At 54.9% G+C, this 57336-nt stretch carries 56 protein-coding genes and 2 pseudogenes (1 of these 58 only partly in view); 25 read left to right on the top strand and 33 right to left on the bottom strand.

Translation table 11 applies throughout. The annotated features are described in order from the left end of the window. Nucleotides 1-107, top strand: partial view of a cytochrome c oxidase subunit 3 gene (locus QN378_RS17450; RefSeq protein ID WP_322205951.1) — the end only. It extends 781 nt beyond the left edge of the window; only the last 107 of its 888 coding nucleotides appear in the window; the start codon falls outside the window, past its left edge; it ends in the stop codon at nt 105-107. 50 nt (nt 108-157) lie between these two features. Here QN378_RS17450 and QN378_RS17445 read toward each other — a convergent pair whose 3' ends face one another. Continuing rightward, entirely contained in the window at nt 158-361 is a 204-nt protein-coding gene (locus tag QN378_RS17445) for a twin transmembrane helix small protein (protein WP_323550809.1), read from the bottom strand. 80 nt (nt 362-441) lie between these two features. Between QN378_RS17445 and QN378_RS17440 the strand changes: the two genes are divergently transcribed. Genes QN378_RS17440 through QN378_RS17420 form a run of 5 tightly spaced genes read left to right on the top strand, consistent with a single transcriptional unit; the run spans nt 442 to nt 4375 of the window. Next, complete coding sequence (locus QN378_RS17440; RefSeq protein ID WP_322205949.1) at nt 442-1182, top strand: SURF1 family protein; 741 nt, start codon at nt 442-444, stop codon at nt 1180-1182. Further along, nucleotides 1148-1741, top strand: coding sequence for a hypothetical protein (locus tag QN378_RS17435; protein ID WP_322205948.1), 594 nt, complete (start codon nt 1148-1150; stop codon nt 1739-1741). The genes QN378_RS17440 and QN378_RS17435 overlap by 35 nt, the downstream gene beginning before the upstream one ends. A 9-nt stretch (nt 1742-1750) precedes the next feature. Then, nucleotides 1751-2812, top strand: coding sequence for a COX15/CtaA family protein (locus QN378_RS17430; protein ID WP_407074071.1), 1062 nt, complete (start codon nt 1751-1753; stop codon nt 2810-2812). Between the two features lie 34 nt (nt 2813-2846). Next, complete coding sequence (gene cyoE, locus QN378_RS17425) at nt 2847-3746, top strand: heme o synthase (RefSeq protein ID WP_323550810.1); 900 nt, start codon at nt 2847-2849, stop codon at nt 3744-3746. Further along, nucleotides 3743-4375, top strand: a complete 633-nt coding sequence (locus tag QN378_RS17420) for an SCO family protein (RefSeq protein WP_322205946.1) — start codon at nt 3743-3745, stop codon at nt 4373-4375. Before cyoE ends, QN378_RS17420 begins: the two co-directional genes overlap by 4 nt. 25 nt (nt 4376-4400) lie before the next feature. On the opposite strand, the gene QN378_RS17415 is transcribed toward QN378_RS17420, so the two are convergent. From QN378_RS17415 to QN378_RS17400, 4 genes are read right to left on the bottom strand one after another with little or no spacing between them, the layout of a single operon-like run. Continuing rightward, the gene (locus QN378_RS17415; protein ID WP_322205945.1) at nt 4401-4826 is read right to left on the bottom strand and encodes a VOC family protein; all 426 of its coding nucleotides are present in this window, start codon (nt 4824-4826) and stop codon (nt 4401-4403) included. A gap of 59 nt (nt 4827-4885) precedes the next feature. Beyond that, nucleotides 4886-5659 carry a MetQ/NlpA family ABC transporter substrate-binding protein gene (locus QN378_RS17410; RefSeq protein ID WP_322205944.1) on the bottom strand — a complete coding sequence of 258 codons (774 nt, stop codon included), beginning with the start codon at nt 5657-5659 and terminating at the stop codon, nt 4886-4888. A gap of 53 nt (nt 5660-5712) precedes the next feature. After that, nucleotides 5713-6387: a methionine ABC transporter permease gene (locus tag QN378_RS17405; RefSeq protein ID WP_323550812.1), complete on the bottom strand. Its 675-nt coding sequence runs from the start codon at nt 6385-6387 to the stop codon at nt 5713-5715. After that, on the bottom strand, nt 6387-7394 hold the full coding sequence (locus QN378_RS17400; RefSeq protein ID WP_322205943.1) for a methionine ABC transporter ATP-binding protein: 1008 nt from the start codon (nt 7392-7394) through the stop codon (nt 6387-6389). Before QN378_RS17400 ends, QN378_RS17405 begins: the two co-directional genes overlap by 1 nt. A 356-nt stretch (nt 7395-7750) precedes the next feature. On the opposite strand from QN378_RS17400, the gene katE reads away from it, so the two are divergent. Continuing rightward, entirely contained in the window at nt 7751-9919 is a 2169-nt protein-coding gene (gene katE, locus QN378_RS17395; RefSeq protein WP_322205942.1) for a catalase HPII, read from the top strand. A 103-nt stretch (nt 9920-10022) separates the two neighbouring features. On the opposite strand, the gene QN378_RS17390 is transcribed toward katE, so the two are convergent. The 4 genes from QN378_RS17390 to QN378_RS17375 all read right to left on the bottom strand — a co-directional run bounded on the left by QN378_RS17390 (nt 10023) and on the right by QN378_RS17375 (nt 12888). Continuing rightward, entirely contained in the window at nt 10023-10739 is a 717-nt protein-coding gene (locus QN378_RS17390) for a PA5502 family lipoprotein (protein WP_322205941.1), read from the bottom strand. Between the two features lie 100 nt (nt 10740-10839). Continuing rightward, nucleotides 10840-11622, bottom strand: a complete 783-nt coding sequence (gene znuB / locus QN378_RS17385; RefSeq protein WP_322205940.1) for a zinc ABC transporter permease subunit ZnuB — start codon at nt 11620-11622, stop codon at nt 10840-10842. Next, on the bottom strand, nt 11615-12406 hold the full coding sequence (znuC, locus tag QN378_RS17380; protein ID WP_322205939.1) for a zinc ABC transporter ATP-binding protein ZnuC: 792 nt from the start codon (nt 12404-12406) through the stop codon (nt 11615-11617). The genes znuB and znuC overlap by 8 nt, the downstream gene beginning before the upstream one ends. Further along, on the bottom strand, nt 12406-12888 hold the full coding sequence (locus QN378_RS17375) for a Fur family transcriptional regulator (RefSeq protein ID WP_322205938.1): 483 nt from the start codon (nt 12886-12888) through the stop codon (nt 12406-12408). Before QN378_RS17375 ends, znuC begins: the two co-directional genes overlap by 1 nt. A 66-nt stretch (nt 12889-12954) precedes the next feature. Here QN378_RS17375 and QN378_RS17370 point away from each other — a divergent pair, with 66 nt between their 5' ends. Further along, nucleotides 12955-13878 (top strand): zinc ABC transporter substrate-binding protein, encoded by a 924-nt coding sequence (locus tag QN378_RS17370; protein WP_323567429.1) that lies wholly within the window; start codon nt 12955-12957, stop codon nt 13876-13878. Nucleotides 13879-13980: 102 nt separating this feature from the next. Here QN378_RS17370 and QN378_RS17365 read toward each other — a convergent pair whose 3' ends face one another. Beyond that, complete coding sequence (locus QN378_RS17365; RefSeq protein WP_322205936.1) at nt 13981-14931, bottom strand: homoserine kinase; 951 nt, start codon at nt 14929-14931, stop codon at nt 13981-13983. A 37-nt stretch (nt 14932-14968) separates the two neighbouring features. Next, a complete protein-coding gene (locus tag QN378_RS17360; protein WP_322205935.1) occupies nt 14969-15256 on the bottom strand; it encodes a DUF2782 domain-containing protein in 288 nt (95 codons plus the stop codon). 74 nt (nt 15257-15330) lie between these two features. On the opposite strand from QN378_RS17360, the gene polA reads away from it, so the two are divergent. Beyond that, nucleotides 15331-18093, top strand: coding sequence for a DNA polymerase I (gene polA, locus QN378_RS17355; RefSeq protein WP_322205934.1), 2763 nt, complete (start codon nt 15331-15333; stop codon nt 18091-18093). A 280-nt stretch (nt 18094-18373) separates the two neighbouring features. Here polA and yihA read toward each other — a convergent pair whose 3' ends face one another. Further along, nucleotides 18374-19015: a ribosome biogenesis GTP-binding protein YihA/YsxC gene (gene yihA / locus QN378_RS17350; protein WP_322205933.1), complete on the bottom strand. Its 642-nt coding sequence runs from the start codon at nt 19013-19015 to the stop codon at nt 18374-18376. A gap of 190 nt (nt 19016-19205) precedes the next feature. Here yihA and QN378_RS17345 point away from each other — a divergent pair. The 7 genes and pseudogenes from QN378_RS17345 to QN378_RS17315 all read left to right on the top strand — a co-directional run bounded on the left by QN378_RS17345 (nt 19206) and on the right by QN378_RS17315 (nt 26490). Beyond that, nucleotides 19206-19496 (top strand): annotated as a pseudogene (locus tag QN378_RS17345) (c-type cytochrome). 46 nt (nt 19497-19542) lie between these two features. Beyond that, nucleotides 19543-20157: a c-type cytochrome gene (locus QN378_RS17340; RefSeq protein ID WP_322205932.1), complete on the top strand. Its 615-nt coding sequence runs from the start codon at nt 19543-19545 to the stop codon at nt 20155-20157. A gap of 199 nt (nt 20158-20356) precedes the next feature. Beyond that, nucleotides 20357-20998: a thiol:disulfide interchange protein DsbA/DsbL gene (locus QN378_RS17335; protein ID WP_322205931.1), complete on the top strand. Its 642-nt coding sequence runs from the start codon at nt 20357-20359 to the stop codon at nt 20996-20998. 11 nt (nt 20999-21009) lie between these two features. Then, the gene (locus tag QN378_RS17330) at nt 21010-21888 is read left to right on the top strand and encodes an endonuclease/exonuclease/phosphatase family protein (RefSeq protein ID WP_322205930.1); all 879 of its coding nucleotides are present in this window, start codon (nt 21010-21012) and stop codon (nt 21886-21888) included. Next, a complete protein-coding gene (locus tag QN378_RS17325) occupies nt 21885-23903 on the top strand; it encodes a diguanylate cyclase (RefSeq protein WP_322205929.1) in 2019 nt (672 codons plus the stop codon). Before QN378_RS17330 ends, QN378_RS17325 begins: the two co-directional genes overlap by 4 nt. Before the next feature lie 107 nt (nt 23904-24010). After that, the gene (locus tag QN378_RS17320) at nt 24011-24793 is read left to right on the top strand and encodes an N-acetylmuramoyl-L-alanine amidase (protein WP_322205928.1); all 783 of its coding nucleotides are present in this window, start codon (nt 24011-24013) and stop codon (nt 24791-24793) included. A 77-nt stretch (nt 24794-24870) separates the two neighbouring features. Then, the gene (locus tag QN378_RS17315; protein WP_323550711.1) at nt 24871-26490 is read left to right on the top strand and encodes an EAL domain-containing protein; all 1620 of its coding nucleotides are present in this window, start codon (nt 24871-24873) and stop codon (nt 26488-26490) included. Between the two features lie 46 nt (nt 26491-26536). Here QN378_RS17315 and QN378_RS17310 read toward each other — a convergent pair whose 3' ends face one another. Both QN378_RS17310 and algB read right to left on the bottom strand, forming a co-directional pair. Continuing rightward, nucleotides 26537-28324, bottom strand: a complete 1788-nt coding sequence (locus QN378_RS17310; RefSeq protein WP_323550712.1) for an ATP-binding protein — start codon at nt 28322-28324, stop codon at nt 26537-26539. A 10-nt stretch (nt 28325-28334) separates the two neighbouring features. After that, nucleotides 28335-29681, bottom strand: a complete 1347-nt coding sequence (gene algB, locus QN378_RS17305) for a sigma-54-dependent response regulator transcription factor AlgB (protein ID WP_323550713.1) — start codon at nt 29679-29681, stop codon at nt 28335-28337. A 229-nt stretch (nt 29682-29910) separates the two neighbouring features. On the opposite strand from algB, the gene QN378_RS17300 reads away from it, so the two are divergent. From QN378_RS17300 to QN378_RS17270, 7 genes are all read left to right on the top strand, one after another. Continuing rightward, nucleotides 29911-30759, top strand: coding sequence for a BON domain-containing protein (locus tag QN378_RS17300; RefSeq protein ID WP_322205924.1), 849 nt, complete (start codon nt 29911-29913; stop codon nt 30757-30759). Between the two features lie 59 nt (nt 30760-30818). Beyond that, a complete protein-coding gene (locus tag QN378_RS17295; protein ID WP_322205923.1) occupies nt 30819-31253 on the top strand; it encodes a PA2169 family four-helix-bundle protein in 435 nt (144 codons plus the stop codon). Between the two features lie 227 nt (nt 31254-31480). Next, nucleotides 31481-31762, top strand: a complete 282-nt coding sequence (locus QN378_RS17290) for a hypothetical protein (protein ID WP_322205922.1) — start codon at nt 31481-31483, stop codon at nt 31760-31762. A gap of 66 nt (nt 31763-31828) precedes the next feature. Beyond that, the gene (locus QN378_RS17285) at nt 31829-31993 is read left to right on the top strand and encodes a DUF1328 domain-containing protein (RefSeq protein ID WP_322166912.1); all 165 of its coding nucleotides are present in this window, start codon (nt 31829-31831) and stop codon (nt 31991-31993) included. Between the two features lie 4 nt (nt 31994-31997). Continuing rightward, entirely contained in the window at nt 31998-32480 is a 483-nt protein-coding gene (locus tag QN378_RS17280) for an inhibitor of vertebrate lysozyme family protein (RefSeq protein ID WP_407074072.1), read from the top strand. A gap of 579 nt (nt 32481-33059) precedes the next feature. Further along, a complete protein-coding gene (gene gltP / locus QN378_RS17275; RefSeq protein ID WP_322205921.1) occupies nt 33060-34391 on the top strand; it encodes a glutamate/aspartate:proton symporter GltP in 1332 nt (443 codons plus the stop codon). A 141-nt stretch (nt 34392-34532) separates the two neighbouring features. Further along, complete coding sequence (locus QN378_RS17270; RefSeq protein WP_322205920.1) at nt 34533-35771, top strand: nucleoside recognition domain-containing protein; 1239 nt, start codon at nt 34533-34535, stop codon at nt 35769-35771. Here QN378_RS17270 and QN378_RS17265 read toward each other — a convergent pair. The 18 genes from QN378_RS17265 to QN378_RS17180 all read right to left on the bottom strand — a co-directional run bounded on the left by QN378_RS17265 (nt 35744) and on the right by QN378_RS17180 (nt 54446). After that, the gene (locus tag QN378_RS17265) at nt 35744-36388 is read right to left on the bottom strand and encodes an ABC-type transport auxiliary lipoprotein family protein (protein ID WP_323550714.1); all 645 of its coding nucleotides are present in this window, start codon (nt 36386-36388) and stop codon (nt 35744-35746) included. The genes QN378_RS17270 and QN378_RS17265 overlap by 28 nt on opposite strands. After that, nucleotides 36385-37323, bottom strand: coding sequence for an MlaD family protein (locus QN378_RS17260; protein WP_322205918.1), 939 nt, complete (start codon nt 37321-37323; stop codon nt 36385-36387). The genes QN378_RS17265 and QN378_RS17260 overlap by 4 nt, the downstream gene beginning before the upstream one ends. Nucleotides 37324-37325: 2 nt before the next feature. Continuing rightward, nucleotides 37326-38120, bottom strand: a complete 795-nt coding sequence (locus tag QN378_RS17255) for an ABC transporter ATP-binding protein (protein ID WP_322206967.1) — start codon at nt 38118-38120, stop codon at nt 37326-37328. 17 nt (nt 38121-38137) lie between these two features. Further along, entirely contained in the window at nt 38138-39283 is a 1146-nt protein-coding gene (locus QN378_RS17250) for an ABC transporter permease (protein WP_322205917.1), read from the bottom strand. An 11-nt stretch (nt 39284-39294) separates the two neighbouring features. Beyond that, nucleotides 39295-40419 (bottom strand): DUF5924 family protein, encoded by a 1125-nt coding sequence (locus QN378_RS17245; protein WP_322205916.1) that lies wholly within the window; start codon nt 40417-40419, stop codon nt 39295-39297. Nucleotides 40420-40519: 100 nt separating this feature from the next. Further along, nucleotides 40520-41905 carry a M16 family metallopeptidase gene (locus tag QN378_RS17240; RefSeq protein ID WP_322205915.1) on the bottom strand — a complete coding sequence of 462 codons (1386 nt, stop codon included), beginning with the start codon at nt 41903-41905 and terminating at the stop codon, nt 40520-40522. Between the two features lie 274 nt (nt 41906-42179). After that, nucleotides 42180-42944, bottom strand: a complete 765-nt coding sequence (locus tag QN378_RS17235) for a TerC family protein (protein ID WP_322205913.1) — start codon at nt 42942-42944, stop codon at nt 42180-42182. A gap of 51 nt (nt 42945-42995) precedes the next feature. Continuing rightward, entirely contained in the window at nt 42996-44303 is a 1308-nt protein-coding gene (locus QN378_RS17230; RefSeq protein ID WP_322205912.1) for a CitMHS family transporter, read from the bottom strand. A gap of 299 nt (nt 44304-44602) precedes the next feature. After that, a complete protein-coding gene (locus tag QN378_RS17225; RefSeq protein WP_322205911.1) occupies nt 44603-46543 on the bottom strand; it encodes a DUF4105 domain-containing protein in 1941 nt (646 codons plus the stop codon). A gap of 17 nt (nt 46544-46560) precedes the next feature. Then, nucleotides 46561-46881 carry a DUF2388 domain-containing protein gene (locus QN378_RS17220; protein ID WP_322205910.1) on the bottom strand — a complete coding sequence of 107 codons (321 nt, stop codon included), beginning with the start codon at nt 46879-46881 and terminating at the stop codon, nt 46561-46563. A gap of 34 nt (nt 46882-46915) precedes the next feature. Then, on the bottom strand, nt 46916-47221 hold the full coding sequence (locus tag QN378_RS17215) for a DUF2388 domain-containing protein (RefSeq protein WP_322205909.1): 306 nt from the start codon (nt 47219-47221) through the stop codon (nt 46916-46918). Between the two features lie 90 nt (nt 47222-47311). Continuing rightward, nucleotides 47312-47632 (bottom strand): DUF2388 domain-containing protein, encoded by a 321-nt coding sequence (locus QN378_RS17210; RefSeq protein WP_322205908.1) that lies wholly within the window; start codon nt 47630-47632, stop codon nt 47312-47314. A gap of 337 nt (nt 47633-47969) precedes the next feature. Continuing rightward, nucleotides 47970-48185: a DUF1127 domain-containing protein gene (locus QN378_RS17205; RefSeq protein WP_322205907.1), complete on the bottom strand. Its 216-nt coding sequence runs from the start codon at nt 48183-48185 to the stop codon at nt 47970-47972. 316 nt (nt 48186-48501) lie between these two features. Continuing rightward, nucleotides 48502-49995 carry an acetyl-CoA hydrolase/transferase family protein gene (locus QN378_RS17200; protein WP_322205906.1) on the bottom strand — a complete coding sequence of 498 codons (1494 nt, stop codon included), beginning with the start codon at nt 49993-49995 and terminating at the stop codon, nt 48502-48504. 191 nt (nt 49996-50186) lie between these two features. Then, entirely contained in the window at nt 50187-51638 is a 1452-nt protein-coding gene (locus QN378_RS17195) for an NAD(P)(+) transhydrogenase (Re/Si-specific) subunit beta (protein WP_322205905.1), read from the bottom strand. After that, a complete protein-coding gene (locus QN378_RS17190; RefSeq protein WP_322205904.1) occupies nt 51638-51973 on the bottom strand; it encodes an NAD(P) transhydrogenase subunit alpha in 336 nt (111 codons plus the stop codon). Before QN378_RS17190 ends, QN378_RS17195 begins: the two co-directional genes overlap by 1 nt. Nucleotides 51974-51984: 11 nt before the next feature. Then, nucleotides 51985-53106: a Re/Si-specific NAD(P)(+) transhydrogenase subunit alpha gene (locus QN378_RS17185; RefSeq protein WP_322205903.1), complete on the bottom strand. Its 1122-nt coding sequence runs from the start codon at nt 53104-53106 to the stop codon at nt 51985-51987. A gap of 419 nt (nt 53107-53525) precedes the next feature. After that, nucleotides 53526-54446 (bottom strand): LysR family transcriptional regulator, encoded by a 921-nt coding sequence (locus QN378_RS17180; protein ID WP_322205902.1) that lies wholly within the window; start codon nt 54444-54446, stop codon nt 53526-53528. Nucleotides 54447-54603: 157 nt separating this feature from the next. Here QN378_RS17180 and QN378_RS17175 point away from each other — a divergent pair, with 157 nt between their 5' ends. Both QN378_RS17175 and QN378_RS17170 read left to right on the top strand, forming a co-directional pair. Next, the gene (locus QN378_RS17175) at nt 54604-55785 is read left to right on the top strand and encodes an acyl-CoA dehydrogenase (RefSeq protein WP_322205901.1); all 1182 of its coding nucleotides are present in this window, start codon (nt 54604-54606) and stop codon (nt 55783-55785) included. 46 nt (nt 55786-55831) lie between these two features. Beyond that, nucleotides 55832-57052: a CaiB/BaiF CoA transferase family protein gene (locus QN378_RS17170; protein ID WP_407074073.1), complete on the top strand. Its 1221-nt coding sequence runs from the start codon at nt 55832-55834 to the stop codon at nt 57050-57052. A 94-nt stretch (nt 57053-57146) separates the two neighbouring features. Here the strand turns inward: QN378_RS17170 and QN378_RS17165 are convergent. Then, nucleotides 57147-57336, bottom strand: a pseudogene (locus QN378_RS17165) (hypothetical protein); the annotation flags it as partial.

Raw genomic sequence — 57336 nt, 5'->3', positions numbered from 1 at the left:
GGCATTTTGACGCCGAACATCAATTCGGCTTCGAGGCGGCCAGTTGGTATTGGCACTTTGTCGACGTTGTGTGGATTGGCTTGTTTGTTTTCGTCTATGTGCTTTAAGCGCCGGATCATCTGCCGGTAGCTTTAGGCCCTACGTATTGACGAACGACTTACCAGCTCACATGTGACACCAGTTGACCGCTGTAAAAGCCCCAGGCGATCAAGATAACGGTCATCGCGGCGAGGCAAACACGTACGGTTAGCGCTTTAACTACTCGGTTGGAACTGCTGTCGTCTTTGACTAGAAAAAACAGGCCGCTGAACAGGCTGATCATCGTGGCAACGAGCATTAGAACAATCGCCGCTTTGAGCATGATGCAACTCCGGGACGAGTCGGGTGGGAAGACATGCCATGCAGTATAGACAGTCGCCAATCGACAGAATCGGAGGCGCCATGAAACATTTTCAACCCGGCATGGCGCCCACGGTGGTGGTTTTCCTGTTGCTGCCGCTGCTGATATTTCTGGGTTTCTGGCAGCTAGACCGGGGAGAGGAGAAGCGCGTGTTGCTCAACCAATTTGCCGAACGTCGAATAGCTGAACCCATCACCAGTACCCAGCTGGAACAAACCGTCGATCCGGCTTATCGACGGGTGCAACTGCGGGGTCAATTCGATGCTGCGCATAGCCTCATGCTGGACAACAGCACTCGTGGCGGTCGCGGCGGCATTGAGTTAATTCAACCTTTTCATGATCAGGCTAGCGGACTTTGGTTATGGGTTAATCGCGGCTGGCTACCTTGGCCTACCCGGCGCACGCCGCCGGTTTTTAACACGCCAGAGCAAGTGCTGAATTTAAACGCCTGGGTTTACATGCCCTCTGGCGCAACCTTTCAGTTAGGCGCGGACCCTGTGGGCGCGCCTTGGCCCCGATTGGTCACGGCGGTTAATCCCGCAAAACTCTGGGATGAACTCGGTCGAGAAGGATTTGCCGACGAATTACGGCTCGAACCTGGGCCAGCAGCGTATCAGCTTGATTGGCCTGTGGTGGCCATGGGGCCGGAGAAACACCTCGGTTATGCCGTTCAGTGGTTTGCCATGGCCGCAGCGTTGTTCGGTTTGTTTCTGTATCTGGGGTATCGCAACGCCAAGGAGAAAAAGCATGGGACGAGCCATGAATCCAATCAGCATGTCTGAAACACGTCCGCCAACATCGCGTCGTAAAGGCCGCTTGCAGCTTATTTTAGTTGCATTGATCGCAATCGGCCCAATGGTTCTCGCCACCGGCATGTACAAGCTCCAGTTTTGGGTCCCGGACACCCGCAGTTTTCACGGTGAGATGATCGGCAACGGTCAAAGCCGTGCAGAGCTTGGAGTACAGGCGGATGAACAGCGTTGGCAGTTGTTGGTCAGTGCGCCGCAGAACTGCGAGGCGGATTGCCAACACCTTGTTTATTTGGCGCGCCAACTGAATATCGGGCTGGGCCAGGATGCTGCGCGGGCCAGTCACGGTTTGGCCGTTGGCCAGCCATTAAGTGCCGATTACAGCGCCAAACTGGCTCGCGATTATCCAAAATTACAACGCTATCCGTTGGACTTGTCGCTTTACAACAAGGCTGTACCCGGCGCGGAAGCGCCACACCTTTGGATCGTCGATCCCCACGGCAACCTGGTACTGCGTTACGACGCCAAGGTTAACGGCAAGGACTTGCTCAACGATCTACGCCAACTGTTGAAACTGTCGAACATCGGATAGGGCATCGTAATGGCCAGACCTGGATTTCGCCTCGCTTTACTTGCCACGCTGCTTGCGCTGGCTGTGATCGTACTCGGTGCCTTTACCCGGCTGACGCATGCCGGTCTAGGCTGTCCTGACTGGCCGGGTTGCTACGGTTTTATCAGTGTGCCTAACACCGAGGCACAGCTGGCACATGCCGAACTGCACTTCCCCGATACGCCGGTAGAGCCACATAAGGGCCGTAATGAGATGATTCACCGGTATTTTGCGGGCAGCTTGGCGTTGATGATCATTGTGCTAGCGGCACAAGCGTTACGTCGTAGGCATCATGAGGGGCAACCGTTCAAGTTGCCGATGGTGATGCTTGGGGTGGTGGTTGCCCAAGCGGCGTTTGGTATGTGGACGGTGACCCTCAAGCTTTGGCCGCAGGTGGTCACGGCTCACTTGCTGGGAGGGGTCGCCACGTTAAGCCTTTTGTTTTTGCTAACACTGCGGTTATCTGGCGCTTTAGCTCCGCTGCCAGAGTTGCCCCCGCGGTTGCGTCATTTGGCCGCACTGGGATTGGTGTTGGTGGTGGCGCAAATCGCCTTGGGCGGTTGGGTCAGTTCCAACTACGCGGCCGTGGCGTGCATTGATTTACCAACGTGTCATGGCCAATGGTGGCCCAAAGCGGACTTCGTCAACGGTTTTCGTCTGACCCAACACATTGGCCCGAATTACTTGGGCGGGCAATTGGACAGTGATGCGCGCACAGCGATTCACATCACCCATCGATTGGGCGCGCTGCTAGTCACCTTGGTGTTGCTGGTGCTGGCGTGGCAGCTCAAACGGGCCGGGCTAAAAGGCATGGCGTCATTGGTGGTGATGGCATTGGGGCTGCAAGTTGCGTTGGGTATTAGTAATGTGGTCTTTCATCTGCCGCTGCCGATTGCAGTGGCACATAACGTTGGGGGCGCCGTGTTGATGTTAGCGGTCACGCTGGTGAACTACCGCGCCAGGTCGGCGCGGAGCTGGGCAACCAGAACTACACCTCGGCTTGGCATTGAAGCAATGGACCATGGGCACGGGTATCTGCATCCGGGTAAATAGCCTGCACACAATAATAACGATAAGGAGAGATGCCGTGACTACTCTAGTCCGCGAGCAACGCCATCAGGCTATCTGGCGGGATTACCTTGAACTGACCAAGCCGAAGGTGGTGGTGCTGATGCTCATCACGTCTCTGGTCGGGATGTTTCTCGCCACTCGCGCGGGCGTGCCGTGGACCGTGTTGGTGTTTGGCAATATGGGGATCGCGTTTTGCGCGGGCGGCGCGGCTGTGGTTAATCATGTAGTGGATCGACGTATCGACGCAGTGATGGCGCGTACCAAAAAAAGGCCGTTGGCCGAGGGCCGTGTAACCCCCGCTGCTGCTTTGACCTTTGCTCTGTTGCTGGCGGCGGCGGGCCAAGCCTTGTTGCTTGCGTTTACCAACCCACTGACGGCTTGGCTGACGCTGGCTTCGTTATTGGGTTACGCAGTGATCTACACCGGATTCCTGAAGCGTGCGACGCCGCAGAACATCGTGATTGGAGGCCTCGCTGGCGCAGCGCCGCCGTTGCTCGGTTGGGTGGCTACCACCGGCCATGTGAGTGCCGAGTCGCTATTGTTGGTGCTAATCATCTTCGCCTGGACCCCGCCGCATTTCTGGGCGCTGGCAATTCATCGCAAGGAGGAATACGCCAAAGCGGACATTCCGATGCTGCCGGTTACTCATGGCGAGCATTACACCAAGGTCCATATTCTGCTGTACACAATGGTGCTGTTAGCGGTCAGTATGCTGCCGTATGTCATTCATATGAGCGGCATGCTTTATCTGCTATGCGCATTAGGTTTGGGTGCGCGCTTTCTGTGGATGTCATGGGTGCTGTACCGTGGCATCAAACCGCACGCGGCTATCAACACCTTCAAGTACTCTATTTATTACTTGTTCCTGTTGTTCATTGCGCTGCTCGTCGATCACTACTTATTGTTGAATCTATGACTCGAGTTCAAAAAACGGTTTTTATTCTGGTCGCGATTGTGGCCTTGGTTCTGGGCCTTACGGTTAATCAGGTGTTGTCCAACAGAGGTCAGGGCGATCCGACGGCTATGATTGATGCGGGGATCATTTTGCTGCCCACCAGCCGTAGCCTGCCTGACCTTAAGATGACAAATCAGGACGGCAAAGCAGTATCCATCGCTCAATTGAAAGGCAAATGGACGATGCTGTTTTTCGGCTACACCTTCTGTCCGGACATTTGCCCGACCACCCTTGCCCAACTGCGTCAGATTAAAAAAGAACTGCCCAACGAGGTGCTCGGCAAATTACAAGTTGTACTGGTCAGCGTTGACCCTAATCGGGATACGCCACAACAGCTTAAACAATACCTCGGCTACTTCGACCCCGAGTTCCAAGGCCTGACAGCACCGGTTGAAGACATCCAGAAACTCGCCAACGCGGTAAGTATCCCGTTTATTCCAGCCGACACCAGCAAGCCTAATTACACCGTCGACCACAGCGGCAACCTTGCCCTCCTCGGCCCGGACGGCACCCAACGCGGCTTCATTCGCTCGCCGTTGAATAACAAGAAAATGGTCGAGCAACTGCCGCGGTTGTTGGTTCGGGAGTAAATAATTAATAAGGGTGGGTGTTTTCTTATTTGGCAAACATCTGCCCAATGTCCTTGAAGGCTTTGAACTCCAACGCGTTGCCGCAGGGGTCGAAGAGGAACATGGTGGCTTGTTCACCGACCTGGCCCTGAAAGCGGATATAGGGTTCGATCACAAATGTGGTTTGCCGTGTTTTGAGCCGGTCAGCCAACGCTTCCCATTCTTCCCAATCCAGCACAACGCCAAAATGCGGCACCGGCACGTCGTGGCCGTCCACTGCATTGCTTAGGGCTTTTTCCTGGGCCGGGCTTTTGGCTTGTTGGTGGATAACCAGTTGATGGCCGAAGAAATTGAAGTCGACCCACTGCTCGCTGCTGCGGCCTTCGGCGCAGCCAAACACCTCGCCGTAGAAATGCCGAGCGGCGGCGAGGTCGTGAACAGGGATTGCCAAATGGAAAGGGGACAGCGCCATGACAAACAACCTCAATCAGGGATACGGAGTGCCCTGAGTTTAGGCCAATGGCGCTTAGATCAAAACGCCGGAACGACCGCACCTTGATATTTTTCAAGAATGAATTGCTTAACTTCCGGGCTGTGCAACGCGGCGACTAGCTTCTGCATCGGAATCGAATCCCGATTGTCCGGACGAGCGACCAAGATGTTCACGTAAGGCGAGTCGCTGCCTTCGATGAGTAACGCATCTTTGGTTGGGTCCAACTGCACCGCCAATGCGTAGTTGGTGTTGATCAGCGCCAGATCAATGCTGGTCAACACGCGAGGCAAGGTGGCCGCTTCCAGCTCGCGAAATTTCAGCGCCTTTGGGTTATCCGCAATGTCTTTGGGTGTCGACAGAATGTTGGTCGGGTCTTTCAGTGTGATCAAGCCGCCCTTCGCCAACAGCAACAGCGCCCGACCTTCATTGGTGGGGTCGTTGGGCAGGGCTACGGTCGCGCCGTCCGGTAATTCATCGAGCTTTTTATAGGTACTGGAGTAAGCGCCCAGTGGCTCGACGTGGACCTTGGCGACGGCCACCAAATCGGTGCCTTTGCCTTTGTTGAATTCATCCAGGTACGGTTGATGCTGGAAGAAGTTAGCGTCGAGGCGTTTTTCTGCGAGTTGCACGTTGGGCTGGATGTAATCGTTGAAGACTTTGATTTGCAGATCGATCCCGTCTTTGGCCAGCATCGGTTTGACCACTTCGAGAATTTCCGCGTGGGGTACGGCCGAGGCGCCCACAACCAAGGTTTCATCAGCGTGGGCGCTCAGAGCAACTAAAGCGGCGAACACTGCGATAAGCTTTTTCATGCATCAACTCCGTGAAAAGCCCCCTCGTTCGAGAAGGCCTTGGCTGTCTAGGTTTAGCGGTGGGTAAAGTGCGCCACCAGCTTGTCGCCGACGGTTTGCAGGATCTGCACCAGGACTAATAGCAATACGACCGTGACGAACATCACATCGTTCTGAAAGCGTTGGTAACCATAACGAATCGCCAAATCACCAAGGCCGCCTGCACCCACGGCACCGGCCATGGCGGTGAATGACACCAAGGCGATGGCGGTCACGGTAATCGCGGCCAGAATGCCAGGCCGCGCTTCGGGCAACAGCGCTTTGATAATGATCTGCCGAGTCGTTGCGCCCATGGCTTGGGTCGCTTCGATGATGCCCTTGTCAACTTCGCGCAACGCGGTTTCGACCAGTCGTGCGAAGAATGGCGTAGCCCCGGCCACCAGTGGTGGCAAGGTGCCGAGAACACCCAGCGAGGTGCCAGTGATCAGCTCTGTAAGGGGCATCATCACGATCAGCAAGATGATAAAGGGCAGCGCGCGCAGCATGTTGACCAACAGCGCCACGGTGGCATACAGACGATGGTTTTCCAACAGCTGGCGTGGCGAGGTCAGGAACATCAACACCCCCAGCGGCAGGCCCAGCAGCACGGTGAAGGCCAGCGAAATACCGAGCATCACCAACGTATCGCCGGTAGCGATCCAGATTTCGTACCAATCGACGTTGGAGAATAGATTCACCAGAGTGTCCATCATCGCAGCACCTCCATGTGGACATCCGCGGCGGTGAAGCGGGCAAACGCCGCCTCCATGTCGCCACCGGTGATGGCCAAGGTCAGTTGCCCATACGGAGTATCTTTGATGCGGTCGATGCGGCCAGCAAGGATGCTGTAATCGACGCCCGTCTCTCGAGCCACGGTGCCCAGCAGCGGCGCGTAAGTGGATTCTCCCTGAAAGGTCAGACGCACGATGCGGCCCTGCACATGGGCGAAGTCGTCACGAAGCTCGCCGTCGTCGATCTGCTCGTCTTCTTGCACAAAACGCTTGGTTGTCGGGTGCTGTGGGTGCAGAAACACATCCGCCACCGGACCCTGTTCGACGATTTTTCCCGCATCCATTACCGCCACGTAATCACAGACGCGACGGATAACGTCCATCTCGTGAGTGATCAGGACGATGGTCAGTTTCAGCTCTCGGTTGATTTCAGCCAACAGTTGCAGCACCGACGCCGTGGTTTGCGGATCCAGGGCGCTAGTGGCTTCGTCGCACAGCAGTATTTTTGGTTTAGTCGCCAGTGCGCGCGCAATACCAACGCGTTGCTTTTGCCCGCCCGACAACTGAGTTGGGTATTTTTTCGCCTGGTCGGCCAGGCCGACGCGTTCCAGCAACTCGGCCACACGCGCACTAATCTGACTGCGCGTCATGTCGCCTGCAAGGGTCAACGGCATACCGACGTTATCAGCGACAGTCCGGGACGCCAGCAAATTGAAATGCTGAAAGATCATGCCGACTTGGCGGCGAAAACCCCTTAAGGCAGTGGCGTCGAAAGCGGTGACGTCTTCGCCATCGACAACGATTTGTCCGCCGCTCGGTGTTTCCAGGCGATTGATCAGCCGCAGAAGCGTGCTTTTGCCGGCGCCGGAATGGCCGATCAGGCCGAATACCTGGCCGTCTTCGACCCGCAGACTGGTGGGGTGCAAAGCGGGGATGTCCCGATCCGCAACCCGATAGGTTTTGTGGACGTTATGAAACTCGATCACGTAGCGAACCTTGTGGGGGCGCGGTAAAAAAGGCTGGTGAAAGTGCCGAATGCCCAGGCGTTCTTACGACCAACAAACACCGACTGGGTGAGCCGGGCGCGCATTTTAGCCTGTCCGGCGGGAGGTTCTTAGCATTAATTTCATACTGGACTGACGAAACGGCAATATCGGGAAACTGAGTCGGACATCCATTGGCGAGCAGACCAAAGGTCGCAAAATACTCGGAACGGCTTATTTCGTTCTTAGTCATTAATAGACACCGGCGTTTCCTGAGTTACGTGCCAGGAGAGTCAATCCCGATTACATCCGTAACGACCCAGTTGACGGGTGACCTGAGTCCCAGGAGATTTAGTCTGATGGCCACTAAGAAGACCATAACCAACACGACAACCCATGCGAATTCTAACCCGGTGAGCAGCCAGATGGCGGGCACCGACACATTGGATCGGGGCAACACCAATGAGAAAGTTGAAAGCCTTGATCAGTTTCGATCTGACGCCACTGGGCAAGCCTTGCGTACCAATCAGGGCGTAAAGGTTTCTGACAACCAAAACACGCTCAAAGTCGGTGATCGCGGCCCGTCTTTGCTTGAAGATTTCATCATGCGTGAAAAAATCACGCATTTTGACCATGAACGAATTCCAGAGCGCATCGTGCATGCACGCGGCACAGCCGCGCATGGTTATTTTCAAACCTACGAAAATCATGCGCTGTTAAGCAAGGCAGGATTCCTGCAGGATCCTGGGAAAAAGACGCCGGTGTTCGCGCGTTTCTCTACGGTCCAGGGGCCACGGGGCTCTGGCGATACGGTGCGTGATGTCAGGGGTTTTGCCGTCAAGTTCTACACCGAGGAAGGCAACTTCGATTTGGTTGGCAACAACATGCCGGTGTTCTTTATTCAAGACGCGATCAAATTCCCTGACTTCGTCCACGCGGTAAAACCTGAACCGCACAATGAAATCCCAACCGGCGGTTCTGCCCACGATACGTTTTGGGACTTCGTCTCGTTGGTTCCGGAATCTGCACACATGGTGTTGTGGACCATGTCTGATCGCGCCATTCCGAAGAGCCTGCGGACGATGCAGGGGTTCGGGATACACACCTTTCGCTTAATCAACGCCGAAGGTAAGTCGAGCTTCGTCAAGTTTCACTGGAAGCCGAAATTCGGCGTCTGCTCCCTGCTGTGGGATGAAGCACAAAAATTGGCCGGTAAAGACACCGACTTCCACCGTCGCGACCTGTGGGAGTCGATCGAAACCGGCGATTACCCTGAGTGGGAATTCGGTGTGCAGATCGTCGCCGAAGAGGACGAGCATAAGTTTGATTTCGACATCCTCGATCCGACCAAAATTATTCCCGAAGAGCTGGTGCCGGTAACGCCGCTGGGCAAGATGGTGCTAAACCGCAATCCGGATAACTTTTTTGCCGAGACTGAGCAGGTCGCGTTCTGCCCAGGACATATGGTGCCAGGCATCGATTTCTCCAACGATCCACTGCTGCAAGGTCGGCTGTTTTCCTACACTGATACCCAGATCAGCCGACTTGGTGGACCGAATTTCCACGAAATCCCGATAAACCGTCCGCTTGCGCCGAATCACAGCGACCAGCGCGACGCGCTGCATAGGATGACCATCGACAAAGGCCGGGCTTCCTATGAGCCTAATTCCATCGACGGTGGCTGGCCTAAAGAAACGCCATCGGCCCCGCAGGACGGTGGTTTCGAGACTTATCCCGAGCGTCTAGAGGCGCACAAGGTAAGGCGTCGGAGCGAATCGTTTTCTGATCACTTCTCTCAGGCGACGCTGTTTTTCAACAGCATGAGCCATCACGAAAAAGAGCACATTATCGCCGCCTACAGTTTCGAGTTAGGTAAGGTCGAACGTGAATCGATTCGCGCGCGGCAGATCAATGAAATTCTGGCAAACATTGATTTAGAACTGGCGGCACGGGTAGCTGCCAACCTCGGACTTTCTGCGCCTACCTCGGGTACGGTCACACCCCATACGGTATCGGTCACAGAGTCGCCTGCCTTGAGTCAGGTGAACTTGCTGTCTGGCGATATTGTTTCGCGCAAAGTGGCGATTCTGGCTGCGAACGGTGTTGACGGTGCGGCTATCGACGCCTTGAAGAAGGCACTGGAGGCGGAGGGTGCGCACGCCAAACTGCTTGGCCCTACGTCTGCACCGATCAAGACCGCCGATGGTCAGTTCCTGCCTGTGGATGCGTCTATGGAAGGCATGCCTTCTGTGGCGTTTGATGCGGTATTCGTACCCGGCGGCGCCGACTCAGTGACCGCGTTAAGCACCAACGGTGTGGCATTGCACTTCTTGTTGGAGGCATATAAGCACTTGAAAGCCATCGCCTTGAGTGGTGAGGCCAGCCAGTTGCTGGACGTTCTTCACTTGGATGCGGACGACGGATTGTTAGTGAGCAAGAATGGCAAGCTGTTCAAAGCATTTTTTGCCGCGATTGCACAACACCGCGTGTGGGCGCGAGAGCCTAAGGCTAAAGCGATTCCGGCATGATCGTTCTGTAGTAACCCACTTGTTAGCGAGGCGGTGGTCTGACTCACCGCATTAAGCCTTTCGCCAACAAGTGGGCTTCTACAGAAAATTTCGAATTCGGGATTTACAGCTTCGCGGGCTTGAGGATCAGATGGGCAGGTTGGCTTCGATCAATCTGCCTTTCCAATTGCAATTCAAAGTCGGGATTAATCTTTGTCACACGCTTGGTCAGCAACGTCGCGAGCCAAGGGTAGTCGTCGGTGCGCGGCACCTGTAGCGTCACGGTGCAATTGAAGGCAGTTACGTCGGCGGCAATCCCATCGAGCTGCCTACGTAGTTCGCGCATTTCGCCGATTTTTAGTGCAATTGATGTGCTTTCTGCCGCAGGGTCAATGACCTTCGCAATGCGTTTAGCTTCCGCCGCTTTTAGCTCTGCTTCTGCTTTTTCCAATTCGGCTTTACGTGCTTGAGCTATTGCGCCATTGACGCCGCTAGTGAGTGCCGGCGCCTTAGGCATCAGTACGCGGGCACGACTTAAGGCTGTGGCTGCGGCGTTGATATCGCCTTTCTGTAGCACCACTTGGCTACGCTTCAAATACGCCTCGGCCAGTTGTCGCTGGTATTGCTCTATGCGGGGATCATTGGGCATCTGTTTTTGCAGCGCTGCCAACTGATCCTCAGCTGTGGCTAATTCGCTGCTGGCAATGTTTTGCCCAAGCTGCTCGAAGCCATTTGGCTCTGGAGCGGGCGCAGGGGACTCGACCATCGGCACTGTCTGGCAAGCGCCTAACAGGATGGAAAATGCGACAAGGAGCAGATAACGGGAGGTGAACGGCTTCATCCTGCGACTCTCTAATTGCGCAAAAAACGAGCAAGTTTACACATAAGTGCCTTGCCTCGAAAATAACTGTTCGATTGTGAGCGCATTTGTGGGTCTGGCACTACCGCTTAGGCAAAACGAAGCTGAGTAAAAATAGCCCCGCGGCACAGATCACAATCGATGGTCCGGCCGGAGTGTCCTTGAACCAGGACAGGGCCAGCCCGCAGCACACCGCAACCACACCTAATAGACTAGCGCCCAAGGCCATTTGTTCGGGAGATCGTGCGTGACGTTGTGCCGCAGCCGCTGGAATGATCAATAAAGAGGTTATTAATAGAACGCCGACGATCTTCATCGCCACCGCAATAACGATCGCGATCAGCAGCATTAAGGTCAGGCGCAGTGTTGCCACGGGCAATCCTTCGACGGTTGCCAACTCTTCATGCACCGTGATGGCCAATAACGGTCGCCAGAGCACGATGATCAGTCCCAGGACCATAGCGCTGCCGCTCAGGATCCACGCCAGGTCAGTTGGACTGATCGCCAACAAGTCACCGAACAAGTAACCCATCAAATCGATGCGGACGTTGTGCATGAAACTTAGTACTACCAGTCCGAGGGACAGCGTACTGGGTGCGAGAATGCCTAACAGCGTGTCGGATGCCAGCGGCTGGCGTTGTTGCAACGTCACCAACAAGATTGCCAATAGCAGGCAGCCGACGGTGACCGCTAAAGCAGGGCTGATGTTTAGCAAAAAACCCAATGCCACACCGAGCAAGGCTGCGTGGGACAAGGTGTCGCCAAAATACGCCATGCGTCGCCAGACCACGAACGAGCCCAACGGGCCCGCGACCACCGCCAGAGCCAAACCTGCCAACAGGGCATAGAGTAGAAAATCAGCCATGCTTGCAGTTGTCTCCGTGGAGATGAGTCGGTTGTGCCGCTGCTGCACTGTCATCGACCACCGCGCCGTGCAAATCATGGGCGTGATCGTGATGGTGGTGATAAATAGCCAAACTTTGCGCGTTGGTGCCAAATAGCTCAACGAAGGCCGGATCGTTACTGACCTGTTCAGGGTGGCCCGAACAGCACACGTGCCGGTTCAGACAAACCACTTGATCGGTCGTACTCATCACCAGATGCAGGTCGTGAGACACCATCAGCACGCCGCAGCCATGACGATCACGCAGGCGGGTAATCAGGCTGTACAGATCGGCTTGGCCTGCAACGTCGACGCCTTGCACCGGTTCATCGAGAACCAACAATTCAGGTTCGCGCAGTAAGGCCCGGGCTAGCAGAACCCGTTGCATTTCACCTCCGGAAATACCCTGCAGCGGGCTGTCGATCACCCGTTCAGCGCCAACTTCATTGAGTGCCGACAGTGCCCGAAGGCGGCCCACACCAGGCACCAACCTTAGAAAACGCAGCACCGATAACGGCAGTGTGGGGTCGACATGAAGCTTTTGTGGCATGTAGCCGACACGCAATTTCGGTTTTCGCCAAACAGTCCCGGAGTCTGGCTTTAGCAAACCCAAAACGGCCCGCACAAGCGTGGTTTTGCCAGCACCGTTGGGACCGATCAAAGTGACAATTTGTCCGGGCTCCACACTAAGCTGGATGTTCTCCAGCACACTTTGCCCGGCGAAGGCGACGTTCACCTGGTCGATATGGATCAATGCAGTGCTCATCAGGCGGCCTTGCAACCTGCACAAATTCCAAGAATTTCGATGGTTTGCCCTTCAACGGTGAAACCCACTTCCGTCGCTGCACTGATTACGGCTTGAGTAATGAGTGGATGTTGGAGTTCGATAGCCGCATTGCATTCGCGGCAAATCAGAAATTGGCCCTGATGCGCATGCGTCGGATGGTTGCAGCCGGTGAATGAGTTGAGCGAGGCAATCCGGTGAACGAGACCGTTTTCCAGTAGAAAATCCAAAGCTCGGTACACAGTAGGGGGCGCGGCGCGACGACCATCTTCTTCACTCAACACCGCCAGGATGTCGTAGGCACCCAACGGTTTATGGCTTTGCCAGACCAGCTCCAGTACACGACGACGCAGGGCGGTCAGGCGTAAGCCTTTACGCGCGCACAGCGTGTCAGCCTCGGAAAGCGCAGTGTGTACGCAATGGGAGTGATCGTGGGGACGACTGGCAAGCGGGGTTTTGGGCATGGGCGAGGACGATTTTTGTGAGAGACGTTATTATGTTACCTGTTCCTGTCTCTTTCGGTGGTTTTCGTGTCCCGTCTTTTTGTCATCGTTGTTGCTCTATCTGCCAGCGTACTGATGATTTCTTCTGCCAACGCTGATGTTCGGGTATTGACCAGTATCAAGCCGTTACAGCTCATTGCTGCTGCCGTTCAGGACGGTGTAGGCAAGCCAGAAGTGCTTCTGCCGCCGGGCGCATCACCCCATAATTACGCGCTCCGCCCGTCCGATGTACGGCGGGTGGGCGACGTTGATCTGCTTTATTGGATCGGTCCAGACATGGAGAGCTTCCTGCCTCGCGTGCTGAAAAATCGCACATCACCGACCATCAGCGTTCAGTCGTTACCAGGCCTGCACCTGCGCCATTTCGCGGCTGATAGCCAATCTCATGAAGCTGCTGACACGGCAGAACACGATCACGATCACCGGCCGGGCAGCCTTGATGCTCACCTGTGGTTGTCCTCGGTGAATGCGCGAGTGATCGCGGCTCGGATGGCCAGCGATTTGTCTGTGGCGGACCCCACGCACTCGGCACGTTATGAAAGTAACTTGAAGGCGTTCGACACGCGTCTCGACGCATTGGATGTGCAATTGAAGTCCCGGGTCGCTGGCGTTGTGAACATGCCATTCTTTGTTTTTCACGAGGCATTCGATTACTTCGAAGACGCTTACGGGATCAAGCACGCGGGTGTATTGAGCGTGGCCGAAGAAGTGCAGCCAGGGGCTCAGCACGTCGCTGCAATGCGTGCAAGACTGACTGAAGTCGGCAAAACGTGTGTGTTCAGCGAGCCTCCGCTACGCCCGCGCCTCGCGGAAACCCTGTCGGCAGGCTTACCCGTAAAATTGGCTGAGCTCGATGGTCTTGGAGGCTACGCTCCTGCGACCGCGCAGGGCTACGAGCAGATGATGAAAAAAATCGGCAATGATTTGGTCAGTTGCCTGGAGTCTCTGTGAGGCAGTCGTGATCGGTAACGGCACTCCAAAAGCAGATGGTCGTCCAGTTTATGGGTGCCGTTCAGGGTTACTAAAAAGCTCGATAGCAAAGAGCGTCAACTTTTATAGCGCAAACGGCAGCGGTGTATGAATATGCTGACGTTGTGCCAATCGTTGCTGGAACTCCATTGGGTCGTGGATCAATACATTTTGCCCGGCAAATGATTCTGCGGCGATCAAGCGTGACAGCCAGAAACGAACACAGGCCACGCGCAGCATCGTCGGCCACAGTTCGGCTTCGCCAGCGGTAAAGGGGCGTAAGCCAACGTAGGCACCGAGCATGGCGCGGGCCCGGGGTCCGTCGATCTGGCCGTTTTGGAATGAGCACCAGTCGTTCAGCGCAATCGCAACGTCATAAAGCATCGGGCCTGAGCAGGCGTTGTAGAAATCAATCAGTCCTGTCAGATGGGTACCTTCAAACAGTACGTTGTCGCGAAACAGGTCTGCGTGCAGGTTGGCTCGCGGCAAAGCCAGAATACGAGACTTAAGACGCTCGATTTCTTCCAGCGCCGATTGCAGCAGTCCACGCTGGATTTCGTTCAGGTGCGACAAAAAGGTTGTGCCCTCAGTCAGCATCCAGTCTAGCCCCCGATCCGTTTTGCGCTCTAGCACTCGGTCACGGGTGGCCACGTGTAGATGCCCGAGCAATTCGCCAATCTGCACGCAGTGCTGAGTGTTCGGCTCTTTGATGTGTTTGCCCGCCAGGCGCGGCTGCAACAGAGCCGGTTTGCCCGCCAGCTCGCGCAATGCGCTGCCCTGAGTGGTGCGCAGGGCATAAGGCACTGGCAAGTTCGCGTCGTGCAGGACATCGAGCAGTTCGATGAAAAACGGCAAATCCTGAATCGGACCACGTTCCACCAATGTCAGAACGAACTCGCCCTGTTCCAGGCTGACGAAAAAATTGCTGTTTTCGCTGCCAGCGGCAATGCCCTGAAAATCACGCAAACGGCCTAGGCCGTAAGGGGCAAGAAAGGTTTCCAGCTCGGGCCGAGCCAGGGGGGTAAACACGGACATGATCAAGACTGCCAGCAAATTAAGTGAATGTGGGGCGTTACCAACTGAAAAGCACCCATGAGGGAATCAGCATGTCCGGTTGGTCCGAACGAATGAAGTTGGCGTCTGTGCCATCGGCGCGGACTAAAAAATACGGTTTGCCATGCGCCGGCGTGATCTTGATCGCATAAAGGAAGCCATTTTGTCGGTACTCTTGAATGACTTTGTCACCTTCAGTGTGAATAGTGATGTCCGGTTCCGCTGAAGGGGCTTCGTCTTGCGCATTAACCGCGAACGGACAGAGTAGCAACAGACTGGCCAGCAACAGGCGATTTGTTGTTCGCATGATAACCTTGTCCCTTTGTCGTCAACGGTCCTCGCATTCTAGCGCCGACCCCGTCGAAAAGGTTGATCCTGCTCATGAGCCAAGCCCCCCTCGTCCTGGTGGACGGTTCTTCTTATCTCTACCGCGCCTTTCACGCGCTGCCTCCGCTCGCCACCTCTAAGGGGTTGCCTACCGGGGCGGTGAAAGGCGTGCTTAATATGCTTAAAAGTTTGCGTCGGCAATACCCCGACAGCCCGTTTGCTGTGGTTTTCGATGCCAAAGGCGGCACGTTTCGCGACGCTCTCTACGCCGAATACAAAGCCAATCGCCCGAGCATGCCGGATGATCTTCGGGTGCAGGTTGATCTGCTTCACGCTTGCGTAAAGGGCTTGGGCTATCCGTTGCTGTGTGTTGAAAATGTCGAGGCTGATGACGTCATCGGTACATTGGCCCGCAGCAGCGCGGCCGCTGATCGTCCGGTCATCATCTCGACCGGCGATAAGGACATGGCGCAGCTGGTCGATGGGCACATTACCTTGGTCAACACGATGACTGGAAGCGTGCTGGATATCGCTGGCGTGAAGGAGAAGTTCGGCGTCGGTCCTGAGCACATCATCGATTACCTTGCGCTGATGGGCGATAAAGTCGACAACATCCCAGGCGTACCTGGTGTAGGTGAGAAAACTGCGGTGGGTCTGCTGGCGGGCATTGGCGGCGGATTAATCGACGTTTATGCGAATCTGGAAAAAGTCGCGGCTCTGCCGATTCGCGGTGCGAAAACACTGGCAATCAAGCTCGAAGAGCACAAGACCATGGCGTTCCTGTCCTACGAGCTGGCGACGATCAAAATCGACGTGCCGTTGGATATTGAGCTAGATGCGTTGCATTGCAGTGAGCCTGACCGTGAAAAATTGGTCGAGTTATACACCGAGCTGGAATTCAAAAGCTGGATCGAAGAGTTACAGCGCGATGCGAAACGCGCTGGCGAAGAGATTGTTATATCCGACGATCCAATGGTCGTTCCGACACGCTATGAGACCATCCTCGAACAGGATCAATTAGATACCTGGATGAAAAAGCTAAACGGCGCCAAGCTTTTCGCGTTCGTCACTCAAAGCAACGGGCTCGACGCTCAGCGGGCACAACTGGTCGGCATTTCGTTTGCGGTCAAGGTCAACGAGGCGGCCTACGTCCCGCTGACCCACTCTTACATGGGCGTGCCGCAGCAACTGGATCGCGACATGGTGCTGCGCACACTCCAGCCATTACTTGAGGACGCGAGCAAAATCAAAGTCGGTCAGCACGCCAAATTTGATATCAATATTCTCGCTAACTGCGCGATGGATGGTGATCAGAGTCAAGGCATCACGGTTCGAGGCTTGGCGTTTGACACCATGCTCGAATCCTACGTATTGGATTCAACGGCCACTCGCCATGACAAAGACAATTTAGCGCTCAAGTATTTGAATCACACTAATATCAGCCTGCAAGACATCGCCGGCAAAGGCGTTAAGCAACTGAGCTTTGACCAGATTGCGTTGGAGCAGGCCGCCCAGTTTGCGGCCGAAGACGCCGATCTGACCCTGCGCTTGCACCACGCTTTGATGGAGCGACTCGCGGTGACGCCAAGTTTGGCGCCGGTGCTGACTGATATCGAAATGCCGCTGGTGCCGGTGTTGGCGAGAATTGAACGCCAGGGTGCTTTGGTCGATGCCAAGTTACTGGGTATTCAGAGCGTCGAGCTGGGCGACAAGATGACCGGGCTGGAGCGTGAGGCTTTCGCGATTGCCGGTGAGGAGTTCAATCTGGGTTCGCCCAAGCAGTTGGGAGTGATTCTCTATGAAAAGCTCGGGCTGCCTGTTCTGAGCAAAACTGCCAAGGGCCAGGCGTCTACGGCCGAGGCGGTCTTGGCCGAACTGGCCGAGCTGGATTTCCCGCTGCCTAAAGTGCTGATGCAATACCGCTCGATGAGCAAACTGAAAAGCACCTACACCGACCGTTTGCCCGAGCAGATAAACCCGCGCACCGGGCGGATTCACACGTCGTACCATCAGGCCGTGGCAGCGACGGGTCGTTTGTCCTCCAGTGATCCTAACCTGCAGAACATTCCGATTCGTAGCGCCGAAGGGCGCCGGATTCGTCAGGCCTTTATTGCGCCCAAAGGCTACAAGCTGTTGGCGGCGGACTATTCGCAGATTGAACTGCGGATCATGGCCCATTTGGCCAAGGATGAAGGCTTGCTCCACGCGTTCCGCAACGACCTGGATGTGCACCGCGCGACAGCCGCCGAGGTATTTGGTGTCGAACTGGACAGCGTTAGCATTGACATGCGTCGCAAGGCTAAGGCCATCAACTTTGGTTTGATCTACGGCATGAGTGCCTTTGGTCTGGCTAAGCAGATTGGCGTGGATCGTAAAGAGTCCCAAGCTTATATCGATCGTTATTTCGCCCGTTACCCAGGCGTGCTCGACTATATGGAGCGCACTCGGGCGCAGGCCGCAGAACAGGGTTTTGTTGAAACCTTGTTCGGCCGTCGACTGTATTTGCCCGATATCAATGCCAAGAATCAATCGCTTCGCAAGGGTGCCGAACGGACTGCAATTAATGCGCCCATGCAAGGCACTGCCGCCGATATCATCAAGAAGGCGATGATTGCTGTGGATGGTTGGCTGACTGACTCGGGAATCGATGCTCGGGTTATCTTGCAGGTGCATGACGAGTTGGTTCTGGAAGTGCGCGAAGATCTTGTCGAAGAGGTAAACGAACTGATTCGTCCTTACATGAGCGGCGCAGCAACGTTAGACGTACCGCTGCTCGTGGAGGTTGGCGTGGGTAACAACTGGGATGAGGCTCACTAAACGAACGTTGTTACTGCGACTTAAGGTCGCAGTAACAACGCTATCTATCGGCGGCTTATGCTTCGAATTTTCGATTTCTATCGCGAACAGCTTTAACCACCAAGGAACTAAACCGGTGAATTGGCACTCAGAGACTAGGAATGGCTGGTGAAGCCCTTCGATGCTCCTATGTTGTGTTAAGTGTTGGCAGATATCTAGACCTCGCCCTAAAGGTCTGGACCTTGGACCCCGGAACTTCCTCCTCCCCATAGAAGCCCGGGGTTTTTTTTGCCTGTAATTCCTATGACGCTGGCTCGGAGACCTTGTCCGCCAGCTCCATCCAGCCCGCCAAGACCGTATAGGCTTCCTCTAGACCCAAGCGTTTTGGTGCTGAAAACAGCGAGATGCTTACTGCTTCGCCCCAGCCTTTGCGAATTTCTGCCTGAATCTTCAGTAAAGTATTTTTTGCTGCGCCATAGGTCAGTTTGTCGGCTTTGGTCAGCAAAATATGCATAGGCATGTGGCTGGCGATGGACCAATCAAGCATCAGCAGGTCGAAATCTGTCATGGGATGACGGATATCCATCATCAAAATCAAACCTTTAAGGCTTTCCCTGCTGCCCAAGTACGCTTCTAAATGGCGCTGCCAGTGCAGTTTCAGCGGGATAGGCACCTTCGCGTAACCATAGCCGGGCAAGTCGACCAGGCGACGTTCTTCATCCAAATTGAAAAAGTTTAGCAGTTGGGTACGGCCGGGCGTTTTCGAGGTGCGGGCCAGGCTCGCATGGGTAAGAGTGTTCAACGCACTCGACTTGCCAGCGTTGGAACGCCCGGCAAAGGCCACCTCGAAGCCTTCGTCGTCGGGGCATTGGTCGACTTTAGCGGCGCTGAGCATGAAGGTAGCCTGTTGGCACAGGCCTAGGATGGGGTTCTTGAATTGCATGATATTTCCGATGAGGGCGGGTGCCGGCAGAGGCGCGGCAAGCAGTGTCGTTTCCGTTTCAGTAGCGCCAGTATATAATGCCGTAGATTTTGTGTGCGCTTTGTCCCACCGTAGGATGAAGTTCACGGGGACGATTGAGTGAATTGCGCATTAGAACGCAGCACGTTCCCAACCCTGAACAAGTCGTTTTCTGAAGAAATGGCCCTTAGTTACCGGTTTCCTTCATGCCGTTCTTCAGTACTCAGGCTACACAGGACCAGAAGCTGTGTACAACCGTGCTTGTGCGGCCTGTCAGTCGGCCAGTTGCCAATGGCGCCTTAACCCGGCGATCAGGACAGCTTGGGCGCCTAGACTGTCGCAAGGCGTGGAGGCGCTGGTGCAGCATGTGACCCAGGGTTTCAAGGCGATGCCGCCGCGTGGATTGTGCATGGACTGCAGTAGCGAGGATTACCGCGTTGTCATCTATTGGATGAGCCAGTAATTCTCGATACATAACTTTCTCACCCTTAGCCGTAGTTGGATAGCTGATGAACAAATTACTCGCGAGTCTGGTCTTGACCCTGGGCATCTCCGGTATTGCCCACGCTGCCGCTGTAGTGGGCGATGCTGCTGCTGGTCAGGCAAAAGCTGCTGTGTGTGGCGCTTGTCATGGTCCAGATGGCAATAGCATGGCGCCCAATTTTCCCAAATTGGCGGGTCAGGGAAATCGTTACCTGATCAAACAGTTGCATGACATCAAGGAGGGTAAGCGAACGGTCTTGGAGATGACCGGTCTGTTGACCAACTTGCAGGACCAAGACTTAGCGGATATCGCGGCTTATTTTTCCAGTCAGAAAGGCAGCGTCGGCGCAGCTGATCCGAAACTGGTTGCCGCAGGCGAAGCCTTGTTCCGTGGCGGAAAGCTGGATCAGGGCATGCCTGCCTGTACCGGTTGCCACTCGCCCAATGGCGTGGGTAACCCTGCTGCCGGCTTCCCGCACTTGGGTGGTCAGCATGCGGCCTACGTAACAAAACAGTTGACCAACTTCCGTGAAGGCGATCGTACTAACGATGGCGACACGATGGTGATGCGCAGCGTAGCCTCGAAGCTCAGCAACAAAGACATTGCAGCATTATCCGCTTATATCGAAGGCCTGCATTAACAGTGAGTTGATCGTTTTTGCGATCGGTTTTCACGCGTCGCATTGATTTTCAGGCTTTCAAGCAAGGACGCGGGTTCAAAAAGGGTGGCTTCGGCTGCCCTTTTTCACACCTGCCAGCGTTACACTAGCGAACTCAAGCCGACCGACCGAGTCAAAGACAGGTCGCGTTAAGGCGACTTAAAATGCCCAGGAGTAAAGCATGCGTAATCTGATTCTCGGCGCCGCTCTCGTTGCCGCCAGCTTGTTCGGAATGTCTGTCCAAGCTGCCGATCCAATTGAAGCGGGCAAACAATATGTCGAGCTGAGCAGCGCCGTCCCTGTCTCGGTGCCGGGCAAAATCGAAGTAGTCGAAATGTTCTGGTATGGCTGCCCACACTGCTATGCCTTTGAGCCCGTCATTAATCCTTGGGTTGCAAAACTGCCGGCTGATGTTCACTTCATCCGAATTCCAGCCATGTTCGGCGGCCCGTGGGACGCTCACGGTCAGTTGTTTATTACCCTCGACACCATGGGTGTAGAAAGCAAAGTCCACGCGGCAGTATTCGAAGCCATTCAGAAAGAACACAAGCGCCTCGACAAGCCAGAGGACATGGCTGATTTCGTGGCTACCCAAGGCGTCGACAGAACCAAGTTCCTGGAGACCTACAACTCCTTCGCAGTGAAAGGCAAAATTGCCCAGTACAAAGAACTGGCGAAGAAATACGAGATTTCTGGTGTGCCAACCATGATCGTAAATGGTAAGTATCGCTTTGACCTGGGCACTGCTGGCGGTCCTGAGCAGGCGCTTCAAGTCGCCGATCAGCTGATCGCTAAAGAACGCGCCTCTGTCGCTGCCAAGTAAGCGCGCCGGCCATGCGACGCTGGAGAACGGAGCGCGTCGTTGGGCGACCTGATGCGAATATCAACGAGCACCACCTTCAAGCAAGCGGTTTACCGGCCGATGGTCGGTTGCGCTTACTCAGCTTCAACATACAGGTTGGCATCAGCACCGAGCGATACCGGCATTATTTGACCCGTGGGTGGCAGCATCTGCTGCCTCACACCGGGCGGGCGGGCAACCTGCAAAAAATCGGTGGTCTGTTGGGCGACTTCGATCTCGTTGCGTTACAAGAAGCCGATGGCGGCAGCCTGCGCTCCGGTTACGTCAATCAAGTCGAGCACCTTGCCCAACTAGGTGCGTTCCCGTATTGGTATCAACAACTCAACCGCAATCTCGGTCGGTTTGGCCAGCACAGCAATGGCGTACTCAGCCGCTTGCGGCCGTGGGCAATTGAGGATCATCCGTTGCCGGGGCCTGCTGGGCGCGGCGCGATACTTGTCCGTTTCGGGGAAGGGCCTGAGGCGTTGGTGGTGGTGATGATGCACCTTGCTTTAGGTGCGCGCGTGCGTAACCTCCAGTTGTCTTATATTCGTGACCTGATTGGTGATTATCACCACCAAGTGCTGATGGGTGACATGAACACTCATGCTATTGACTTGCTTGAGAGCTCTCCGCTGCGAGACCTTGGGCTCCTAGCGCCGCAGATTGAGGCAACCTTCCCAAGCTGGCGCCCACAACGTTGTCTTGATCATATTTTACTTAGTCCTACCCTGACTCTTGAGCGGGTGCAGGTTTTAGCTCAGCCCATCTCTGATCATTTACCCGTAGCGGTAGAGATTCGGTTGCCGGACTTTTTGAATTCAGATGCGCTGCCTGTTCTCGGCACGCCTCCTCGCGGAACCCTCGCATGAGCGACGAAGCTGCGCGCTGGAAAGAAAAGTACCTAAAAAACATTGAGCAACAAGACAAGCTTCAGATTCGCTGGAACGCTCGGCTTGACCTGTTGCGTCGAGGTCTGGTGCGCAGCAGTCTAGCGGCTGAGGGCACTGATCGAGCGGTCGACCAGTGCATGAAGGAAATGCGTGAAATCGTCCGCCGTGATGACATGGACGCAGGCCTTGCAGCCCTGATCCCGCGTTTGGAAAAAGCCGTACTCGACTCGGAGCAGCGTCGGGAGACCCGGGTCGGGCAGATGGGCACGGCATTGAACGCATTAGTTAGTCAGCTGCAACGCCTGCCGTTACCACGTGAAGTCAGCCGTCCGCTCAAGGCATTTGCCAAGCAGTTGGATGATCGGGTTTCTCAAGCGCGGGAACTGCCGCTACTGCTCGATGAGTTAAGCGGTTTGCAAGGCAAGGCCCTGACCGTTCTAGAGCATGCTGATGCTGACGAGTCAACTCGGCCAGGGCTTTTGCAGCGACTGTTCGGCGGGCGCGAAGCTGCAAATACAGGCGCGGAGGTGATGTCAGACGCGTTCGTGGAGGCTGCTTCAACGCCTGTTTTGGAATCGGGCGTCGTCGAAGCGCCTCAATCTATCCGAACTCCAGTCGAGCCCAAGATTGTCGTTGCGCTACTCCCAACCCCTGCACCAGCACCGGATCTAATTTTAACGGCTGCGCATTCCGCCGCCGTCGAAGATCCGCTAGTGTTTACTGAAACACCTGCCTCCGTTGATATTCAGGTCACTGAAGTGTCCTCCACAGTGTCGGAGCCGATCAAACCGCTAGCTGTATTGTCAGAAGCCCGATCAGAAAAAGCGGCGCCGAGTCCACCGTCCGAAGAACAGCTGCGAGAGGTCACGCTGGAGACATCATCCGACCTGGATCACACCGTTATAGAACCAGATACGACCTACGATTTACCCTCCTCCCCTGAGCCCAGTTACAGCTCGGTCGCGATTCACATCGAAGAAACGCTGTTGGGCCTGCTTGATGAGTTAACACTGCCCGAGCACCATCGTCCTCAGGCGATAGCAATGCGGGCTCGCTTGGAAAAGGGGCTGAACTGGTACGAACTGCTGCCGATTCTCGATGATCTCGCCGTGTTAATGCTGGCAATCAACGACAGTGGCCAGCGCGATTTCGAGGTGTATCTCAAACAGCTCAATGAGCGGTTGGAGTCCTTCCAGAATAACCTGCAAGCCGTCAGTGATAACCACGCTGATGGCCGCTGCGCGGCGCGGGGTATGCAGAGTGAATTGCGCGAACAAGTCGATGGCTTGCAAAGCAGCCTGCAAGAAGCCACTGACTTGACCAGCCTTAAGCAGGTGTTGGAAACCCGCCTTGAAGGGTTGCTCGGCACTATGGATCAGCATCAACGGCACCACGATGAGCGCGAACAAGAGGTTGCGTTACGCTTACAAGGCTTGGCAACACGGGTGGCGACTATGGAGCAAGAAGCTCAAGGATTTCGGGTCCACCTCGAAGAACAGCGTCAAAAAGCGTTGGTCGACCCGCTGACGACGTTACCTAATCGTGCGGCATGGAGTGAGCGACTGGAACATGAAGTCGATCTGTGGCAAAAAAACGGAAATAACCTGTTGTTGAGCATGCTTGACCTTGATCATTTCAAGAGAATCAACGACAACTACGGGCACCTTGCAGGCGACAAGGTACTCAAAATCATTGGCACTGAATTGCGCAAACGCCTACGCCCGGGCGATTTTATCGCTCGATTTGGCGGAGAGGAGTTCGTCCTGCTTATCCCTGAAACGTCCATGATTGAGGGAATGGCGCTTCTGAATAAGCTGCGTATGGCGGTTGAGGCATGTCCATTCCACTTCAAGGGCGAGCCGGTCACTATCACGTTGTCGATGGGGATCACTGCTTTTCGAGTCGGTGAACGCAGTGAGTCGGTCATCCATCGGGCGGACCAGGCTTTGTATCGAGCCAAAAATGAAGGTCGGAATCGGATCGAACAAGGCTGAGATCGAATCGATTGGATGAGCGGATATTTCAATTCTGGCTTTAGCGCAGCGCTTCCTCTGCATTCCGTTATGCTATGGCGTCACGTTCCTAGGTGTTTTGACCTGCCATGAAATTGCTTTCCTCGTTGGTAATGCTCCTTCTCCTGACCGCATGTAGCAGTAATGGGTTAAGGCTCGACACCAATCATCCATCAGCTAATTTCGACAGCCGGGCCCAGTACGTCATCGTGCACTACACGACCGCGCCGTTGGAGCGCTCCCTGGCGTTATTGACTCATGGAGAGGTCAGCAGCCATTACTTGATTGGCGACCAGCAGTATCCAGTGGTCTACAAGCTGGTTGATGAAAACCTCCGTGCCTGGCATGCCGGTGAAAGTGAATGGGAAGGCCGTACGTGGCTCAACTCCAGCTCCATCGGTATCGAAATCGTCAACCCTGGCTATCGTGACTTGCCCGCTGGGCGCGTCTGGTACCCCTACAGTGAAGGGCAGATCCAGGCTTTAACCTTATTGCTCAAGGATATTGTCAAGCGCAATCACATTGACCCCAGACACGTCATTGGTCACAGCGATATCGCACCGCAGCGCAAACTTGATCCCGGTCCTTTATTTCCATGGAAACGCCTGGCAGATGAAGGGTTAGGGATTTGGCCGAATGCTCAGGATGTCGCGCAACGCCAAGCATTCATGATGAATAATTTGCCGAGCGTCAGTTGGTTCCAACAGCAATTGGCTCAGTTAGGCTACGCGACCCCTCAAACCGGAGAGCTCGACACGGCCACCCGTCGCGTCGTTGCTGCATTTCAGATGCATTATCGACCCGAGCGCTTCGATGGACAGCCGGATGTGCAAAGCGCAGCTATTCTCCAAGTGTTAAACCATCACAACTAAATACGCTTCGCCTTTCTGATTTGACGGGCATTTTTCTAACTTGTTGCTATACCTCATTGGTATTCTCCGGATAACCAATGATGTCCACGGCTGCAGCACGCATAGCGAGCTCTCGTCCTTGGCTGCTTGCTTTGCTTGCGGCAATGCTTAGTGCTGCCCTTTTGCTGGGCGGTAGCTTCAGTTTGATTCTGAATGAGGCTCGGCAAGACGAAAGGGAGCAGATGAATGCCCGGGGTGACCGCTTTCTGGTACGTCTGGAGCAGTTGTTTGGACAGTTGCGTGAAGGTCTTGATCAACTGGAAGCACAGCCCTTACGTTCCTGCGAACCGCAGATGCTGGAAATATTGCGACAGGTTAGCGTCAGCTATCGATTCATATATGAAGCGGCCTTCGTGGGTGGTAATGATCAACCGTGCTCCAATTGGCCGCACCGGACTGAACTCAACCGCCCGCGTCCCCCTGATATTCGCGGGCCGACTTACGACTATTGGCTCAATACTTCGGCACAGCCGGACGACAATCTGGCGGCGTTAATGCTGGGGCGAGGTGACTTTCGGGTGTCGACGTCTCGTGGACACCTGACCGATGTGGTTGATTTGCCTGAGGGTGGCAGCTTGTTGGTGGTACTAGACAACGGGGCCAGGGCCATCCCTGTTTTAGGCCCCTCCCAACTGTGGCCTCCCACACCGGACTGGTCATCAATCACCGCGGAAACCCTGGTCACGACGCCTACACAGCTGATTTATCGCATGCCCACACAGAGCCCTGAGTATCAGTTAGTGCTTATTACCCCGCGGGCTTCGCTCGGACAGCAGTGGGGCGGCGCTTGGTGGTTTCTCGCCCCCGCCAGTTTACTTATTGCGTTTTGCGTTGGCATATTGGTGCTGCAATTGATGCGTGAACGCCAATCGCTGGGGGGTGAGCTTCAGGGGGCATTGCGCCGTGGTGAGTTACAGGTGTTGTACCAACCGATCTTCGACCTAAAAAGTCGCCGTTGTGTTGGTGCCGAAGCACTGGTGCGATGGCGACGCCAAGATGGCAGCCTGACCAGTCCCGATTTGTTCATCCCGCTGGCGGAAAACACCGGACAAATACGCCAAATCACAGACTTCGTGCTTCAGCAGTTGTTGGAACAATTAGGCCACCTGCTGCGCGCTAACCCACACCTTTATATTTCCGTAAACCTGGCGGCTTGTGACGTCATGGCACCTCGCATCGGTCGGGTGACTGCGAGATTGCTAGCTCAGCATCGTGTGTCTCCTAGCCAAATAGCCTTTGAGGTGACCGAACGTGGCCTTATCGACGTGGTAGTCGCGCGCAATCATCTGCAAGCACTGCGCGATGTGGGTCATCAGGTGTTGATCGACGATTTTGGTACTGGATATTGCAGTCTTGCTTATCTGCAAACCTTGCCGGTTGACTGCTTGAAGATCGACAAGGCATTTATCGATGCGCTGGGGCACGATGCGGCAAGCAGCGGTGTGGCACCACACATCATTCGCATGGCCCATGCGCTGGAATTAAGGGTTATTGCCGAAGGGATCGAATATGAAGCGCAAGCCGTACTGCTCAGCAGTGAGGGGGTGAACTACGGTCAAGGCTGGTTGTTTGCCCGACCCTTGACTGCGACGAAGCTGACGGAATTGGTTACAGGAGGTAGACGTACGATAAGTCGCCGCAATGATGATGAAGCCTGATGCGTCAGCTTATTCGCGAGCAAGCCTACCCTTTCGGAAAATCTGCTTAAAGCGGCAACGCCATATAAAACTGCGTGCCCTGCCCCGGTCGCGAATAAACACCCATCCGACCACCGTGAAGTTGCACGATTTCCTTACACAGTGCCAGACCTAACCCTGCGCCGCCCTTTTTGCGCCCGACTTGAACGAATGGCTCGAAAATTCGGCCCTGTTGCCCGTAAGCGATTCCTTCCCCGTTGTCTTCCACGCTGACGATTACCCGCTCGCCATGGCGACGGGCCTGCAAGCGGATGAGTCCGTTCTCCGGCGTATGACGCAAAGCGTTATCCAACAAGTTATCTAGCACCCGCTCCAGCTGCGCCTGATCAGCGTGCAAGAGTGGCAAGGGTTCCTGTATTTCTACAAGCAACACGGTATTTTGATCATCGGCTTGTTGGTTGAAACGTTCGCGGGCCTGCGCGAGTAAATTTTCGATGGCACAGGGCGCCAAGCTAAGTTTTTGCAAACCATTCTGGTAGCGGGAAAAATTCAGCAAGTCGTTGATCAACTGCATCAAGCGCTGCATTTCTTCATTGACGGTGTTGAGCAGGTCCGCTTCGCGGGAGTCAGACGGAAAATGCAAACGTTCCTGCAGCAGGCCGAACGCCATGTGCATGCCGGTCACAGGCGTTCGGAGTTCGTGTGAGGCACGCAGCACAAACTCGCTTCTGACCCGCTCGAACGCACGCTGCTCTGTCACGTCATGTAATACCATCACCGCACCCAGGATATTGCCCCTGGTATGACTGACGGGTGTCAGGCTGTAGGTCAGCAGCCTTGACTCACCATCCACCTCAATGGCGAGGTCTTCAGGCGCCCGTTCAAGGTTGGCACCACGAAGGGTCAGATACAGCTGTTCATCCAGTTCCGGGCGCTGCAACGCTTCGCCCAGCCCCTGCCCGAGGCGATTTTCATCCCACCCCAATTGGCGCTGTGCTACCGGGTTAAGGTGCTCCAAACGACCTTGCCGGTCGATCATCAGCAGGCCGTCGTCAATGCTGTCCAGTACCGCTTGCAGCTTCTGCTGGCCTGCAAGTAGCTCGTCGATATTGGTTGCCTGATGTTGGCGCAGTGCTTGCGCCATGATTCCGAATCGGCGGGTTAGCAAGTTCATTTCCGCAGCCGAAGAAATCGGAAGCGTGACCTCGAAATTTCCTTGGCCAATCTTGTCGGCGGCTTTGGCCAACGCTTCGATGGGAGCGCCGAAGCGCCGGGCAATGCCATGGGCAGTGATAAACCCAATGCACAGAACCGCGATGCCCACCAAACCCAACAAGCCCGCGACCCACAATGCTCGTTCCCGAGCCGTATTTTGTGTGCGGCTGATATTGTCCAGCGCCTGTTTATGCGCGCTGATCAAGGTGCCGCGCAACGCCTTGAAGCTGTTCGTTAGCATGAGGTTGTCATGCAGCGTCGCGGGTTGTGCTTGGAGCTGATCGAAGTCGTACAAAAACTGTTGATAATCGGCACGCGCGTGGACAAAGCCGTCTTGCACATGGTCTTGTGCATCGTGTTCAATGCCTTTGGCCAGCAGATCCTGGAACTCTTGCTGCGTATGGCCGATAGCCTTCCGGTCTGGGGGCGTCTCGAGCATCAATATCAGCTGATCGCCCAAGTTCTGGCGTAACTTCATGCTTAAGTCTAAGGATATGAAGTTGTTTTGAATCAGGGACTCTTGGGATTTGGCCATCTGCATAACGCTGACCAGTCCAAGTAACAGTCCCAGCAGGGCGACAGTCATTAGCGCTGAAATGCTCAGGAACAGGCGAGTACGCAACTTCATGGCCAGCTTCATAAGTCGCCGTTCATAGGTTGTATTGCTTGCGTTTGCGGTAAAGCGTTGAGGCGTCGATACCCAGCGTCTTCGCCGCCTGGTCAAGGGTATCACTGGTGGCTAAGACAGCTCCGATGTGTGCCTTTTCCAGTTCGTCCAAACTCATCGCCGCGCCTACTCGGGGCGCGTTGTTGGTCGGCTGTTCAGCCATTCCCAGATGGCTTATTTCGACCCGCTCTTGAGGGCAAATAATGCTGGCACGCTCTATCACGTTGCGCAGTTCACGGATGTTTCCGGGCCATCGATAGTTGAGCAGCGCTGATCGAGCATCTTCGCTAAATCCACGGGCGGGACGTGCATATTCCTTGACGAAACGGGCAAGAAAACGATCTGCCAACGTGAGGATGTCTTCGCTGCGCTCACGCAGCGGTGGCAAGTGCAAGGTGATAACGTTCAAGCGATACAAAAGGTCTTCGCGAAAACGGCCATCACGTACCATGTCTTCGAGGTTCAAGTTAGTGGCAGCGAGAATACGAACGTCGGCGCGGCGGGTCACAGGGTCGCCAACTCGTTCATACTCCTTATCCTGAATAAAACGCAAAAGCTTGGGCTGCAATGTCAGCGGAAAATCACCTATTTCATCCAGAAAAAGGGTACCTGCGTCGGCCTGATTTACGCGACCAAGGGTGCTTTCGCTGGCCCCTGTGAATGCCCCACGACTGTGGCCAAATAACTCGCTTTCCATCAGCTCAGCTGTCAACGACGGGCAGTTAATCGTCACACAAGATTTTTTGGCGCGCTTGCTCCAACCATGGATTGCCCGAGCCAGCTCGCCTTTACCGGTACCTGATTCGCCGAGAATCAGAATGTTTGCGTCCGTATTGGCAACCTGACGGGCTGTTTCCAAAACGGCCATCATAGAGGGGCTGTGGGAGTCCAAACCATCTTTAGGTTTGCGGACCTCCCCTTCCAACGCCTCTAGGCGCGCCGACAATTGACGAACTTCCAGCTGCTTGGCGGTTGCCAGGCGCAATTGATCCGGACTGCACGGCTTGACCAAATAGTCAGCGGCCCCCGCCTGAATCGCATCCACAGCGGTATCAACGGCCGAGTGAGCTGTGACTATTACAACCCGCATCCAGGGTGCCTGAACCCGCATTTGCGCTAGAACATCGAGGCCGTTGTCTTCGCCCAAGCGTAAATCAAGAAAGCAAAGGTCGAATACCTGACGCTGAAGCAGCGTTTCTGCCTGGGCGGCACTGTTAGCGGTTGCAACGGTATAGCCCTCATCTTCCAGGCAATAGCGGAAGGTGCGAAGGATCGCGGATTCGTCATCCACTAAAAGAATACGGCCCTGATGATCAGTGGCTGTGTCCATATTCCTACGCTCCGTTATGAATGATCTGAGTTAGTCCCGGAAATTTCGGGCAAGTTGCATGGTCAATTCTGATTCATTCCGCGCCTTGCATGGTAGCCCTGTAATACCCTCACCGTTATCAATTTGATATTTATGAATTTTTAGCTGCGACCGGTACTGGCATGACGCTTGCGAATCGTGCATCGCTTTCGTAAAAAGTCCTGGTGGCTGTCGGATGGAGAATGGCCTTATGCACTTGCTTAAAAAAATTGCGCTGGTCACTGCGACAAGCGCGATGGTTGGGTTAACGCCAATGGTCGCGCAGGCGGCAGAGAAAGATTTAGCCAGTCAAGTCACTGAGGCACGTCAAGAAGGCTCGATATGGACTGCATTTGCACTTAACCGGCACTTAAGTCCGTTCAAAATAAAAGTAAGCGTTGATAGCGGCACGGCTGTGCTTGAAGGCAAAGTCGAAAATAAGGTCGACCGGGAATTAGCTGAGCAGATAGCTCTGGACGTTGCCGGGATCGAGAAGGTCAACAACCGATTGGAAGTTGATCCTATGGTCGTGGTTGAACCGGGAGCTAAAGCCACGATTGCTCAGCATTTCGAAGACGCCACGTTGTCTGCCACGGTGAAATCAAAGTTGCTTTGGAACAGCGTGACTGAGGCTCTGAATATTCAAGTCGACAGCAAAGCCGGTGTAGTCACGCTTAAGGGGCAGGCACAAAGTGCTGAAGCCAAATTGCTTGCCGGTAGCTTGGCCAGCAATACAGATGGGGTAACAGAAGTGAATAACCTTATCAGCCTTACCGCCACTGATCCGTCGGCGCCTAAGGTTCCGCTTGGTATGAACAATGCGGGAGAGGCAATCAGTGATTTGTGGATCACCAGCAAGGTGAAATCCAGCCTTATATACAGTCGTAACCTTGATGGCATCAATATCAAGGTCGACACCAGAAGTGGGATGGTGAGCCTCGACGGCGTCGTCGCCAATTACGCTGCAAAACAACTGGCAATAGAGATCGCCCGGAACATCCGAGGCGTCCGGGGCGTAGACGCAGATGCCTTGAAGGTCGTAACCGCTACGGCGGGATAAATCGGTGCACTTAAATCTGAATCCAAGCGGTCCTTTGTACTTACTAGCGGAGAATCACCATGAGCGAGACACATACAAAACTTAACGAGTTAATTGAAATCATCCGTGACGGCCAGCGTTTTTATGAGCATGCCGCCGATGAAGTCAAAGATCCGCGTTTCAAGGCGCTATTCCTAGACATGGCCCACGCAAAAAATGAAGTGATCAGAGCGCTTTCTGTAGACGTTGTGACTGAGAACGAAAAGCCCGCTGATGGGGGAACCATGCTCGGCAAGATACGCCAGATATACGCTGACACTAAAGCCACTTTATCTAGCGATGAGAGCTACACGTACATAGAGCAGTTGGAGGAAGCAGAGGACCGCATTCTGCACGCGTTTGAAGACGCACTTCAAAGCGAAGACCCTAAAGTTAAGGCGGTCGCTGCTGAAAAACTGCCGCAAGTACGGGCTGCGCATGATCGGATGCGTAACTTGAAACGCGATTCGCATTAACGCCAACGTTAGTAGTGGTCGACGGTCGTGCATAACGCACGATGCCAGTTATGACATCGTGCAAGATGCTTGCCGACCCGTTTGAGTTATTACAGTAAGTCATTGATTTATATATTGAAAATTTAAAATCGACACTGGCACACAGAGTGCAATAGTCTCAATATAGAATGAGCCATACGTTTTGTATTACAAAATAAGAGCAGCTACTCCAGTGGAGGAGATTCAGGATGATTCGTCAGCGTATCGCTCAACTGCGTATTTCGCCTGCGCATACCCAGCAGGGGTTGTTTACTAGCTTCGTCATTTTCCTCACTTTAGTTGTTGGTCAGCAGGTTCAGCGTTGGGACACTCATCATGACGCACTACATGTAACTCAGCGGATATCCATTTCTAAGTCTTACCCCTCTGTGCGCACGCTTTTTTCCGGAGAAAACTCAATTCGACTGCGCGCCGAACAAGCGGCCGCACTTCCTGATGAAAAGGTTCATGCGCAAACGTGGGTGTTTTAAATAAGTTCGATTGAGATAACGAATTACCCGAAAAAACTAAAGATACTAAAGAAAAGGAGAGTCATTATGTTGAGTTGGGCTGTTACATTCCTGATTATTGCGATCGTCGCCGCTGTTTTGGGCTTTGGTGGCATCGCTGGCACTGCGACGGGTATCGCGAAGATCCTATTCGTTGTATTCCTGGTGTTGTTTGTAGCTTCGTTCATCTTCGGCCGCCGCGGTCGAGGTTGAAAAGATGCTGAATAGGCTTTTGCAGACGTGTTACTTGCAGATGCTGCTGACTGCCGCTTGTCTAAGCGGCAGCGCTTTAGCAACGGCGTCTAATGATGGTCAAACTCGAGTCAGCGATCTATTGAGTTCGTCCCCTGAGTATCGGCAGACATGGATGGGTATTGTTAAAAAGGAGGAGCGACTCCCCGATTGGGTGCTTAACCTTTCCGGTACGTCCGATCCCATGTCCGCTGTTACTGAGAAAGGTGATAAGTATTTGGTCGGCCCACTGTGTGAGTCGGCGGACAGTTGTTTGAGTAGTCGTCTTATCATTGCGGTGAGTTTCGATAAAAAAAACGCGTATGCGATGTGGGTGCAAGTTCCGGCGGGTTTGCCCGCTGACAAGTCGCCCACGCGTCACGCCGATTATCGCTTCCTTGGGAAACCTGACAAGGGTATGCAGGCACTGTTAATGGAACAGCTGAAGAAAGATCCTAAGTGGTATTGAGCATTGGCATGCTCGCACTGATGTGAAGTCGGCGCTTGAATTCGCACGACTTCTTGGTGGCTGCGCCGCCTGATGAAGATGAGCGCATGACCATGGGGCCGGGTTGTTTTGATTGCAGTTGGATCGGAGCGACCTAGGGATACAGGGAGTATTTCCGTTTAGGGTCGGGTCAGGGTTAAGACGTAGCGCAAGCCCGCGATATTGATTCAAAAATGGATTCGCTGGGCTTGCGAATCATTATCCGCGTGACCATTTATCGATAACTCCGCCTTTTCATTCGTCGATGCCTGCATTACGAATGATCCTTTGATTTTCTAAGCGTTTAGCTTTTCTCCCCTTCCCCCCTGCGCTATACCCACCTGTTCGCCCGCTCGCTAGGCAAATTCGGTTTTTTTCATGTACCTCCGTAGGCGGCTTCTGTCAGAGAAATTCAGTAGATCATGCCGATTCGGCATGAGGTAGGCGTTTACGGCATTAGACGTCTTGTCTCTGCGTGGGAATAGTTGCGCCTTTTTTCGCGTGCAACAGAGCCGGGATGCTCGCTCGCAGCGACCTTCTACGGGATATAAGGGTATTAACATGAAGAAGGCAAAGCTAAGCCTCGCCTGGCAGATTCTCATTGGTTTGGTGTTGGGGATTGCAATCGGCGCCGTACTTAATCACTTCAGTGCGGAAAAAGCCTGGTGGATTGGCAATGTGCTGCAACCCGCAGGCGACATCTTTATCCGGTTGATCAAGATGATCGTGATACCGATAGTGGTGTCTTCGTTGATCGTCGGGATTGCCGGCGTGGGCGATGCGAAGAAGCTGGGACGTATTGGTCTTAAAACCATCTTGTATTTCGAGGCGGTCACGACCATCGCTATCTTGGTCGGGCTGGTGTTGGCGAACGTGTTCCATCCGGGCACAGGGATCGATTTGAGTACCTTGGGGACCGTCGACATCTCCAAGTACCAAGAGACAGCCGCGGAGGTTCAACATGAGCATGCGTTCATCCAGACGATCCTTAACCTGATTCCGTCAAACATCTTTGCCGCCATTGCTCGGGGTGACATGCTGCCGATCATCTTCTTCTCGGTGTTGTTTGGCCTTGGGCTTTCCAGCCTGAAGCCGGAGCTGCGCGAGCCGCTGGTGACGATGTTCCAGGGCGTGTCGGAAAGCATGTTCAAAGTCACGCACATGATCATGGGTTACGCGCCCATCGGCGTCTTCGCTTTGATTGCGGTGACGGTTGCTAACTTCGGATTCGCCTCACTGTTGCCGTTGGCCAAACTGGTGATTCTGGTTTACTTCGCCATCGCGTTTTTTGCCTTTGTCGTGCTGGGCGCTATCGCGCGCCTGTTCGGCTTCTCGGTCATTAGGTTGATGCGGATCTTCAAAGACGAACTGGTGTTGGCCTACTCAACCGCCAGTTCCGAAACTGTTCTGCCACGGGTCATCGAGAAGATGGAAGCCTACGGGGCACCGAAGGCCATTTGTAGCTTTGTAGTGCCCACCGGCTACTCGTTCAATCTCGATGGTTCGACGCTGTACCAAAGCATTGCAGCGATCTTTATTGCTCAGCTGTACGGCATTGATTTGTCAATCGGGCAGCAGATCATGTTGGTGCTGACATTGATGGTCACCTCCAAAGGGATCGCGGGTGTACCGGGCGTGTCGTTCGTGGTGCTCTTGGCAACCTTGGGCAGTGTCGGCATTCCGTTGGAAGGCCTGGCGTTTATCGCCGGTGTCGACCGCATCATGGACATGGCCCGTACCGCGCTGAACGTGATCGGCAATGCGTTGGCTGTGTTGGTTATCGCCCGCTGGGAAGGCATGTACGACGATGCCAAGGGCCAAGCCTACTGGAACTCCCTCCCACACTGGCGCAGCAAAGCGCCACTGCCAGAGTCTCAGCCAGTCGCTGATTGAAGGCTGACTGGCTGCAAAACAAAACCCCGGATTTCCGGGGTTTGGTAATTCCGTGTTTATTGTGCTTGGCATTGCCTCCTGCCTGTTTGTCGTCGAACCTCCCCACCGTTATCATCGGCGCATCTTCTGAGGGACTTCCTGATGCTTAACGGCCTATGGCTTGGCTTTTTTGTGGCGGCGGCGGTGTCGGCGCTGGCGCAATGGTTGATCGGCGGGAACGCGGGAATTTTTGCCGCGATGGTTGAAAGTATTTTCGCTATGGCCAAGCTGTCGGTGGATGTAATGCTTTTGCTGTTCGGCACTCTTACCTTGTGGCTCGGGTTTTTGCGGATTGCCGAAAAGGCTGGGATCGTCGATTGGCTTGCTAAGGCCCTTGGCCCTTTGTTCCTGCGCCTGATGCCTGGTGTGCCAGCGGGTCACCCTGCGCTAGGTCTGATCACTCTTAACTTTGCCGCAAATGCCCTAGGACTGGATAACGCGGCAACGCCTATCGGCCTCAAGGCCATGCGCTCGCTACAAGCGTTGAACCCTAGCCCCACCACCGCCAGTAATGCTCAGATTCTGTTTTTAGTACTCAATGCGTCATCGCTGACCCTGATGCCGGTGACGATCTTCATGTACCGCGCGCAACAAGGTGCTGTCGACCCAACGCTGGTTTTTCTGCCGATCTTGCTGGCGACCAGCGCCTCCAGCCTGGTCGGATTGCTATCAGTAGCGTTCATGCAGCGTTTGCGTCTGTGGGATCCGGTAGTACTGGCGTACTTGATTCCCGGGGCGTTAGCGCTGGGGGCCTTCATGATGCTCCTCGCTGGACTTTCCGCCGCCGCGTTGGCCAGTTTGTCGTCGATCCTTGGCAACCTGACGCTGTTCGGTTTGATCATGACCTTTTTGCTGGTCGCCGCGTTCAGGAAAGTGAAGGTCTACGAAGCGTTTGTCGAAGGTGCGAAAGAAGGCTTCGATGTTGCCAAGAATCTGCTGCCGTATCTGGTTGCGATGCTTTGTGCGGTCGGCGTGTTAAGGGCTTCCGGCGCGCTGGATTTTGGCTTGGATGGCATTCGTCATCTGGTGCAATGGGCAGGACTGGACACACGCTTTGTGGATGCCCTGCCTACCGCCATGGTCAAACCGTTCTCCGGCAGCGCCGCCCGCGCCCTGTTGATCGAAACCATGAAGAACCAAGGCGTCGACAGCTTTCCGGCGTTGGTGGCGGCGACTATTCAGGGCAGTACCGAAACTACGTTTTACGTGCTGGCGGTGTACTTCGGATCGGTTGGCATTCAGCGCGCCCGACACGCCGTCGGGTGCGCGCTGTTGGCAGAACTGGCGGGTGTAGTCGCGGCCATTTTGGTCTGCTACTGGTTTTTCGGCAGCATGGCGTAATGCGTCTGTCCCTGCTCGATGGTCCATTGCAGCAGTTGCGCCGCCAAGGTGTCGCTGGCCTTGCCGAATCCGCTCACGATTGAAGGTACTTGCTTGTCGCTAACCGCTTGGTGAACTTCAAACCGGTGGCTGGCGACGATGCGCTGATTGTCCCCGGCCAGGCGTGCGTCGAGACGAATAACGACTTCGATGGCGTCGCCGTGGTACTCACTTTGGAAAGCCTGTAACTCCCCGCTCAGTTCAAAGTCTGCTTGGAGGTTGCTGTCGTCAGTGCTCAACGATTGCACGCGGCCGTCGCGGTAGAAGGCATCGAGCAGTCGATTACGCAACGCCACCGGTGCTGGATCGCTCCAGCGAGCGCCCTTGTAGTTGCTGATCAAATTACCCTGCGGCACGACGGCGATCCGTGGGCTGTCGAGCATTTCGCTGGCCCTGGGCCGAACTATCCGCAGCGACCATGGGACCGGAGCACCTAGAGCCCTGTGTGCAACGGGTTGCGCCGTGCTCAGGCGATAGACATCAGTGGGTTCAGCTTGCGGCAAGATCGAGCAGCCAGCCGACAGCAGCAAAGCGCCGACAATGGCCATCAGGCTCAGCGAATGACGGGCAAGCCTCATGGCTCAAACTCCTTGTTTTTTTCGGTGCCCAGAAGGTAGCCGCTGGGGTTGGCTTCCAAGCGGCGGGAAATCGAGCGGAATGAAGTCAACGTGTCGCGCAGCTCTCGCACCGCCGGGCCCAGTTCGCCAAGCCCCTGCATGCCGCCGTTCAGCGCGTCGTGGTTGTTTTTGAGCAGGCTGTTGATGGTGGCGCTGCTTTGCTCGATGGACTTCATGGCCTGCTCGGCACTGGCGAAGAGTTGCTTGCCGTCACTGTTGAGCATTTCGTTGGCGCCGCGCATCAGTAGCGTCGTTTGCTCCAAGGTGGCACTTGCCTGTTTGCTGATCAGCGTGAGTTGCTTGAGCGACTGGCGAATATCTTCACGCTCGTCGGCGACCACGCGGGTGGCCTGCTCCATGTGTTGCAGGGTCAATGTCAGGCTTTGGACGTTATCGTTGGAGAACATTTGATTGGCGTTGTGCAGCAACTGATTGATTCCGGTCATCAAGTCGCCTGTGTCGTTCAGCAAGCGGGAAATAGGTGAAGGCGACGCAATGATCACAGGCAGTTTGCCGAAAACGCCTATCAACGACGGACTTTGCGGGGTGCCTCCGCTAAGTTGAATGATCGAGGTGCCGGTGATCCCGGTCAGAGCCAGTTTGGCCATCGTGTCTTCTTTGATAGGTGTTTCACCTGCAATCCGGATTTGCGCGAGCACCCGCCGCGGGTCTTCCGGGTCGAGGCGCAATTGCACGACATCGCCAACCTTGATCCCGCTGTATTGCACGGCGCTGCCTCGCGACAATCCGCTGACGGCCTCATTGAAAATAATCTCGTAGTCCTTAAATGCGGTGTCGACACTGGATTTGGCCAGCCACAGACCGAATAGCAGGGCCGCAGCGACCACGATTACGGTGAACAGGCCTATCAATACGTGATGGGCACGGGTTTCCATCCTCAGACCTCCTTGGGGTGCGTGGCGGCCGAGAACGCCGCCCGGCCGCGTGGGCCGTGGAAATATTCGTGAATCCAGGCATCCGGAGTCGCCGCGACCTTATCGATCTGATCGACGACCAATACGCGCTTGTGCGCCAACACCGCGACTCGGTCGGTAATTGTGTAAAGCGTGTCCAAGTCGTGGGTGACCAGAAACACGCTCAGACCCAGCGCGTCGCGCAGGGTCAGAATCAGTTGATCAAAAGCGGCCGCACCGATGGGATCAAGGCCGGCGGTGGGTTCGTCGAGAAACAGAATATCCGGGTCCAACGCCAATGCCCTAGCCAGTGCGGCACGTTTGATCATGCCGCCGGACAAAGACGCCGGGTATTTATGAGCCGCTGACAACGGCAAGCCGGCGAGGGCAAGTTTCATCCCGGCCAAGTGCTCGGCCTCTTCTCGGGTCAGTTTGGCGTGCTCAATTAACGGCAGCGCGACGTTCTCGGTTACCGTCAGCGAGGAAAACAGCGCGCCCTTCTGGAATAACACGCCGAATCGCCGTTCAACCAACGAACGGTCTTTCTCCGACAAGTGCTGGAGGTCTTGACCCAAGACGCGGATTGTTCCCGCGTCTGGCCGACGAAGCCCGACGATGCTGCGCATCAATACGGACTTCCCGCTGCCAGAACCGCCCACCACCGCCAGGATTTCCCCGCGGAACAACTCCAGATCAAGGTTCTCATGCACGCTTTGGCTGCCGAACCGATTGCACAGGTCATGTACCTCAATCACCGCTTGCTGCTGTGCGGTCGCTATCGACGATGTAATGGCGGTCACCAACCCATCTCCATATAAAACAGCGCGGCCAGTGCATCCAGCACGATGACCACAAAGATCGATTGCACCACGGCGGACGTGGTGTGAGCGCCGACAGACTCGGCGCTACCACTGACCTTGAAACCTTCGAGGCAGCCAATAGCGGCGATCAAAAAAGCGAAAATCGGCGCTTTAATCATACCCACCAGAAAGTGCTGAACGCCGATGTCGCTTTGCAGCAGCGAGAGAAACAATGCCGGTGAAATATCCAGGGCCACCGCGCAGACCACGCCGCCGCCGATGATTCCAGAAATCATTGCGACAAAAGTCAGAATCGGCAGCGAGATCAGCAGGGCAAGGATTCGCGGTACGACTAACAATTCCACGGGGCTCAGGCCAAGGGTACGGATGGCGTCGATTTCTTCGTTGGCTTTCATCGAACCAATTTGTGCAGTGAAGGCGCTGGCCGTACGCCCTGCCATCAGGATGGCTGTCAGCAACACGCCAAACTCGCGTAGGAAGGAGAACGCGACCAAGTCCACGGTGAAAATACTCGCGCCGAAGCTTTTCAGTACCGTTGCGCCGAGAAATGCCACCACGGCGCCGACCAAAAACGTCAGAAGGGCAACGATAGGCGCCGCATCCAGGCCGGTTTGTTCGACATGGGAAATGACCGAAGTAAACCGCCAGCGCCTAGGGCGAATAGCGTTAAACAGCAGGGTTTGAAGAATCAGTCCAATGAAACCAAGCAACTGCAGGGTGTCGATCCAGATCGTGTCCACCGCCCTACCGATTCGCAGCAGCAACTGCATGCCGACGGCTGCTTCTGGTTCCTTGATCGGTTCACAGTAGTCGTGCAATGCGGTTTGAATAGTTTGCAATAAGGCGCGGCTGGCGGTGGAGAGGCCTGGTGCACTGACCGCCAGTTGCCCTAATCGGTCGCAGCCGATCATTTCCACCAACAACGAAGCGCCTGCGGTATCAAGGTCGCCGATGTTAGAGAGGTCCACTGGAGTATTGGCGTCGTACCGGCCTGTCACATTACCCATCTGACGCTTTAGGTCGCGATAGTGCGCAAGCGTCCAATCGCCAGCAATCCGCAAGCTCGCTGGGTTGCTGGCGATGTTCATTGAGGCGCTACCGGCCACAGAAGGTAAGTTCATAATCTCCGAGCTTAGTTGGGTTGCCTTGGGGTGGAAGACTCTGAGTCCGGGCCTGGATCATCATCTGCTGGCGGTTTTACGCCCATGGGATCGTCGACCGGCTCAGTCACTGTGGCCTGATCGGTGGCAGTGATTAAAAATCGTAAGACGCCGATCAATTGGCCGTCTTCAGTTTCCACCCGCACCTGCCAGAGACCGGCTGAGTCCTCGGGAAAGTGCTCCTTGTGCGTCCAGGCGCGATAACCTTCTTTGCGCCCGCCGTGAATGTCTAGTGCTATGCGATCCACTTCTTGACCGTCGTGCTGCCAGACGTGGTAAATGCGTTCGTCCAGCCCGCGTGGTGCATTGATCGCGGTGTACGCGTACAGACCGCCTTTGCGCACTTGGCTGGCGCTGACCTCCTCCACGCTGTCGCCAGGGGTGCGGTTCTGATTGTCGAAGTCAGTGCTGACCGCTACTTCGGTCAGCCAAAGCGTCGCTGGCGGTACCCACGAACGCAGCCACCAGCCCCCGCCGCCAATGATCAGTGTAACTGCCAGCAGCAAAGGGATACGTCGCCAATGATTAATCGGAAAGCTTGAGGCCAGGCTAGGAAACGACAACAGCATGGCAATACCCAGCGACAGCTTGTAACTCTCGGCGGTAGTCAGGTGCAAAATCACCGGCAGCGCTGTGAGCAGTGCCGCGAATAACGTAAGAGTGTGAAAAGCCAAGTACAACCAGCGTTTGGAAGCCAGCCAGTGGTAGTACAACGGATCGATGATCGAGATTAACGCTGCTGCCCCCAGCAGGCTAGTAAACACTAACTGTCCACTGTTCCACGTAGTGGTGATAAAGAAAAACGGCAAAACAAAAAATAGACTTTCTTGATGAATCATCTGCGTGCCATAGCGCAGCAATGACTCTGGAATCTCGCGTTTGAAAATTTGCGTGAATAGCTTCATCACGCTGTTCTCGAGCATCAGCCACGCCCAGCTAATCAACATGATCGTGGCGATCCACGTCGCCAGACTTTCCTGGCGATCAACCAAAATAAAGCTGCTAATACCTGATACAAAACCGAAAAACGCAATCACCCCTGGATAGCGCTTCATCAGTTCGAGCACGTGATTTACGTAGCGATTCCAGTCGAGCATTCGACACTTCACTGTGTTGTAGGAAAAAACCCCAACAGAATAGCAATGCTGCTCGGTTAATGGTCAGGCAGATACGAAATGATGGCACTTTGTAAATGGACTAGCCGATTCTCCGCTTACGTTTGCGGTAAACCACTGCCAGTGCCAGCATTAACAGCGCAAGGCCCCCGGCAGTCAATTCATACAACTCATCGTAGTTGAGCAGCGGCTTTTCAACTCGCAGATAGCCCTTCTGTGCCAGCAATCCTCTTAAGGCCTGGTTGGCGGTGTCGAGGCTGACGGCCTTTATCTCTCGAGCCGGGTCGGCAAAGTGACCGTCGTCGTAGTCGCTGAGTGATCCCCAGTAGTAATCGGCCAATGCGCTGTTGCCCTGAACCGCCCACGACTGTTTGTCCACAGCCGCCTGTTGCATGCGGGCGAAGGTTCCGGGGTCGAGTCCGTCTTTTTGCAGGCTCGCGGTCAAGTCGCGCATGACTTGCGTCGCCTGTTGAATATCATTGCGACTCAAGTCAGCGTTCAAGCTAGTGAAGCCAGTGTCGCCAAAGACTTCGCGCTCGCTCCAAGGTCCGTAAGATAAGCCGTCCTTCAACCGCAATGTGCGGTATAGCGACCAGTCTAGGTACTTCTGAAGCAATTCATAGGTTTCATCATGCTGTTGCGCAAGTACGGGCTCAGGGAAATACCAATGCACTTGGGCGCCCTCACCCAGCCAGCCTTTGGTCAGCGTGCGTTCGGCCTTTGCCATGTGGCTGATCGCAGCAAGAGGCGGATGGTCGCCAGGTTCAATCGCGCTGAGCTGGCCGTAAGTACGCTCAAGGTACCCAGGCAAAAAACGGTCAAGATCGCCGACGACGATCAGTGTCATGTTGTTCGCGGCGTACCAGTTGATGCGGACCTTTTCGACCTGCTCCAGGGAGAGCGATTCAATGTCAGTCCGCTCGGCGCATTTGAGGCCGAGCTCAACCGCTAACTGCTTGCTGGCACTATGACCAATGTCCTTATGGTCGAGCCAGCGTTGCAGGCGTGAATAGTGGCCGCCGCCTTCATGTTCGACGATCCCTTTGGCGGCAGCCAGCGTGTTTTGATTGATGCGGCTTTGGGTCAGAATGTCCAGCAGCAGATCAAGCGCTTGTCGCTGATTTCGGGCGGGTGCTTCCATAACGAACGTGGTGTCGGCGTTGCTGGTAAACGCATTCCATTCACCGCCCAGCGATTGTATGCGTTCCTCAAGGCCCCCTTCTCCGCGGTCATCCGTGCCGCTGAACAGAAGATGTTCAAGTAAATGTGGTAGCTCTTTTTCGTCGCAGGCAAAGTCATCGAAGCCGACGCCGACCACCAGGCGAATGGCGACATGACCTTTGCCATCACCCGGTTTGAGTAGTATTTGAAGGCCGTTGTGCAACTCGTAGCCTTCGACTTGAAAGCGGTCCAGGGCCATTAAGGTAGTCGAACTTAACAAAAAACAGACAAACAGCAGGCAGCGCATAAAACGAAATTCCTTGCGGGCCGATATGTGTAACAGACTTTTCTGCTCTTAAGTCGTTCACATTAGCTGTTCGGTGTCGGCGTCGCTGAATAAGACGGCTGTGTCCGAAGTACCGCATGGGCACTGTTGCAATACCAGGGACTGAACTCCTTCGTGTCTGCAATCAATTCAAAATGCACTGAACTGGTTTTCAGGCTCTGTACCACTTTGTGGATCGGCGCTGAAGAAACGGAGCTGCTCGCCATTCGCCGGTCATGACGCCAGAGAGTGTTTATCAGCCGAGAGTATCTCTGCGCGCTCTGACCGGCTCGTTCGGTGTTTTCTTTTTTTCCATCGAGCTACGCATTTTTATGTTGATGGTTTCAACGGCTAACGAGAACGCCATGGCGAAATACACATAACCTTTGGGTACATGCACATCGAACGCTTCTGAGATTAAGACAACGCCGACCACCATCAAGAACGACAGCGCCAGCATCTTCAACGACGGGTGCTTGTCGATGAAGTCGCTGATCACCCCCGCGCAGGCCATCATCACAAGTACTGCCGCGACGATGGCTGCAATCATGACCGGCACATGCGACACCATCCCAACGGCGGTAATCACTGAGTCGAGTGAAAACACAATGTCGATGATCGCGATCTGGATGATGGTGTATAGGAACTTGCCGCCTTTACCCTTTGGCTCATCAATGGATTCTTCTTCCCCCTCCATGCCGTGATAAATCTCCTGAGAGCTTTTCCACAGCAGGAATAAACCGCCGAAAAACAGAATCAGATCACGTCCGGAAATACCCTGGCCGACAATCACAAACAAGTCTGAGGTCAGGCGCATGACCCAGGTAATCGACAGCAACAGCAAGATTCGGGTAACCATGGCCAGCGCGAGTCCGAAGATTCTCGTCCGTGGTTGCATGGGCTTGGGCATACGGCCGACAAGGATCGCGATCATGATGATGTTGTCGATGCCGAGAACGATCTCCAAGGCAGTGAGGGTGAAAAAGGCAACCCAAAGCTCGGGGTTGGTCAGCCATTCCATAGGTATTCCTTAAGCGGTTAATCCCCGGTTTACCGGGAGTGAATCGTCATTTCATAGACTGCGGTAGAGCGGAAATATTCCCATCAGCAACGCGGCTAACAACATGCATAGGCAAACCAGCACTGCCCATTTCAGGGTGAACCGCTGATGATCGCCGAATTCAATCCCCGCCAATGCCACTAATAGATAGGTCGACGGTACCAGCGGGCTTAGTAAATGCACGGGTTGACCGACAATCGATGCGCGGGCCATTTCTAGAGGGGTGATGCCGTAATGGCTGGCAGCTTCGGCGAGAATAGGCAGTACGCCGTAGTAGAACGCATCGTTGGACATGAAGAAGGTAAACGGCATGCTAACCAGCGCGGTGATAACCGCGAGGTACGGCCCGAGCGCATCGGGAATGACCGCTAAAAGGCTTTCGGACATAGCCTTGACCATCCCGGTGCCCGACAGAATGCCCGTGAAGATACCTGCAGCAAAAATCAGTCCTACGACAGCCAGAACGCTGCCGGCGTGGGCGGCGATCCGGTCTTTTTGCGCTTGCAAGCAAGGATAATTGACGATCATCGCAATACTGAACGCCACCATGAACAGCACCGGCAACGGTAGCAGGCCAGCGATCAAGGCAGCCATCAGCACCAATGTAAGCCCGCCGTTGAACCAGATCAGTTTCGGCCGACGCGCGTCGGGAAACTGTGAAACGCTGATTTCACTGTGATCGGCTTCATCTCCCGGCAGGTGCAGCTCACCCAAGCGAGCACGCTCGCGTCTGCCGTAGGCATAAGCGATCAATAGGATCGCAACTACGCCAGCTAACATCGCCGGGATCATCGGCACGAAGATAGCCGATGGATCGACATGCAGGGCGCTGGCTGCGCGTGCGGTCGGACCACCCCAAGGCGTCATGTTCATTACACCGCCGGCCAGAATGATTACCCCTGCCATTATTCGGGGGCTCATGCCCAAGCGACTGTAAAGTGGAAGCATGGCGGCCACGCAGATCATGTATGTGGTTGCACCGTCACCGTCGAGCGACACGACCAACGCTAGAACGGCTGTACCGACGGAAACTTTGACCGGATCGCCTTTGACCATTTTGAGGATCAGGCGCACAGCCGGATCGAAAAGGCCAGAGTCAATCATCATCGCGAAGTACAAAATAGCGAACATCAACATCACGCCCGTCGGTGCGAGCTTGGTGATGCCTTCGAGCATCATCGGGCCGATACCAGCGGCGAAACCTCCGATTAAAGCAAAGGTGATTGGAACCAGAATCAGGGCGATCAGGGCGGACAGGCGTTTGCTCATGATCAGATACATGAACGTAACGACCATGGCAAAGCCGAGGAAGGTCAGCATAGAAATACTCCAGGTGCAGCGCGACGTGAGAAATGCGGATTGAGCAGGTCAGATCAACGCAATGAGGTCAGCACTTGGATTTCGAGCGGGAATAGGCTGGAGCAGGAATGCGAGGGCATCAGGATCACCATTGTTGTTGAGTTTATTGTTGTTATGTCGCAACCGGTCTAACACCGGCAGCGGAGGCGATCCTAAAGGGGCAAGCTTTCAGCCAGCTTTCGATGGGTAAAGATGTTGAGTAGGCATGAGCTGTAGAACAGGCCGAGCGCTCATACAGGTACAGGGAGTTAGATATCTTTTTACGGCAACTCCAGCCCGCCGGCCGCTTTGTGCAGAGCGCGCAAGTGTTGGCCGATCTGCTTCAGGTTTGCTTCGTTGGCAGCGATTTCTGCGGCGCGGTCGGGTTCGAGCAGTGCACGAACTTCTTTATCCAGGTCACCGGTTAAGCGCAGCAATTGTTTTTGGCGCTGGCTGCTTTCGTCTTCAAGCCGGTGCCATTCGTTCGCCTGGGGCAAGCCATAACCTGCGCTACCGAGTAATTCTGCCGGGCGACTGAGGAAGCCACTGCTGGCAAGAATCTCACGTAGCGTGCCGGTGGCTTTGGATACGCTGCCATCTTTCTGTTCCTGAGCACTAAGGTAGCGGTTTTTGACCTCTTCCTGAGCCAACAACAACTGCTTGCGCAAGCTGGCCTGTTCCAACAACAGCATGGCGGCGCTAGAGCGTAGATCCGCATTGGCGAACCAAGCGTTACGCTCCTTGGCGGGCAGCGTCAGCCATTCTTCGACCGTTTTCTGCTGGATCGGGAGCTTTTTCTTCAAAATATCGAACATCGCCTGGTACCGATCTCGATACGAGTCAAAACGGTAGCCCAGACGCAGCGCCTCACGGGGGTCTTTCAACACGCTGGTGTCGGCCAGACCACGGGCGTCAAGGACTTCCAGCAGGCCGTTAGGAATGATGCTGTCCAAGCCTTTGAGGCGGGGGTCATCAGTGCCGCTACGTAATAGTTTCAAGGTCTCGACGGCGCAATTGTTCGAGATGAAATAGTAATTGCCGTCGTAACTCCAGTGCATTTCGGCCGCGTGCTGCACCAAATCGTTGATCTCTGAACGCGACAGGTTCATAGGCACTGAGGCGAGGCTGCGCAGCTCGGTTTTGGTGTATTCATCGATGACTTGCGACAGCGGCAAAACGAATAGCCTCGACGGATAAACGCCCGTCAGGCCGTCCCAACTCGACAGCTGTACGTCGCCGACAAATGCGCGATACGACAACACCAGGTGCTGATCAAGGTCCAGGCGACAATCCGGCCCGCGTGGCCGCCCAGGTTTGCAGATCACCAGCCGAAGCATGCTATGGCCCCAGCGGCTGACCCAGTTCTGGTTGGCTTCAGCTAATAGGTAGTCGACCGCATAAACACGTTCTGGATCAATCTTGCCCAAGGGCTGCACAGCAAAATCACTGCCGGCGTTGATGAATGGATAGGACGTTGGGCAATCGTTTCTGGCCGACGGAGCCCAGCCGAACTGGTCTTCGTAATACGCGTAGAGCCCAGGACGACGGCATGCGTAATCGGGATCGAGGAGGAAATACTCCATGTTCACAGCAACGAACTCACGCGGATTGCTGATTTCGTAGATGTCCGGGCTACGTGCTACTTGGCGGTTGTTCTCTTCGCGCTCACCACGGCGACCTACGTGTTCTGGCCAACCGGCAAGGTCGAGCAACCGTGGGTCGTCGCTGAGAGTGAAGCGCCGTTTCGTTTCGCCCCGGCATTGGTCTGGCAGCCCGATATTGCCGGTGCTGCTGGCTTGACGCCGGCAATTGAGGATCAATTTGCGCTCGGCTTCAGGCCACAGTGCCGCGCGATCATAAATATGAGTGAGTTCGTGCAGGACCGTGGCGAGCATTTCGCGGCGGACAGTGCCGTGAGGGCGATTGGTTTTTTGCGTGGCTGCCGAGCCGTCAGTCAGGCTCGCCAACAGATTGCGGTTCAGGTCGAGATGATGTGGGCCGGTCGCTTCGCCATAGGCGTTGCTGGGTAGGTCATTGGACCAGCTAACGTCTACGCGTCGGTCCAAGTGCGCGATAAACCTGGGCGGAAGGTCTTGCATCGCCTCATCAAGCAGTATTTGGCTGGCGTGTTGCTGCGCCTGGCTTAGGTCGTCGGTGTCCAGTTTGAGGCTTAACCCGGCGACTGCGCTGTTACCGACCAACAGTAACGCGCAGGTCAACATCCAGACGGCAAGGCATCTCACAAGGCGAGAATGGCTTCAGCCAGCGTTTCGTCATTAGCGTTTCGGGCTTCGGGCAGATGCGCGCGAAGGGTATCGAAGGCTGCTTCGAGCTGAGCGCCACGAATATCGCCTTTGCTGGCCACGTAGCTGGCGGCGTCATCTTTGGCTTGAATCACGACTTTGGAGTCGCGTGTGGAGGTGGTGCTGTCGGAAGTGAAGTCAATGCTACGGCCGAAGGCGCGGACGACGATATTACTGGTGGCCTTGACGGTTTGTGCCTGGGCCACGCCGGTCAGCAACAACAGACCTAGGGTGGCGGCAATCAGCGGGGTGCGCATGGAGCGTCTCCAAAATGCAGAAGATAAAACATGATTATTGGACGAGGATTGCTTGCGCCAGTTCAGCGTCGCTAGCACAAAGTTTTGGCTGGGTTAGACGTAGCTGCTCACGTAGCCCAAGCAGGGCCTCCTCCAGTTGTGCTCCTCGTATTTGGCCATCACTGGCTATAAAGGCTGCAGCATCATCCTGGGCGGCAAGTACAATTTTTCGATCAAACGGTGCAGAGGTCACCTTGCTGGAAACAAATCCGCTGGCGACCAGTGATTGAGTGGTCGTATCAAACGCCTGGGACTGAGCAGTCCAGGCCAGAGTAATAAAGAGGATAGGCAGAAAGCGCATAGGTCGATATAACCAATGATTCGAGCTGGCAAGGCTAGCGCAATGCCCGTAGCAGAGCTAGCCCGACATTGAGGCGGGCTGCTCCGTTGACTAAATCGCCAGGATCGCCTGCGCCAGTTGGACATCTGTTGCCCTCAACTCAGGGGCTTGATGACGAATGTGGTCCAGCGCGCCTTCGAGCTGCACGCCACGGATTTCACCTTGGCTGGCTACAAAGCTGGCCGCGTCATCGCGGGCCGCGAGCACTATTTTGTCATCCTTTAACGAAGAAGACAGTTTCGAGGTAGCGTTGCTGGAAGCATCGAACGCGCGAACTAGTTCATCAGTGGTGACAACAAAACTAGAGGCGTTTGCGCTGGCGGCGATAACTGCTAAAAAAGCTACGGCGCTAAGCAGGCGTAGGCGGGACATGATGAACTCCAAAGACATAGGGATAAGATTTTGGCAGCGGCAAGCCTATAACAGCGCTGCGATCCGCACCATCATGTGACGTTAAGAGGGTTGTTTTGTCGACAGGAGGAAGGTTTCACGTAGGCATGCAGTTAAAAAATAAAGCCAAAACTAACTGTATAGGTTACGAAGTGAATTATATGAACTGTACCTGTGACGGGATTTTCTGACTTGCGTGCAAGAATGGGAAACTCTTAAATGACAAAACCCGTCGGCAGTTACCTGCGACGGGTTTTGTATGGAGCAATTCGGGTGGCTGGCAGGAGACCTGTTGGGTCTGGGACCAGCGAGCGCTAAGTTAGCGCCAGAACGGCTTGCTCAACTCTTCGTAGCGTTGCGATTCGCTAATCCCGGCGTCAGCCAGCAAACGTGAATCCAGACGAGCCAGTTGGTGACGGCTGGAAATACGACGTTGCCAAAGCATCAGGTTGGCGAAAGCGCGAAGAGGCCATACGGCTTTTTCGGATGAAGCAGTGGTTTCGAAGAACAGGTCGGAACTGATTGTACGTTCCATGATGAACATCCTTCCGCTTGTGGCGGGATTAGGTAGTGGTTTAACTGGTACTGATTTTCCTCTCTCTTGGCCAGTCCCAATAGACACAGTTCGCTTTAATTGTACTGGTTCAGTTAACTGTTTGTAGGCACTGTTTTGTTCGAAAACAGAGCAACTGTACCGGTGCGCCCTTTAACGGTGCATTTATCCATTTGCACAGCAGAGTTTGAAGGATTAGAGCGGTTTAAAGACCAGTACAGCAGTACAGTTTTTTAAATCCAGAAGCTTTTTCAGTGGCTGACCGCGTGGAAATAACGTGCAGTCAGCCACTATTGGATCAGTCGGCGAGCATCTTCCCGGTTTCTTCCAGGTTCATGTGCCAACTGAGCGCTTCGCGCAATACGTGCGGGGTGTGGCCACCGAGTTTGCACGCTGCCGTAAAGTAGTCGTTTAGCGCTCCGCGATAAGCGGGATGCACGCAGTTGTCGATAATCACCCTCGCACGCTCGCGAGGCGCCAAACCTCTTAGGTCTGCCAAGCCAATTTCGGTGACCAAAATATCTACGTCATGCTCGGTGTGGTCGACGTGGCTGACCATTGGCACGACGCTGGAGATTGCGCCGCCCTTGGCGATGGACTTGGTGACGAAGATCGCCAAGTGCGCGTTGCGTGCAAAGTCCCCGGAGCCACCGATCCCGTTCATCATTCGGGTGCCGCATACATGAGTCGAATTGACGTTACCGTACAAATCAAACTCCAGCGCAGTATTGACGCCAATGATACCCAGGCGACGAATCACCTCGGGGTGATTGGAGATCTCCTGCGGTCGCAGCACCAATTGCGGCTTGTAACGGTTCAAGTCGCTAAAAACCTCGGTGTGTTTCGCCGCTGACAACGTCATGGAGCTGCCAGAAGCAAAGCTCAGTATTCCGGCGTCGAACAGGTCGAAGGTGGAGTCCTGAAGTACTTCGGAGTACATGGTCATGTCATGAAACGGGGAATCCAATAAACCGTGCATCACCGCGTTGGCAATGGTGCCAATGCCCGCCTGGAGCGGCATCAAGCTATTGGTCAGGCGATTTTCTTTCACTTCGTGTTTGAAAAACTCAACCAGATGGCTGGCGATGGCCTGGGTGTCGGTATCGGGAGGCAGAATCGTCGAGTGTGAATCTGGTTGATTGCTGATGACGATGCCGACAATTTTAGTCGGGTCGATCTGCACGGCTGTACTGCCAATGCGGCTATCTGCTCGCAATATTGGGATCGGCAAGCGGGTAGGTCGGTAGCTAGGTATATAAATGTCATGCAGGCCCTCCAGCTCCAGCGGCTGCGCCAGATTGATTTCGACAATCACCTGTTTGGCTAGAATCGCGAAGCTAGCCGAGTTCCCGACGGAAGTGCTGAGTATCAAATGGCCCTCTTCGGTAATGGCAACGCACTCGATCACGGCCAGGTCTACAGCTTTTATCTGACGATTACGCAACTGCTCGACGGTGTCCGAGAGGTGCTGGTCGATGAACATCACAGTGCCGTCGTTAATCGCTTTGCGCAACGTACTGTCGACTTGAAAAGGCATGCGACGGGACAATACGCCTGCTTCGGTGAGCTGCTTGTCGAGGTCGTTGCCAAGGCTGGCGCCGGTCATCAAGCTAATCTTCAGAGGTGACGTCTTAGCGCGCTCGGCCAAAGCATGTGGAACGGCCTTGGCTTCGCCTGCGCGCGTGAAGCCGCTCATGCCGACGGTCATGCCGTCTTGAATCAAGGCTGCGGCGTCTGACGCGCTCATGACCTTGCTAAATAAAGAAGGCATGCGAATACGATCACGGTACATGGATAGTCATCTCTGATATCGGAAGCAAGGCCCCAGTCTAGTGAGTTGAATTTTTCCCGTCCCGCTACCAAGGTCGCATCCAAGGGCTCTAAGCTGAGGTTTCGGTGTAAAACACTGTTACATAATCTGTAAAAAACCCCAGCCGATGTTCGCGCTGGGGTCAGAGTGAAGCAAAGAGGCGTGCGGTGTTATTAGTCGACGGCTTTGACCATGTCTTCGATGACCTTTTTAGCGTCACCAAACACCATCATGGTTTTGTCCAGATAGAACAATTCATTGTCCAGGCCAGCGTAGCCGCTCGCCATTGAGCGCTTGTTGACGATGATGGTCTTGGCCTTGAACGCTTCGAGAATCGGCATGCCGGCAATCGGTGATTTCGGATCGTTCTTGGCTGCTGGGTTGACCACATCATTGGCACCCAATACCAACACCACATCAACTTGGCCAAACTCGGAGTTGATATCATCCATCTCGAACACTTGGTCGTAAGGCACTTCGGCCTCGGCCAGTAGTACGTTCATGTGCCCCGGCATCCGTCCGGCGACCGGGTGAATCGCGTACTTCACGGTGACGCCGCGATGGGTCAACTTCTCTGTCAGCTCTTTGAGCGCATGTTGTGCGCGAGCGACAGCCAGGCCGTAGCCCGGAACGATAATCACGGTGTCGGCGTTCATCAGCAGGAAGGTGGCGTCGTCAGCTGAGCCCGATTTAACCGGGCGTGCTTCTTTATCTCCAGTCGGGCCGGTGACATTCGTTGCGCCGCCAAAACCGCCGCCGATGACGTTGAAAAACGAACGATTCATCGCCTTGCACATTATGTACGAGAGGATGGCGCCGCTTGAACCTACCAGTGAGCCGGCAATGATCAGCATCGAGTTGTTTAGCGAGAAACCAATCCCCGCCGCTGCCCAGCCGGAGTAGCTGTTAAGCATCGATACCACGACTGGCATATCTGCACCGCCGATTGGGATGATCAGCAGCACGCCGATGACGAACGCTAAAGCGAGCATCAGGGCGAATGCACCAAGGTTGCCGGTGGCGATAAAGATCACGCCAAAGGCTATCGTCGCCAAGCCCAGCAAAAGGTTGAGTTTGTGCTGACCGGCAAACTGCACGGGCGCGCCTTGGAACAGGCGGAATTTGTACTTGCCAGATAGCTTGCCGAAGGCAATAACAGAGCCGGAGAAGGTGATTGCACCAATCGCTGCACCGAGAAACAGTTCCAGACGGTTGCCCGCTGGGATGCTGTCACCAAGGTGATGAACGATTCCCAGCGACTGCGGCTCAACAACGGCGGCGATGGCGATGAACACGGCAGCCAGGCCGATCATGCTGTGCATGAACGCAACCAGCTCTGGCATTTTGGTCATTTCAACGCGTTTGGCCATGATTGAACCGGCGGTACCGCCGACCAGCAAGCCAATCACAATGTAACCAATACCTGCCGAAGCGCCACCCTGTGCCAGAGACATCTCGCCAAGTTTGTACACGAGGCCGATGGTGGTGATCACCGCCAGCGTCATGCCCAGCATGCCGTACAGATTACCGCGTCGCGAGGTGGTCGGGTGCGACAAGCCTTTGAGCGCCTGAATGAAGCAGATCGAGGCGATCAGGTACAGGAGTGTTACCAGATTCATGCTCATTACTTCTGCGCCCCTGTTTCTAAGGGCAGGCCTTTAGCTTTGGGTGCTTTTTTCTTGAACATCTCCAGCATTCGCCGAGTGACAAGGAAGCCGCCGAACACGTTGACCGCCGCCAGTGCGACCGCCAACGTGCCCATGGTTTTGCCCAACGGGGTAACGGTCAGTGCCGCCGCAAGCATGGCGCCGACGATAACAATCGCCGAAATCGCATTGGTCACCGCCATCAGCGGTGTATGCAGCGCGGGTGTAACGTTCCAGACCACATGGAAGCCGACATAAATAGCCAGCACGAAGATGATCAGGTTGTAGATACCGGGGGAGATAAACTCTTCCATCGTCTTGTCCTTTAGGCGTTCTTGCGGATGACTTGGCCGTCGCGGCACATCAGGCACGCGGCGACGATGTCGTCTTCGAGGTTGATCTGCAACTGCCCTTCTACAGTGAATAGCAGCTTCATGAAGTCCAGCAGATTGCGCGCGTACAGAGCGGAGGCATCGGCAGCAACCATTGCGGGCAAGTTGGTGTAACCAATGATGGTCACGCCGTGCTCGATCACTACTTGGTCAGCAACGGTCAGCGGGCAATTTCCGCCTTGCGCTGCCGCCAGGTCGATGACCACCGAGCCGGGCTTCATTTGCGCAACGGTCTCGGCACTGAGCAACACTGGCGCTTTACGGCCAGGGATCAATGCGGTGGTGATCACGATATCTGCCTGCTTGGCACGCTCATGTACCGCAACTGCCTGGCGCTGCATCCAGCTCGCAGGCATCGGACGGGCATAACCGCCGACGCCGACGGCGGCTTCACGTTCTTCGTCCGTTTCATACGGCACGTCGACGAACTTGGCGCCGAGGGATTCGATTTGTTCTTTAACTGCGGGACGCACGTCCGACGCTTCAATCACTGCGCCCATGCGTCTAGCCGTCGCGATGGCCTGCAAACCGGCAACGCCAGCACCCAGGATCAGCACGCGTGCAGCTTTCACGGTCCCGGCGGCCGTCATCAGCATCGGCATAAACCGCGGATAGTGATGGGCTGCCAGCAGAACGGCTTTATAGCCCGCGATGTTGGCCTGGGAAGACAGGACATCGAGGCTTTGAGCGCGGGAGGTGCGCGGCGCAGCTTCAAGGGCGAATGCAGTAACACCGCATTCGGCCATCTTTGAAATCGTCTCGTTATTAAACGGGTTGAGCATCCCGATCACGATCGTGCCGGGGTTGATCAGCGTCAGCTCGTGGTCGTTAGGGGCGGCGACCTTGAGGACCAACTCAGCACCAAACGCATCCTTGGCAGTGCCAAGGATGGCGCCGCAGGACTGATAGGCACTGTCAATAACGCAGGCATGAATGCCGGCGCCACTTTGTACCGTGACCTGATGGCCTTGGGCAATCAGCTTCCTGATGGTTTCGGGGGTTGCGGCAACCCGCGTTTCGCCCGTATGGGTTTCGAGAGGAACACCAATGTGCACGTTCAAATCTCCTGCATGATCTTGTTCTTATATTCGAATAGGCCAGTGCACTACGGATGGTGCGGCTGGTTCGGCTGATCAGCACGATCCCACCAAAACAGGGCGGGGCGCGGCATTTTGCAGGCGAAGTTAGATCCCTTCAACCACTTATGAAGGGTGACGAAAAATTAACTACAAGTCACCCTGTGACCGTAAGTCGCACCAAATGGACGTAACCCTATGTTTGTAAGGCCTGTAGCGATCTATTTGTAAATACGACCTTTTGCGTAATCAGGTTGATGAATGCGTGCGACCTTTTCGTGTTGAGGCTGCAGGCCCCGGTTTAAGAGGTTTAGAAGTATTTTTTGGTTATCGGTACAGTTGGGCTTAAAGCGACAAATTGTTATATCTGTAGGTAATTTAATTGCTTGACTACGCAGTCAGGTATTGGCTGCGGGCATTGTGGCCAGCAGGGTGTAGCCATGAGCCTGCTCCACCAACCAATCACGAAAGGCCCTTAATGAAGCCGACTCTACTTTTCGCTCCGGAATCATCAGGTAATAAGCCTTAACACTCGATAGAGCGGAGCTGTTTGCAATGATCAGGCGCTTGTCCGCCAATTCGCGCTGAATAAGGAATGGTGGAATCAGTGCAATCCCCATCTCATGCATTGCCGCCTGTGCAAGCATGGAGAATAGCTCGTAACGCGGGCCTGTCATGTCCCATGGAATGCTCTCGCTCAGAGCGCTGAACCATTGTCGCCAGGCATAGGGCCTTGTGGTTTGTTGCAGCAGCGGAAGTTCGGCAATCTCATTGGCGCTCAAGCTCTGGCGATTGCCCAGTAGCGCTGGGCTGCACACAGGCATCGGATTCTCGCCCATCAGCCGATGTGATTCAGTGCCGGACCAGTCTGCATCGCCAAAGTAGATCGCCGCGTCGAAGTCGGTGTCCGCAAACAGGAACGGGCGGGTACGGTTGGTAAGATTGACCGTCACGTCGGGGTGTTTCTGTTGGAAATCTTTTAGGCGGGGCAGAAGCCATTGGGTGCCGAATGTGGGGACCACCGCCAGCTCAATAGTATTGGCGCCCTGCTGACCCATCGCTGACAAAGTGTCGCGTTCCACTGCATCCAGTTGAGTCGTCACGCGGCGGCTATAAGAAAGACCCACTTCGGTCAGCTTCACCCCTCGCCGGGAGCGTCGGAATAATTCAACGTTCAGAAACTCTTCAAGGCTGGCGATTTGCCTGCAAATGGCGCTTTGGGTGATTGAAAGCTCTCGCGCCGCCTCGGTAAAGCTTTCATGCCGCGCGGCGGCTTCGAAACTGATGAGGGCCGTCGTGCTGGGTATCTTTCTGCGCATGTACGTTTATCTCACCAATTTATTGGATGTTAGTGGTTTACAACGATTTCGGAGTGAGAAATTAGCACAATAGTATGCAAAAACCTCGTTTGCCCTATTCGCTAACGGGGCCTAGCATCAGCCCACAACGTTATTACCTGATCGCGAGGACTCGCTCATGGCTGGCAAGGCAAGCTTCAACTGGATCGACCCACTGTTGCTGGATCAGCAGCTCACCGAAGAAGAGCGCATGGTGCGCGACAGTGCCGAGCAGTTTTCCCGTGACAAGTTGGCTCCGCGCGTCCTTGAAGCCTTTCGTCATGAGCGCACCGACACCGCTATTTTTCGGGAAATGGGTGAAGTGGGTTTGTTAGGCGCCACCATCCCCGAGGAGTACGGTGGCAGCGGTATGAACTATGTGTGCTACGGGCTGATCGCACGTGAAGTCGAGCGCGTTGATTCTGGCTATCGGTCGATGATGAGCGTGCAGTCCTCTCTGGTGATGGTGCCGATTAACGAGTTCGGCACTGAAGCGCAAAAACAGAAATACCTGCCCAAGCTGGCTTCCGGGGAGTGGATTGGTTGTTTCGGTCTTACAGAGCCCAATCATGGCTCCGATCCGGGTGCGATGATCACTCGGGCCAAAAAGGTCGACGGCGGTTATCGTTTGTCGGGCAGCAAAATGTGGATCACCAATAGTCCGATCGCCGATGTATTTGTGGTCTGGGGCAAGGACGATGCGGGCGATATTCGTGGTTTCGTCCTGGAGAAAGGTTGGGCCGGCCTGAGCGCGCCGGCTATTCACGGCAAGATCGGCCTGCGCGCATCCGTTACCGGCGAGATCGTGATGGACAACGTGTTTGTGCCTGAGGAAAACATCTTCCCGGACGTTCGTGGTCTGAAAGGGCCGTTCACCTGCCTGAACTCCGCTCGTTACGGGATTTCCTGGGGGGCGTTGGGTGCTGCTGAATTTTGCTGGCACACCGCGCGTCAATATACGCTGGACCGTCAGCAATTCGGTCGTCCGCTCGCTGCCACCCAGTTGATCCAAAAGAAGCTGGCTGACATGCAGACCGAGATCACCATGGCCTTGCAAGGCTGCCTGCGGTTAGGGCGAATGAAGGACGAAGGCACTGCAGCAGTTGAAATTACCTCGATGATGAAGCGCAACTCATGCGGCAAATCCTTGGACATCGCCCGTATGGCCCGGGACATGTTGGGCGGTAACGGCATATCCGACGAGTTCGGTGTCGCGAGGCATCTGGTCAACCTTGAAGTTGTGAATACTTATGAAGGTACACACGACGTACATGCGCTGATTTTGGGTCGTGCGCAGACAGGCATTCAAGCCTTCTATTAAGTAGCTGCCGTTTAGCTGTCTATTCATGAGGAAAAGGAGTTTGCCGATGGGCGCGCTTTCACATCTACGGGTTCTCGACTTATCGCGGGTGCTTGCGGGGCCTTGGGCTGGTCAGATCCTCGCGGACCTCGGCGCTGAGGTGATCAAGGTCGAGCGTCCGGGCAAGGGGGATGACACTCGCGCCTGGGGGCCTCCTTTTCTGAAGGATGCCAATGGCAATAACACCAGTGAAGCGGCTTATTACCTGTCGGCCAATCGAAACAAGGAGTCGGTGACTATCGACTTCACTCGACCTGAAGGGCAGAAGTTAGTGCGGGAACTGGCCGCTAAATCCGACATTCTTATTGAGAATTTCAAAGTCGGCGGGTTGGCAGCCTATGGGTTGGACTATGAGTCGTTGAAAGCCCTCAACCCTCGGCTCATCTATTGCTCAATCACTGGCTTTGGGCAAAGCGGTCCTTATGCCAAGCGAGCGGGTTATGACTTCATGATCCAAGGGCTCGGTGGATTGATGAGTCTTACGGGGCGGCCAGAAGGAAATGACGGTGCTGGCCCGGTGAAAGTCGGCGTCGCATTGACTGACATTCTTACTGGGCTGTACTCGACCGTTGCGATTCTCGCTGCGTTGGCGTATCGGGATCAGGGGGGTGAGGGTCAGCACATCGATATGGCGTTGCTTGACGTGCAGGTCGCCTGCTTGGCCAATCAGGCAATGAACTACCTGACTACCGGGGTGGCTCCCCGCCGGCTGGGCAACGCTCATCCAAACATTGTCCCGTATCAGGATTTCCCCACCGCCGATGGCGACTTCATACTCACGGTGGGTAACGACAATCAATTCAGGAAGTTCGCTGAGGTCGCCGGACAGGCGCAGTGGGCCGAAGATCCTCGCTTTTTGACCAATACATTGCGGGTTGCCCACCGCGCCGAGCTCATTCCTTTAATTAGGCAGGCAACGGTGTTCAAGACGACTACTGAATGGGTCACGCAGCTAGAGCAGGCCGGTGTACCGTGTGGGCCGATCAACGACTTGGCTCAGGTGTTCGCCGATCCACAGGTCCAGGCGCGAGGGTTAGCTATCAATATGGCTCATGCGCTGGCTGGGAAAGTCCCGCAGGTCGCAAGCCCTATTCGCTTGTCAGTAACGCCCGTTGAATATCGTCTTGCACCGCCCTTGTTGGGTGAGCATACGATTGATGTGTTGGGGCGTATTTTGGGGTTGGATATCGATGCGGTGGCGGCGTTGAGGCGTTCGGGTGTGTTGTAGCTATATATAGTTGGTTCAAGCGGGGTCATGTGGCTTCGTTTTGCGGTATTTCTTAGAAGCTTGCGATTAATCCTTGACGTAACTTTTCCTGAGCCTATAATTCGCCCCTCTTCCGCAGCAGACGAAACATAAACTCCTTGGTAATCAATGAGTTAACCAGTTTTGTTAGCGAGGAAGAAGCTTCGGTCGCGGTGATCGACAGCGGTGAGAATAGGCAGTTGACAGCGAGTTGAAACGCTGTAGAATTCGCCTCCCGCTGACGAGAGACGCGAAGTTGATCGAAG

This window comes from Pseudomonas sp. 10S5, from assembly GCF_035019745.1.
GTDB lineage: Bacteria > Pseudomonadota > Gammaproteobacteria > Pseudomonadales > Pseudomonadaceae > Aquipseudomonas.
Note: the sequence above shows the minus strand (reverse complement) of the source record. Positions and strands in the feature narration are given on the sequence as shown.

Coding starts and splice junctions, on each gene's coding strand:
- QN378_RS17445 (WP_323550809.1), bottom strand. CDS start 361: ATGCTCAAAGCGGCGATTGTTCTAATGCTCGTTGCCACGATGATCAGC.
- QN378_RS17440 (WP_322205949.1), top strand. CDS start 442: ATGAAACATTTTCAACCCGGCATGGCGCCCACGGTGGTGGTTTTCCTG.
- QN378_RS17435 (WP_322205948.1), top strand. CDS start 1,148: ATGGGACGAGCCATGAATCCAATCAGCATGTCTGAAACACGTCCGCCA.
- QN378_RS17430 (WP_407074071.1), top strand. CDS start 1,751: ATGGCCAGACCTGGATTTCGCCTCGCTTTACTTGCCACGCTGCTTGCG.
- QN378_RS17420 (WP_322205946.1), top strand. CDS start 3,743: ATGACTCGAGTTCAAAAAACGGTTTTTATTCTGGTCGCGATTGTGGCC.
- QN378_RS17415 (WP_322205945.1), bottom strand. CDS start 4,826: ATGGCGCTGTCCCCTTTCCATTTGGCAATCCCTGTTCACGACCTCGCC.
- QN378_RS17410 (WP_322205944.1), bottom strand. CDS start 5,659: ATGAAAAAGCTTATCGCAGTGTTCGCCGCTTTAGTTGCTCTGAGCGCC.
- QN378_RS17405 (WP_323550812.1), bottom strand. CDS start 6,387: ATGGACACTCTGGTGAATCTATTCTCCAACGTCGATTGGTACGAAATC.
- katE (WP_322205942.1), top strand. CDS start 7,751: ATGGCCACTAAGAAGACCATAACCAACACGACAACCCATGCGAATTCT.
- QN378_RS17390 (WP_322205941.1), bottom strand. CDS start 10,739: ATGAAGCCGTTCACCTCCCGTTATCTGCTCCTTGTCGCATTTTCCATC.
- znuB (WP_322205940.1), bottom strand. CDS start 11,622: ATGGCTGATTTTCTACTCTATGCCCTGTTGGCAGGTTTGGCTCTGGCG.
- znuC (WP_322205939.1), bottom strand. CDS start 12,406: ATGAGCACTGCATTGATCCATATCGACCAGGTGAACGTCGCCTTCGCC.
- QN378_RS17375 (WP_322205938.1), bottom strand. CDS start 12,888: ATGCCCAAAACCCCGCTTGCCAGTCGTCCCCACGATCACTCCCATTGC.
- QN378_RS17365 (WP_322205936.1), bottom strand. CDS start 14,931: ATGTCCGTGTTTACCCCCCTGGCTCGGCCCGAGCTGGAAACCTTTCTT.
- QN378_RS17360 (WP_322205935.1), bottom strand. CDS start 15,256: ATGCGAACAACAAATCGCCTGTTGCTGGCCAGTCTGTTGCTACTCTGT.
- polA (WP_322205934.1), top strand. CDS start 15,331: ATGAGCCAAGCCCCCCTCGTCCTGGTGGACGGTTCTTCTTATCTCTAC.
- yihA (WP_322205933.1), bottom strand. CDS start 19,015: ATGCAATTCAAGAACCCCATCCTAGGCCTGTGCCAACAGGCTACCTTC.
- QN378_RS17340 (WP_322205932.1), top strand. CDS start 19,543: ATGAACAAATTACTCGCGAGTCTGGTCTTGACCCTGGGCATCTCCGGT.
- QN378_RS17335 (WP_322205931.1), top strand. CDS start 20,357: ATGCGTAATCTGATTCTCGGCGCCGCTCTCGTTGCCGCCAGCTTGTTC.
- QN378_RS17330 (WP_322205930.1), top strand. CDS start 21,010: ATGCGACGCTGGAGAACGGAGCGCGTCGTTGGGCGACCTGATGCGAAT.
- QN378_RS17325 (WP_322205929.1), top strand. CDS start 21,885: ATGAGCGACGAAGCTGCGCGCTGGAAAGAAAAGTACCTAAAAAACATT.
- QN378_RS17320 (WP_322205928.1), top strand. CDS start 24,011: ATGAAATTGCTTTCCTCGTTGGTAATGCTCCTTCTCCTGACCGCATGT.
- QN378_RS17315 (WP_323550711.1), top strand. CDS start 24,871: ATGATGTCCACGGCTGCAGCACGCATAGCGAGCTCTCGTCCTTGGCTG.
- QN378_RS17310 (WP_323550712.1), bottom strand. CDS start 28,324: ATGAAGCTGGCCATGAAGTTGCGTACTCGCCTGTTCCTGAGCATTTCA.
- algB (WP_323550713.1), bottom strand. CDS start 29,681: ATGGACACAGCCACTGATCATCAGGGCCGTATTCTTTTAGTGGATGAC.
- QN378_RS17300 (WP_322205924.1), top strand. CDS start 29,911: ATGCACTTGCTTAAAAAAATTGCGCTGGTCACTGCGACAAGCGCGATG.
- QN378_RS17295 (WP_322205923.1), top strand. CDS start 30,819: ATGAGCGAGACACATACAAAACTTAACGAGTTAATTGAAATCATCCGT.
- QN378_RS17290 (WP_322205922.1), top strand. CDS start 31,481: ATGATTCGTCAGCGTATCGCTCAACTGCGTATTTCGCCTGCGCATACC.
- QN378_RS17285 (WP_322166912.1), top strand. CDS start 31,829: ATGTTGAGTTGGGCTGTTACATTCCTGATTATTGCGATCGTCGCCGCT.
- QN378_RS17280 (WP_407074072.1), top strand. CDS start 31,998: ATGCTGAATAGGCTTTTGCAGACGTGTTACTTGCAGATGCTGCTGACT.
- gltP (WP_322205921.1), top strand. CDS start 33,060: ATGAAGAAGGCAAAGCTAAGCCTCGCCTGGCAGATTCTCATTGGTTTG.
- QN378_RS17270 (WP_322205920.1), top strand. CDS start 34,533: ATGCTTAACGGCCTATGGCTTGGCTTTTTTGTGGCGGCGGCGGTGTCG.
- QN378_RS17265 (WP_323550714.1), bottom strand. CDS start 36,388: ATGAGGCTTGCCCGTCATTCGCTGAGCCTGATGGCCATTGTCGGCGCT.
- QN378_RS17260 (WP_322205918.1), bottom strand. CDS start 37,323: ATGGAAACCCGTGCCCATCACGTATTGATAGGCCTGTTCACCGTAATC.
- QN378_RS17250 (WP_322205917.1), bottom strand. CDS start 39,283: ATGAACTTACCTTCTGTGGCCGGTAGCGCCTCAATGAACATCGCCAGC.
- QN378_RS17245 (WP_322205916.1), bottom strand. CDS start 40,419: ATGCTCGACTGGAATCGCTACGTAAATCACGTGCTCGAACTGATGAAG.
- QN378_RS17240 (WP_322205915.1), bottom strand. CDS start 41,905: ATGCGCTGCCTGCTGTTTGTCTGTTTTTTGTTAAGTTCGACTACCTTA.
- QN378_RS17235 (WP_322205913.1), bottom strand. CDS start 42,944: ATGGAATGGCTGACCAACCCCGAGCTTTGGGTTGCCTTTTTCACCCTC.
- QN378_RS17230 (WP_322205912.1), bottom strand. CDS start 44,303: ATGCTGACCTTCCTCGGCTTTGCCATGGTCGTTACGTTCATGTATCTG.
- QN378_RS17225 (WP_322205911.1), bottom strand. CDS start 46,543: ATGTTGACCTGCGCGTTACTGTTGGTCGGTAACAGCGCAGTCGCCGGG.
- QN378_RS17220 (WP_322205910.1), bottom strand. CDS start 46,881: ATGCGCACCCCGCTGATTGCCGCCACCCTAGGTCTGTTGTTGCTGACC.
- QN378_RS17215 (WP_322205909.1), bottom strand. CDS start 47,221: ATGCGCTTTCTGCCTATCCTCTTTATTACTCTGGCCTGGACTGCTCAG.
- QN378_RS17210 (WP_322205908.1), bottom strand. CDS start 47,632: ATGTCCCGCCTACGCCTGCTTAGCGCCGTAGCTTTTTTAGCAGTTATC.
- QN378_RS17205 (WP_322205907.1), bottom strand. CDS start 48,185: ATGGAACGTACAATCAGTTCCGACCTGTTCTTCGAAACCACTGCTTCA.
- QN378_RS17200 (WP_322205906.1), bottom strand. CDS start 49,995: ATGTACCGTGATCGTATTCGCATGCCTTCTTTATTTAGCAAGGTCATG.
- QN378_RS17195 (WP_322205905.1), bottom strand. CDS start 51,638: ATGAGCATGAATCTGGTAACACTCCTGTACCTGATCGCCTCGATCTGC.
- QN378_RS17190 (WP_322205904.1), bottom strand. CDS start 51,973: ATGGAAGAGTTTATCTCCCCCGGTATCTACAACCTGATCATCTTCGTG.
- QN378_RS17180 (WP_322205902.1), bottom strand. CDS start 54,446: ATGCGCAGAAAGATACCCAGCACGACGGCCCTCATCAGTTTCGAAGCC.
- QN378_RS17175 (WP_322205901.1), top strand. CDS start 54,604: ATGGCTGGCAAGGCAAGCTTCAACTGGATCGACCCACTGTTGCTGGAT.
- QN378_RS17170 (WP_407074073.1), top strand. CDS start 55,832: ATGGGCGCGCTTTCACATCTACGGGTTCTCGACTTATCGCGGGTGCTT.